General features: G+C 70.4%; 52 protein-coding genes (1 of these 52 only partly in view). 28 read left to right on the top strand and 24 right to left on the bottom strand.

The genetic code is table 11. The annotated features are described in order from the left end of the window. Nucleotides 1–199, top strand: partial view of a GNAT family N-acetyltransferase gene (locus tag N790_RS10170; RefSeq protein ID WP_043803875.1) — the end only. It extends 326 nt beyond the left edge of the window; the window shows 199 of its 525 coding nt (coding positions 327–525); its start codon lies beyond the left edge, outside the window; the stop codon is at nt 197–199. A 90-nt stretch (nt 200–289) separates the two neighbouring features. On the opposite strand, the gene N790_RS10165 is transcribed toward N790_RS10170, so the two are convergent. Then, nucleotides 290–670, bottom strand: coding sequence for an HU family DNA-binding protein (locus N790_RS10165; RefSeq protein ID WP_043803873.1), 381 nt, complete (start codon nt 668–670; stop codon nt 290–292). A gap of 235 nt (nt 671–905) precedes the next feature. On the opposite strand from N790_RS10165, the gene N790_RS10160 reads away from it, so the two are divergent. Then, nucleotides 906–1643 carry an aspartate/glutamate racemase family protein gene (locus tag N790_RS10160; RefSeq protein ID WP_052385857.1) on the top strand — a complete coding sequence of 246 codons (738 nt, stop codon included), beginning with the start codon at nt 906–908 and terminating at the stop codon, nt 1641–1643. Continuing rightward, nucleotides 1640–1897, top strand: a complete 258-nt coding sequence (locus N790_RS10155; protein WP_043803871.1) for a DUF3297 family protein — start codon at nt 1640–1642, stop codon at nt 1895–1897. Before N790_RS10160 ends, N790_RS10155 begins: the two co-directional genes overlap by 4 nt. A gap of 1 nt (nt 1898) precedes the next feature. On the opposite strand, the gene N790_RS15290 is transcribed toward N790_RS10155, so the two are convergent. Then, nucleotides 1899–3473 (bottom strand): tetratricopeptide repeat-containing sulfotransferase family protein, encoded by a 1575-nt coding sequence (locus N790_RS15290; protein WP_052385856.1) that lies wholly within the window; start codon nt 3471–3473, stop codon nt 1899–1901. 62 nt (nt 3474–3535) lie between these two features. On the opposite strand from N790_RS15290, the gene N790_RS10145 reads away from it, so the two are divergent. After that, nucleotides 3536–3958, top strand: coding sequence for a universal stress protein (locus N790_RS10145; protein ID WP_043803870.1), 423 nt, complete (start codon nt 3536–3538; stop codon nt 3956–3958). Nucleotides 3959–3970: 12 nt separating this feature from the next. Here N790_RS10145 and N790_RS10140 read toward each other — a convergent pair whose 3' ends face one another. Continuing rightward, on the bottom strand, nt 3971–4489 hold the full coding sequence (locus N790_RS10140; RefSeq protein WP_043803866.1) for a hypothetical protein: 519 nt from the start codon (nt 4487–4489) through the stop codon (nt 3971–3973). 96 nt (nt 4490–4585) lie between these two features. Further along, the gene (locus N790_RS10135; RefSeq protein ID WP_043803865.1) at nt 4586–6025 is read right to left on the bottom strand and encodes a protein adenylyltransferase SelO; all 1440 of its coding nucleotides are present in this window, start codon (nt 6023–6025) and stop codon (nt 4586–4588) included. Between the two features lie 179 nt (nt 6026–6204). Between N790_RS10135 and N790_RS15285 the strand changes: the two genes are divergently transcribed. Next, complete coding sequence (locus tag N790_RS15285) at nt 6205–7137, top strand: RES domain-containing protein (protein WP_052385855.1); 933 nt, start codon at nt 6205–6207, stop codon at nt 7135–7137. A 10-nt stretch (nt 7138–7147) separates the two neighbouring features. Here N790_RS15285 and N790_RS10125 read toward each other — a convergent pair whose 3' ends face one another. From N790_RS10125 to N790_RS10115, 3 genes are all read right to left on the bottom strand, one after another. Then, complete coding sequence (locus N790_RS10125) at nt 7148–7645, bottom strand: hypothetical protein (protein ID WP_043803863.1); 498 nt, start codon at nt 7643–7645, stop codon at nt 7148–7150. Beyond that, nucleotides 7629–9056 carry a sigma-54-dependent transcriptional regulator gene (locus tag N790_RS10120; protein ID WP_043803861.1) on the bottom strand — a complete coding sequence of 476 codons (1428 nt, stop codon included), beginning with the start codon at nt 9054–9056 and terminating at the stop codon, nt 7629–7631. The genes N790_RS10125 and N790_RS10120 overlap by 17 nt, the downstream gene beginning before the upstream one ends. Nucleotides 9057–9226: 170 nt before the next feature. Then, complete coding sequence (locus tag N790_RS10115; protein WP_052385854.1) at nt 9227–10363, bottom strand: threonine aldolase family protein; 1137 nt, start codon at nt 10361–10363, stop codon at nt 9227–9229. A 166-nt stretch (nt 10364–10529) separates the two neighbouring features. On the opposite strand from N790_RS10115, the gene N790_RS10110 reads away from it, so the two are divergent. Next, nucleotides 10530–10721, top strand: a complete 192-nt coding sequence (locus tag N790_RS10110) for a hypothetical protein (RefSeq protein ID WP_043803859.1) — start codon at nt 10530–10532, stop codon at nt 10719–10721. A gap of 9 nt (nt 10722–10730) precedes the next feature. On the opposite strand, the gene N790_RS10105 is transcribed toward N790_RS10110, so the two are convergent. The 5 genes from N790_RS10105 to N790_RS10085 all read right to left on the bottom strand — a co-directional run bounded on the left by N790_RS10105 (nt 10731) and on the right by N790_RS10085 (nt 14252). Further along, complete coding sequence (locus N790_RS10105) at nt 10731–11867, bottom strand: alpha/beta hydrolase family protein (RefSeq protein WP_052385853.1); 1137 nt, start codon at nt 11865–11867, stop codon at nt 10731–10733. A 56-nt stretch (nt 11868–11923) separates the two neighbouring features. After that, nucleotides 11924–12295, bottom strand: a complete 372-nt coding sequence (locus N790_RS10100; RefSeq protein WP_043803858.1) for a VOC family protein — start codon at nt 12293–12295, stop codon at nt 11924–11926. A gap of 629 nt (nt 12296–12924) precedes the next feature. Further along, entirely contained in the window at nt 12925–13230 is a 306-nt protein-coding gene (locus N790_RS10095) for a helix-turn-helix domain-containing protein (protein ID WP_043803857.1), read from the bottom strand. Then, a complete protein-coding gene (locus N790_RS10090) occupies nt 13227–13535 on the bottom strand; it encodes a type II toxin-antitoxin system RelE/ParE family toxin (protein ID WP_043803856.1) in 309 nt (102 codons plus the stop codon). The genes N790_RS10095 and N790_RS10090 overlap by 4 nt, the downstream gene beginning before the upstream one ends. Nucleotides 13536–13706: 171 nt before the next feature. Next, entirely contained in the window at nt 13707–14252 is a 546-nt protein-coding gene (locus tag N790_RS10085) for a carboxymuconolactone decarboxylase family protein (protein WP_043803855.1), read from the bottom strand. A gap of 104 nt (nt 14253–14356) precedes the next feature. Between N790_RS10085 and N790_RS10080 the strand changes: the two genes are divergently transcribed. The 3 genes from N790_RS10080 to N790_RS15670 all read left to right on the top strand — a co-directional run bounded on the left by N790_RS10080 (nt 14357) and on the right by N790_RS15670 (nt 18052). Then, nucleotides 14357–15226, top strand: coding sequence for an AraC family transcriptional regulator (locus N790_RS10080; protein WP_043803854.1), 870 nt, complete (start codon nt 14357–14359; stop codon nt 15224–15226). A gap of 176 nt (nt 15227–15402) precedes the next feature. After that, nucleotides 15403–16611 carry a DUF262 domain-containing protein gene (locus N790_RS15675; RefSeq protein WP_084062841.1) on the top strand — a complete coding sequence of 403 codons (1209 nt, stop codon included), beginning with the start codon at nt 15403–15405 and terminating at the stop codon, nt 16609–16611. A 274-nt stretch (nt 16612–16885) separates the two neighbouring features. Beyond that, nucleotides 16886–18052, top strand: a complete 1167-nt coding sequence (locus N790_RS15670; RefSeq protein ID WP_169742173.1) for an AAA family ATPase — start codon at nt 16886–16888, stop codon at nt 18050–18052. Between the two features lie 169 nt (nt 18053–18221). Here N790_RS15670 and aceE read toward each other — a convergent pair whose 3' ends face one another. After that, nucleotides 18222–20903 (bottom strand): pyruvate dehydrogenase (acetyl-transferring), homodimeric type, encoded by a 2682-nt coding sequence (aceE, locus tag N790_RS10075; RefSeq protein WP_043803852.1) that lies wholly within the window; start codon nt 20901–20903, stop codon nt 18222–18224. A 104-nt stretch (nt 20904–21007) separates the two neighbouring features. Here aceE and N790_RS10070 point away from each other — a divergent pair, with 104 nt between their 5' ends. Genes N790_RS10070 through N790_RS10055 form a run of 4 tightly spaced genes read left to right on the top strand, consistent with a single transcriptional unit; the run spans nt 21008 to nt 25771 of the window. After that, nucleotides 21008–22999, top strand: coding sequence for a SpoIIE family protein phosphatase (locus N790_RS10070; protein WP_245593772.1), 1992 nt, complete (start codon nt 21008–21010; stop codon nt 22997–22999). Next, entirely contained in the window at nt 22996–24960 is a 1965-nt protein-coding gene (locus N790_RS10065) for a SpoIIE family protein phosphatase (protein WP_052385852.1), read from the top strand. Before N790_RS10070 ends, N790_RS10065 begins: the two co-directional genes overlap by 4 nt. A gap of 2 nt (nt 24961–24962) precedes the next feature. After that, nucleotides 24963–25391, top strand: coding sequence for an ATP-binding protein (locus N790_RS10060; RefSeq protein WP_052385851.1), 429 nt, complete (start codon nt 24963–24965; stop codon nt 25389–25391). Further along, on the top strand, nt 25388–25771 hold the full coding sequence (locus N790_RS10055) for an STAS domain-containing protein (protein ID WP_043803850.1): 384 nt from the start codon (nt 25388–25390) through the stop codon (nt 25769–25771). The genes N790_RS10060 and N790_RS10055 overlap by 4 nt, the downstream gene beginning before the upstream one ends. Before the next feature lie 10 nt (nt 25772–25781). Here N790_RS10055 and N790_RS10050 read toward each other — a convergent pair whose 3' ends face one another. The 3 genes from N790_RS10050 to rsgA all read right to left on the bottom strand — a co-directional run bounded on the left by N790_RS10050 (nt 25782) and on the right by rsgA (nt 30512). Continuing rightward, nucleotides 25782–28076: an NADP-dependent malic enzyme gene (locus N790_RS10050; protein ID WP_043803897.1), complete on the bottom strand. Its 2295-nt coding sequence runs from the start codon at nt 28074–28076 to the stop codon at nt 25782–25784. 94 nt (nt 28077–28170) lie between these two features. Next, nucleotides 28171–29433, bottom strand: coding sequence for a peptidase MATCAP family protein (locus N790_RS10045; RefSeq protein WP_043803848.1), 1263 nt, complete (start codon nt 29431–29433; stop codon nt 28171–28173). Further along, entirely contained in the window at nt 29433–30512 is a 1080-nt protein-coding gene (gene rsgA / locus N790_RS10040; protein WP_043803846.1) for a ribosome small subunit-dependent GTPase A, read from the bottom strand. Before rsgA ends, N790_RS10045 begins: the two co-directional genes overlap by 1 nt. A gap of 61 nt (nt 30513–30573) precedes the next feature. On the opposite strand from rsgA, the gene N790_RS10035 reads away from it, so the two are divergent. The 7 genes from N790_RS10035 (at nt 30574) to N790_RS10005 (ending at nt 35633) form a co-directional block, all read left to right on the top strand. Further along, a complete protein-coding gene (locus N790_RS10035; RefSeq protein ID WP_043803845.1) occupies nt 30574–30960 on the top strand; it encodes a DUF4345 family protein in 387 nt (128 codons plus the stop codon). A gap of 58 nt (nt 30961–31018) precedes the next feature. Further along, nucleotides 31019–32263, top strand: coding sequence for an aminotransferase class I/II-fold pyridoxal phosphate-dependent enzyme (locus N790_RS10030; protein ID WP_043803843.1), 1245 nt, complete (start codon nt 31019–31021; stop codon nt 32261–32263). Between the two features lie 15 nt (nt 32264–32278). Next, entirely contained in the window at nt 32279–32884 is a 606-nt protein-coding gene (locus N790_RS10025; RefSeq protein ID WP_052385861.1) for an SGNH/GDSL hydrolase family protein, read from the top strand. Between the two features lie 62 nt (nt 32885–32946). Further along, nucleotides 32947–33876: a Grx4 family monothiol glutaredoxin gene (gene grxD, locus N790_RS10020; RefSeq protein WP_043803839.1), complete on the top strand. Its 930-nt coding sequence runs from the start codon at nt 32947–32949 to the stop codon at nt 33874–33876. A gap of 140 nt (nt 33877–34016) precedes the next feature. After that, the gene (locus N790_RS10015; RefSeq protein WP_043803838.1) at nt 34017–34358 is read left to right on the top strand and encodes a hypothetical protein; all 342 of its coding nucleotides are present in this window, start codon (nt 34017–34019) and stop codon (nt 34356–34358) included. Continuing rightward, nucleotides 34355–34696 carry a DUF3703 domain-containing protein gene (locus tag N790_RS10010; protein WP_245593771.1) on the top strand — a complete coding sequence of 114 codons (342 nt, stop codon included), beginning with the start codon at nt 34355–34357 and terminating at the stop codon, nt 34694–34696. The genes N790_RS10015 and N790_RS10010 overlap by 4 nt, the downstream gene beginning before the upstream one ends. 1 nt (nt 34697) lies before the next feature. Further along, nucleotides 34698–35633: a cation diffusion facilitator family transporter gene (locus N790_RS10005; protein WP_043803836.1), complete on the top strand. Its 936-nt coding sequence runs from the start codon at nt 34698–34700 to the stop codon at nt 35631–35633. A 21-nt stretch (nt 35634–35654) separates the two neighbouring features. Here the strand turns inward: N790_RS10005 and N790_RS10000 are convergent, their stop codons facing one another. Continuing rightward, nucleotides 35655–36428 (bottom strand): AMP nucleosidase, encoded by a 774-nt coding sequence (locus N790_RS10000; protein WP_043803831.1) that lies wholly within the window; start codon nt 36426–36428, stop codon nt 35655–35657. A 138-nt stretch (nt 36429–36566) separates the two neighbouring features. Here N790_RS10000 and N790_RS09995 point away from each other — a divergent pair, with 138 nt between their 5' ends. From N790_RS09995 to N790_RS09985, 3 genes are read left to right on the top strand one after another with little or no spacing between them, the layout of a single operon-like run. Then, complete coding sequence (locus N790_RS09995; protein ID WP_043803829.1) at nt 36567–37955, top strand: amidohydrolase; 1389 nt, start codon at nt 36567–36569, stop codon at nt 37953–37955. After that, nucleotides 37952–39220: an amidohydrolase family protein gene (locus N790_RS09990; protein ID WP_043803828.1), complete on the top strand. Its 1269-nt coding sequence runs from the start codon at nt 37952–37954 to the stop codon at nt 39218–39220. Before N790_RS09995 ends, N790_RS09990 begins: the two co-directional genes overlap by 4 nt. A gap of 17 nt (nt 39221–39237) precedes the next feature. Then, the gene (locus N790_RS09985; protein ID WP_043803827.1) at nt 39238–39867 is read left to right on the top strand and encodes a 2-hydroxychromene-2-carboxylate isomerase; all 630 of its coding nucleotides are present in this window, start codon (nt 39238–39240) and stop codon (nt 39865–39867) included. A gap of 6 nt (nt 39868–39873) precedes the next feature. Here the strand turns inward: N790_RS09985 and N790_RS09980 are convergent, their stop codons facing one another. After that, on the bottom strand, nt 39874–40791 hold the full coding sequence (locus tag N790_RS09980; protein WP_169742172.1) for a GGDEF domain-containing protein: 918 nt from the start codon (nt 40789–40791) through the stop codon (nt 39874–39876). A gap of 175 nt (nt 40792–40966) precedes the next feature. Here N790_RS09980 and N790_RS09975 point away from each other — a divergent pair, with 175 nt between their 5' ends. Then, entirely contained in the window at nt 40967–44206 is a 3240-nt protein-coding gene (locus N790_RS09975; protein ID WP_052385849.1) for an amidohydrolase family protein, read from the top strand. Nucleotides 44207–44255: 49 nt separating this feature from the next. Here the strand turns inward: N790_RS09975 and N790_RS09970 are convergent, their stop codons facing one another. Further along, nucleotides 44256–45593: an amidohydrolase family protein gene (locus tag N790_RS09970; protein WP_043803826.1), complete on the bottom strand. Its 1338-nt coding sequence runs from the start codon at nt 45591–45593 to the stop codon at nt 44256–44258. Nucleotides 45594–45669: 76 nt separating this feature from the next. On the opposite strand from N790_RS09970, the gene N790_RS09965 reads away from it, so the two are divergent. Continuing rightward, nucleotides 45670–46014: a hypothetical protein gene (locus N790_RS09965; protein ID WP_043803825.1), complete on the top strand. Its 345-nt coding sequence runs from the start codon at nt 45670–45672 to the stop codon at nt 46012–46014. On the opposite strand, the gene ppc is transcribed toward N790_RS09965, so the two are convergent. The 4 genes from ppc to N790_RS09945 are packed head-to-tail and all read right to left on the bottom strand — an operon-like array spanning nt 46011 to nt 51315. Beyond that, entirely contained in the window at nt 46011–48734 is a 2724-nt protein-coding gene (ppc, locus tag N790_RS09960) for a phosphoenolpyruvate carboxylase (protein WP_052385848.1), read from the bottom strand. The genes N790_RS09965 and ppc overlap by 4 nt on opposite strands. A gap of 15 nt (nt 48735–48749) precedes the next feature. Then, entirely contained in the window at nt 48750–49178 is a 429-nt protein-coding gene (locus N790_RS09955; protein ID WP_156970032.1) for an MreC domain-containing protein, read from the bottom strand. Between the two features lie 51 nt (nt 49179–49229). Further along, nucleotides 49230–49949 (bottom strand): UPF0149 family protein, encoded by a 720-nt coding sequence (locus N790_RS09950; protein WP_043803823.1) that lies wholly within the window; start codon nt 49947–49949, stop codon nt 49230–49232. A gap of 1 nt (nt 49950) precedes the next feature. Beyond that, nucleotides 49951–51315 (bottom strand): glutamate--cysteine ligase, encoded by a 1365-nt coding sequence (locus N790_RS09945; RefSeq protein WP_043803819.1) that lies wholly within the window; start codon nt 51313–51315, stop codon nt 49951–49953. A 57-nt stretch (nt 51316–51372) separates the two neighbouring features. Between N790_RS09945 and N790_RS09940 the strand changes: the two genes are divergently transcribed. Both N790_RS09940 and N790_RS09935 read left to right on the top strand, forming a co-directional pair. Continuing rightward, a complete protein-coding gene (locus N790_RS09940) occupies nt 51373–52956 on the top strand; it encodes a peptide ABC transporter substrate-binding protein (RefSeq protein WP_043803817.1) in 1584 nt (527 codons plus the stop codon). After that, a complete protein-coding gene (locus tag N790_RS09935; RefSeq protein ID WP_043803808.1) occupies nt 52953–53876 on the top strand; it encodes an ABC transporter permease subunit in 924 nt (307 codons plus the stop codon). Before N790_RS09940 ends, N790_RS09935 begins: the two co-directional genes overlap by 4 nt. On the opposite strand, the gene yihA is transcribed toward N790_RS09935, so the two are convergent. Further along, nucleotides 53877–54464 carry a ribosome biogenesis GTP-binding protein YihA/YsxC gene (yihA, locus tag N790_RS09930; RefSeq protein WP_043803806.1) on the bottom strand — a complete coding sequence of 196 codons (588 nt, stop codon included), beginning with the start codon at nt 54462–54464 and terminating at the stop codon, nt 53877–53879. It lies immediately after the preceding gene. 183 nt (nt 54465–54647) lie between these two features. On the opposite strand from yihA, the gene N790_RS09925 reads away from it, so the two are divergent. Beyond that, nucleotides 54648–55433, top strand: coding sequence for a c-type cytochrome (locus N790_RS09925; protein ID WP_043803805.1), 786 nt, complete (start codon nt 54648–54650; stop codon nt 55431–55433). Nucleotides 55434–55587 lie beyond the last annotated feature (154 nt).

The raw sequence follows: 55587 nt of genomic DNA, 5'->3' as shown, positions 1-55587 counted from the left end.
CGCCGAGGCGGCGCGCGCGACGCTGGCGCATGCCTTCGGCCCGCTGGGCATGCCGCGCCTGCTGGCCATCGTCAACGAGGGCAACCTGGCCTCGCGCCGGCTGCTGGAATCGCTCGGCATGCACTCGCAGGGACTGCAGCCCGTGGGGGGCCAGGCGCTCGTGGTCTACGGCATCGACAATCCCGCCGGCGGGGCCTGAAAAAAACGGGGCGGGCCGCTCGCGCGTGCCCACCCCGTGTTTTCCGCGACGCGCGCGCCCGGCGGGCGCGGCGTCAGTGCAACGACCGTATCAGGCCGCGGCGTCCTTGAGCTTCTTGAGCGGACGCACCTTCACCTTGACGGTGGCCGGCTTGGCGGCGAACCACTGCTCTTCCTTGGTGAACGGGTTGATGCCCTTGCGCTTCGGCTTGGCCGGAACGTTGACGACGGTGATCTTCAGCAGGCCCGGCAGGGTGAAGCTGCCCGCGCCCTTCTTGCTGACCGAACCGTGCACGGCGCCTTCCAGCGCGGCCATCACGGCGCGCACGTCCTTCGAGGCGACGCCGGTGGACTCGGCGATGTGCGACACCAGGCCCGACTTGGTCAGGGCTTCCTTGATCGGCTTCGGCGCGGCCGGCTTGGCAGCGGCCTTCGGGGCAGCCTTCTTCTTCGCAGCTTTCTTGGTAGCCATTATTTTTTCCCGTGGTTCTCGGTGGGTAATTGGGGTGCCTGGGAATCGCCCCCGGCCCAGCGAATGTAGGGCAAGTGAAGCGCGCCGCCAAGTGGAAAATGGCGAAAAACCCGTGTTTTTTCGCAAGCCCGGCAAACCGGGGCCGCCGCGGGCCGGTTTTTGACGCTGCCTGCGTATAGGCAGGCCGGTTTGGCCGGGGGAAAATGCCCTTCCGCGACGGCATGGACGGACGAACTTGAAGACCCTGGGACTGATCGGCGGCATGAGCTGGGAATCCACCCTGCCCTACTACCGCCTTGCCAACGAAGCCGTGCGCGAGGCGCTGGGCGGCCTGCACGGCGCGCGGCTGGTGCTCTACAGCGTGGACTTCGCCGAGGTCGAGCACATGCAGCGCGAGGGCCGCTGGGACGACGCCGGCCGCCTGCTGGGCGAGGCCGGGAAAGCCCTGCGCGCCGCCGGCGCCGAGGCCCTGGTGCTGTGCACCAACACCATGCACAAGGTGGCGGCCGACATCGAGGCGATCTCCGGCCTGCCGCTGCTGCACATCGCCGACCCCACCGCCGCGGCCATCCGCGCCGCCGGCCTGGCGCGCATCGGCCTGCTGGGCACGCGCTTCACCATGGAAGGCGAGTTCTACCGGCGCCGGCTGGAGGAAAAACACGGCCTGGAGGTGCTGGTGCCCGACGAGGCCGACCGCGAGCTCGTGCACCGCGTCATCTACGACGAGCTCTGCCGCGGCCGCATCGAGGACGCCTCGCGCGCGGCCTACCTGGCGGTCATCGACCGCCTGGCCGCGCGGGGCGCCGAGGGCATCGTGCTGGGCTGCACCGAGATCGGCCTGCTGGTTTCGCCGGCCGACACCGCGCTGCCGCTGTTCGACACCACCGCCCTGCACGCCCGCGGCGCGGTGGCCTGGGCGCTGTCCGGCGAACCGCTAGAATGCGCCACCCGAACCCCAGGAACCGCCCCATGAGCGACACCCCTCCCGACCGCCTGTGCGTGAACCCGCGCAGCCCCTTCTACGACGAAGCCATGCTCGAGCGCGGCATCGGCGTGCGCTTCAACGGCACCGAGCGCACCAATGTCGAGGAATACTGCGTGTCCGAAGGCTGGGTGCGGCTGCCGGTGGGCAAGTCGCTCGACCGCCGCGGCAATGCCATGACCATGAAGGCCAACGGCAAGGTCGAGGTGTGGTTCCTCGACACCGCCGCCCCCGCGCAGGACTGAATCACCCGGCGAATTCGCCCAGCGCCCCGGCCAGCGGCGCAAGCGCGGCGCGGTAAGGCAGCCAGTCCGGCGGCGACGGCGGGCGCAGGCCGCCGCGCACCTGGCTGGCGCTGGCGGTGGACACCGCGCCGCCGCGCGTCGCGAGATCGAGCATGCCCGGTTCGTAATCCAGGCCCAGGTGCGCGAGCACGCGGCGCAGCTGGCCTTCCGGGTCGCGCAGCAAATCGGCGTGGGCCAGGTCGAGCCAGCGTTCGCCCAGCACGCTGCGCCAGTGCGCCGCCAGCGCGTGCTGGCCGCGCCAGTAGGCGGCGAGTTCGCGCTGCTCGTAGCTGTAGCGGCAGATCTCGCCGTAGAGCTGGCGCAGGTTGGAAAAACACGCGTCCATGGCCGGCCGGTGCACGTGGATGAAACGCGCCCTCGGCAGCGCCCGCGCGATGAGGCCGGCGTTGAGCAGGTTCGACGGCAGCTTCTCGGTCCAGCCGGCGCGGCCACGCGCACGCCAGGCCGAACGCGCCATGAAGTCGGCGCCCAGCGCGGCGAAATCCAGGCCGGCCGCGCGCTGCAGCAATTCTTCGTCGAGCAGGCCGGCCGGGCGGTAGTCGGCGGCCACGCGCAGGCTTGCGCTGAACTGCCGGCTCTCGCCGCCGTCGGCCAGCTGCGAATGCCCCGCCAGCAGGCGTTCGAGCACGGTGCTGCCGGCGCGGAACAAACCGACGATGAAGACGGGCACGGGTTCGCCTTCGCCCGCGTGGCCGGGGCCGTGCACGAAGCGGGCGTCGCACAGGCGCGGCAGGGCTTCGAACAGGCGCTGGTCGGCCGCGGCGTCGTAACGCAGGCGCGCGCGCTTGGCCGTGCACCCGCGTTCCAGGGCGGCCCAGGCCTCGTCGTGGCGGCCCAGGTCGTGCAGCTCGGCGTGCAGGGCGAAGCTCAGGTGGATGTCGTGTTCGGAGCCGGGCGCGACCTGGTCGCGATTGGCCCGCAGGCGGGTGATGCGCGCCGGGGCGCCGGCGCGGTCGTGCGCGCGCAGTTCGGACAGGCGCCAGTGCGCGTGCGCGAAGTGCGGGGCCAACGCGACGGCCTGTTCGAGGTCGGCGCGCGCCCCGGCGAAATCGCCCAGGAACAGCCGGGTGGTGCCGCGCAGGTACCAGGGCGGGGCGCGGGTGGCGTCGCGCGCCAGGGCGGCGTCCAGCCAGGGCAAGGCCGCGGCGTGCGCGTCGGCCTGGCCCAGCAGGTCGGCCAGTTCGACCAGGCTTTCCTCCGGGGCGTCGCCCGCATGCGGCCACAGGCGGGTGGCCAGCGCCTCCAGCGCGCGCACCTCGTGCTGGGACTGCAGCTGCCGCGCCAGCGCCAGGGCCTGCGGCCATTCGGGCGTGGCGCAGGCAAGGGCGCGTTCGCTGGCGGCACGTTCGCGGCGCGGGTGGCCCGCCAGGCCCTCGGCCTTGGCCAGCGCGATCCACGCCGCGGCCTGCTCCGGCCACCGTTCGGCATGGGCGCGGAAACACGCCGCCGCGGCCGGCCAGTTGCGCCGCGCCGCTTCGGTGTTGCCCTGGCGCCACAGCGCGTCGTGCCCATCCATGCCGGCAACGCTATCACGCGGGGAGTAAGCTTCTCCCGTCATCCTTCCGACGGAGAACGCCCATGAAGATCCTGCTCGCGGTGGACGGCAGCAAGGCGGCGCAGGCGGCCACCAAGCTGGCCGCGCAGATGGCCAAGGCCCTGGCCGCGCCGCCCACCCTGGTGCTGATGCATTCGGATGCGCCGCTGATGCGCCGCGTCGCCGCGGAACTGGGCCTGGACGCCACCCGCAAGTACCACGAGGGCAACAGCAACCTCGCGCTCAAGCCCTCGCGCGCCGTGCTCAAGCGCGCCGGCGTGGCTTTCGAGGAAAAGACCACCGTGGGCGACCCGGCCGAAAGCATCACCAAGGCCGCCAAGGCCGGCAAGTTCGACCTGGTGATCATGGGCTCGCACGGCCGCACGGCGCTGAGCAGCGTGCTGCTGGGCTCGGTGGCCAACAAGGTGCTCTCGCAGAGCACCGTGCCCGTGCTGGTGGTGCGCTGAGGCCTTGCGGCCTCAGGCCGCGGCCACCGGCACCGCGCCCTGCGCCCGCAGGGCGCGCAGGGTGCCGAACCCGCCCCAGAGCATGAACAGCACGAAGGCGTGGAAGCCCACGCCGACCCAGTCGCCGGCCAGCACGAACAGCAGCGCGTCGGCCGCGTACACGGCCATGCCGGCGGCGAAGGCCCACAGCACGAAACGGCGCGCCAGCGCGCCGAAGCCCACGAACAACCCCGCCAGCGCCAGCACGGCCACCGCGTGGAAGGCGCGGCCGCCCGCGGACGGCGGCGTGAACACGCCGTCGAAGTCGTAGAAGAACAGCGCGTCCACCATCTGCGTGATGCCCAGGCCCAGCACCATGCCGTAGCCGGCGTCGGTCATGGTGGCGATGGAGTTCGCCAGCGACAGGCCCGCCACCCACCAGAACCACGAGGCCGAGCTGCGCACGATGCGCGCCGCCTCTTCCACCGCCAGCGTCTTGCCGCCGACCTGCACCTGGGCCGCCGGGGCCGGTGCCGCGTTCGCTTCGTCCATGCCCGCTCCCCGGGTGGTGATGACCTGCCGGACTCTGGCAGACACGCGGGGCCGCCGGCAATCAGGCCCGGCGAATCGCGAATCCCGGCATACGGCTCAGGTGCCGCAGAACGTGCTGCGAACGCGCTCGGCCGGCTCCGGCGGCGTCATGAAGGGCGCCTGCGCGGGACCGTCGTCGAAGGGGCGGCGCACGGCGGCCAGCAGGGCCTCGAACGGGCCCAGGTCGCCTTCCGCCGCCGCGGCCAGCGCGGCTTCGACGCGGTGGTTGCGCGGGATCACGGCCGGGTTGGCGGCTCGCATCATCGCGATGCGTTCGGCCGCGGGCGTTTCTTCGCGCGCCAGGCGCTCGCGCCAGCGCGCCAGCCAGGCGTCCATCGCCGGCGACTTCGGCAGCGTGGCGGGCGCCCCGCCTTCGGCCGCAGCGACCAGCGCGCGGAAGGACCGGGTGAAGTCGGCCTCCACCGCCTGCAGCGCTTCCAGGAAAGCCTGCGCCAGCGCCTCGTCGCCGTCTTCCGCCGTGGCCAGGCCCAGCTTGCGGCGCATGCCGGCCAGCCAGTAGCCGCGATACACGTCGGCGAATCCTTCGATGGCGGCGCGTGCGTCGGCCAGCGCCACGTCGGGGTCGCCGGGGAACAGCGGCAGCAGGCATTCGGCCAGCCGCGCCAGGTTCCACTGCGCAATGGGCGGCTGGTTGCCGAAGGCGTAGCGGCCCTGGCGGTCGATGGCGCTGAAGGCCTTGCCCGGGTGGTATTCGTCGAGGAAGGCGCAGGGGCCGTAGTCGATGGTTTCGCCGGACACCGCCGCGTTGTCGGTGTTCATGACGCCGTGGATGAAACCCACGTGCATCCACGCCGCCACCAGTCGTGCCTGGCGTTCGGCCACGGCCTGCAGCAGCGCCAGCGGGCGGTTCGGCGCGTCGCGCAGCGCCGGGTAATGGCGGGCGATGACGTAATCGGCCAGCCGCGCCACCGAGGCGTCGTCGCCCTGCGCCGCGAAATACTGGAAGGTGCCCACGCGCACGTGGCTGGCGGCCACGCGGGTGAGCACGGCGCCGGGCAGGAGCTCGTCGCGCACCACGATTTCGCCGGTAGCCACCGCCGCCAGCGAGCGCGTGGTGGGAATGCCCAGCGCGTGCATGGCTTCGCTCACCAGGTATTCGCGCAGCACCGGGCCGATGGCCGCGCGGCCGTCGCCGCGGCGCGAGAACGGCGTGGGGCCGGCGCCCTTGAGCTGCACGTCGAAACGGCGGCCCTGCGGATCAACCACTTCGCCCAGCAGGATGGCGCGCCCGTCGCCCAGCTGCGGCACGAAATGGCCGAACTGGTGGCCGGCATACGCCAGCGCGATCGGCTGCGCACCGTCCGGCACCACGTTGCCCGAAAAAACGTCGGCCGCACGCGAAGCCAGCGACGCGTCCAATCCCAAGTCGGCGGCCAGCGCCTCGTTCCAGGCCAGCAGGCGCGGCGCCTTCACCGGGGTGGGGGCGACGGCGGCATGGAAACCGGCCGGCAGCGCGGCATAGGTGTGTTCGAACATGCGCGCAGTGTCGCGCGATTCGCGGGGCGATGCCCGCAACGCCCTGTTCCGGCAATTCCGACGCGCCGCTTGCAGGATTTACGCGCTTGCCCCGCCGGGTGGCCTTGATGCAGCGCGGTTCCCGGCTTGGCAAGGTTCGTGCAGCACTTCCTCCAGGTCCCCGCCCCCTGGAGAAACGCATGCTCAAGCTCGAGATGCCCGTCGACGCCCCCTCCCCCCCGCCGGTGGCGCCGGGGCCGGAAGGATTGCGCCGCGCCATGCAGGACGTGCTGTCGGTGGAATCGGACTTCGTGTCCAAGTTCCTGCCGCACCAGGCCATGGCGCGTATTCCTTCCGGCTTCCCGGCCTTCGCGCAGTGGCACCACCGGCAGCTGGGCGACCCCGCGGTGACCTGGGCCGACGCCGCGCCCGCCTACGCCCTGGCCTGCCTGTCGCACGCGGCCTACGGCGGCGCCTTCGACCCGAGCGTGGAGTGGGAGCTGGAACTGCAGTGGGCCGACCTGGCCCCGCTCTCGCGCCTGCCCTGGCCCCAGGCGCGGCGGCTGGTGATGGCCGCCTGGGCCTACCTGTCCGACGACACCTCGCTGCCCGAAGGCCTGGACGCCGCGCTGGACGCCGCCGCCCACGCCGACGAGGATTCGACCGCCCGGCTCGACCTGGAACTGGTGCCCGCCTTCGTGGTGCTGCGCGCGTCCATGGCGCGCCTGCCCATGGCCGAGTGGCGCACGCGCGGCCAGGAGCGTTGGCTGCCCACCGACATGCCGGCGCTGCTGCTGGCGGCGAGCCCGGCGCTGGCGCTGCTCGACTGCCTCACCCTGCACGGCTTCGGCGAAGAAGAACCACGCTGCCTGGCACGCCTGGCGTTCGCGCCGCACCTGCTGCGCAGCGTCGACCCGGGCCCGGCCCACGACGACGCGCTGGCGCAGGCGCGGCTGCGCCGGCAGGTGATGCACTGGGCCGCGCAGGCCGAATCGCTGCTGCTGCAGGTGCCCAGCCCCACCTGCCCCGGCGAATTCAACCTGCTGGTGAACCCGCGCCACCCCGATTTCGCGCGGCTGCAGCGCTTCGACTGCCGCCCGCTGCAGCTCGACCGTCGCCGCCGGGGCCACTGATGCCGCGCGCTCAGCCGGGCGGGTGCAGCAGCTGCCTTACCACGTCGAGGCAGCGCTGGCCGTCGAGCTCGATCTGCTCGAGCACCGGGTCGCGGCCCTGGTGGCCCGTGTGCAGGCTGAGCACCGCGGCGTTCATGAGCAGCGAATTGAGGAAGTTGCGCACCTGGTGTTCCACCACCAGCAGCGTCTCGCGCGACAGCGTCACCCAGGGATCGCGCTGGGCCGGCGGCCGGGCGGACAGGAAGGGCGCCAGCGCGGCCAGGTAAGCCGCCAGCGCGGCGCGCTCGTCCGCGCCAAGCCCGCCACCGTCCTGGAAGTGCAGGCGCAGCACCAGCCAGCGCAGCGGGCTGGTGGGCAGGTCCATGGGGAAGTCTTCGCAGGGCCTGCCGTCTTCGGGCGGCAAGGCGCCGGTGGCAGGCACCCAGCGGGCGTCGTCGCAACCGCGGGCCGCCAGCCAGGTGCGCACCGTGGCCGGGAACAGGCGCGCCAGCTCAGGCGTGGTCTCCATGGTTTTCCCCCGTGTCGCCGACGCCCGCGGCCTCGGCCGCGGGGTCGTTGCCCTGGTCGTCGCCGTCGTCGAGCGCCGGCGGGCCGGCCGGCGCGGCCTGGTAGCTGTTGAGGCGGTTGTAGAGCGTCTTGGTGGCGATGCCCAGCACCTGCGCGGCCTTGGCCTTGTTGTTGTCGAAATAGGCCAGGGTCTTGAACAGCATGCGCCGCTCGATTTCGTGCAGCGGCGTGCCCACGACGAAGGTGATGGAACTGGCGGTCTCCGCCGACGGGCCCGGGTCTTCCACCGGCAGGCCCGGCGTCACCAGGTCGCCGTCGGCCAGGATGTAGGCGCGCTGGATGATGTTCTTGAGCTCGCGGATGTTGCCCGGCCAGCGGTAGCGGCGCAGGCGGTCGGCGCCCTCGCGGGTGAGCACGCGCGCGGTGCCGCAGCGGCGGTTGAGGCGGTCGAGGAAGAGCTGGGCGATGGGCAGGATGTCCATGGGCCGGTCGCGCAGCGGCGGCACCGACATGGGGAATTCGGCCAGGCGGTAGTACAGGTCTTCGCGCAGGCGACCGGTGCTGATGGCGTCGGCGTGCGGGCGGTTGGTGGCGGAAACGATGCGCACGTCGAGGTGGATGTCCTCGCTGCCGCCGACGCGGCGGATGTGCCGGGTTTCCAGCGCGCGCAGCAGGTGCACCTGCAGGTGCGCCGGCATTTCGCCGATTTCGTCCAGGAACAGCGTGCCGCCCTGCGCCTGCTCGAACAACCCCACGTGGCGCGCGTTGGCGCCCGTGAAGCTGCCCCGCTCGTGCCCGAACAGCTGGCTGGTGAGCAGGTCGGGCGGCACCGCGCCGCAGTTGCAGGCCACGAACGGGCCCGGACGCCCGCTTTCGGCGTGGATGGCCGCGGCCACCAGCTCCTTGCCGACGCCGCTTTCGCCTTCGATGAACACCGAGGCGTCGGTGGGCGCCACGCGGCGCACTTGCCGGCGCACGGCGTCCATGGCCGGCGACGGACCGGCGATGCCGTGCCAGGGTTCGCTGGGCGGCGTTTCGGTGGCGGGCTGGCGGGCGGCGGCGGTTTGCAGCAGCTGGCGGAACTTCGCCACCTGCAGCGGCTTCACCACGTAATCTACGATGGGCAGGTGCATGGCCTTGAGCGCCGATTCCACCGTGGGGTGGCCGGTGATCAGGATCACCTGCGTGCGGCCGCCGAGGTCGAGGTGTTCCAGCAGTTCCAAGCCGCTGCCGTCGGGCAGGGAAAGGTCCACCAGCGCCACGTCGAAGGCGTGTTCGCGCAGGCGCTGGCGGGCCTGGCCGAGGCTGCCGGCGATCACCACGTCGAAGCCGAGGGCCCGCGCGATTTCGGCGGCGGCCCGCACGAAGCCGACGTCGTCGTCGACGATCAGCAGGACGGATGGATGGGTCATGGCAGCGACCTCCGGAGGATGCAGTCTGTTCCAACGCGGGCGCGCGCAGGCGGCAGACGATCACAATTCCGGGGGGCTGGGTCGATCTTACACCGGTGTGTAATTCCTGCATCCGCGGCGCCGGTTGGCACCGCGATTGCATGGGGTAATGCTGTCGGGGAAAGCGTGCCTTACGGCCCGAGGAAGGCCCGTGCCACGGCGTCCGGCGCCTTGCGCAGCAGCGAGGTGTTCACCTGCAGCGGAATGTCGGTGGCCTCGTCGGGCAGGCGCGGCAGCAGCACGCCGTGCTCCTGCGCGCGTTCGGCCAGGGCGGCGGAGGTGAGGCCGCGGGCCTGCAGCAGGAACGTGCTGGTGCCGTTTTCCAGCTTGCGCGCGGTGAAGCGGCTGCTCGCTTCCAGGCGGGCGATGACCTTGTCGGCGGCCTGCCAGGCGCGGGCATAGTGCGCTTCGTAGTCGTCGAGGAAGGTGTCGACGAAGGCCACCAGCGGCCAGGCGTAGGGCAGCCCGCCGCCGAACTGCCGGCGCACGTGGTACAGGCCTTCGATGAAAGCGGCGTCCCCGGCCAGGATGGCGCCGCTGGCGCCGTTGAAGTGTTTCCACAGCGACACGTACACGGTGTCGAACAGCGCCGCGTGTTCCTTCACGGAATGGCCGGTGTGCTGCGGCAGGTTGAACAGGCGGGCGCCGTCGAGGTGGCAGCGCATGCCCTGTTCGCGCGCCCAGGCGGTGAGGCGGACCAATTCGTCGAAGGGCACGAATTCGTGCTGGCGGCGGCGCACGGGGCTTTCGATGCTGAGCACGCCAATACGGCTTTCCACGCGGCCGCCGGCGGAGCGCGCGGCCCATTCCTTGGCTTCGTCCAGCGTAAACGTAGCGCGGCCCGGGGCCAGCGGCAGCAGGCTGAGGCCGCTGAGAACCTGCGCGGCGTCGCCGCTGTCGTTGTAAAGGTGGCTTTCGGCCTGCACCAGCACGCGGCGGTGCTCGCCCGCGAGTTTGCGCACGGCCAGCTGGTTGGCCAGCGTGCCGGTGGGCAGGAAGATGGCGGCTTCCTTGCCCAGGCGTTCGGCGAACTTCGCTTCCAGCGCCTCGATGGCGCCGCCGCGCGAGTAGTAGTCGGGCGCGAAGTTGGCGCCTTGCACGGCTTTTTCGAGCAGGACGGCGTATTCGCGCGGCGTGAGCGCCTGGCCGTCGGAGAAAAAGTTGACCTGCTGGAAGAGGCCGTCGTTCGTCGCTTCCGCGGCGTTGGCCGGCAGCAGCGTGGACGCGGTGGCCGCGGCGCCCGCGGCGAGGAAATGGCGACGATCCATGCAATGCCCCCTGGCGACCCGACGCCGGGCCGGCGGGGTTCGTGCGGGGCTCAGGATGCCGGCCGCGTGCTTGGCGGGTCAATCGTGCGCCGCTTGCGCCGCGCTGCCGCCAGGACTAGCGTGGAGCTGCTGGAACAGGGGCTCCACCAACGAAAGGAGGGGTGCCATGAAACTCTTCACCGCGCTCGTGCTGGTGCTCGCCGTGTCCGCCTGCGGACAGATGCACCACCGGCACAGGGTCCAGAAGGCCGGCGGCGACACCGTGTTCGTCTGCCACAAGGGCAAGAAGACGCTGGAAATCCCCCGCGAAGCCGCCGACGCGCACATCGCGCATGGCGACTGGTACGGGCGCTGCTGAGGATCCCGCTCAGCGCGCAGGGTTCGCCTGCCCCGGGTGGCGGCCTTCAAGCACCCACGCACGCAGCGCGGAAAGCGCTTCGGCTTCCGCGCCCGGCGGGAAGCGGCAGTGGCCGGCGCCCACCGGCGGCAGTTCGAACACGTGGTCGCCGCGGCCGGCGTTGCGCGCCAGGTCGAGGTAGCGCGACGAGGTTTGCGACGGGATGACTTCGTCGGTGGCGTTGGCGCGCAGCACCACCGGGCGCGCCGCCTGGCCGGTCAGGCGCAGGCGGGCGTTGGCGTAGGCCACCGCGGCCGGGTTGCCTTCGTAGCGGCGCACGCCGGCGTTGAGCGCGGCGGCGTCGGCGAAGCCGCCGTAAGTAACCTGGGTGTTGTCCACCGGCACGCCGCCGGCGCGTTCGGCCAGCTCGTGCAGCACGGCGAAGCGCAGCACCAGGCCGCCGGCCATGCCCTCGCGCGGGATGCCGAAGACCTGGCCGAAGCGCGCGGCGAAGGGTTCGTCGGACTGCAGCGCGGCTTCGATCTTTTCGGCGTCGGGCCAGCGCGGCGTGCCGGGGTCGAACAGCCCGCCCGGGGCAAGCACGCCCGGGTAGCGGTGGGCGAACACGGCCAGCGCGCCCAGCACCGGGCCGTTGAACAATTCTTCGGCGGGCGCGTTGGCGCCGCACAGCGCCAGGCCGCCGTCGTAGGCCTGGCCGTGGGTTTCCAGCGTGCCCAGCACCAGGTGGGCGCCCATGGAATGGCCCATGGCCCAGGTGCGCCTGGGCTGGCCCAGCAGGCCCACCACGTGCCGGCGCAGGGCCTCGCTGTCGGCCAGGGCCTCGGCCACCGACCAGCCGCGCGCGGAATAGTCGGACTGCGCCACGGCGAAGCCGGCGTCGAACAGCCAGCCTTCGTAGCCGTTGCGCGGCATCACTTCGGGGATGGGCTGTTCCTGCGGCGCGTAACCGTGGAAATAGACGATGAGCTCGCCGTTCCAGTTCGCCGGCACGTCCAGCCGCCAGGGCGCGCCCGCGATGGTGCCGGTGTGCTCGCTGGGCTGCGCAATTTCAGGCTTGGGCGCCGGCGCGGCGGCCGCGGGTTCCGCGGGCGGCGTGGAGGCGCAGGCGGATAGCAGCAACAGCAGGCACAGGGGCAAGAGGCGCATCGGCGAACTCCGGACCGGGGTGCAGGGGAGTGTGCCAGTTTTTGGAAACGGGTTGCTCAGCGGTGCTGGTCCACCAGCACCGGGTTGCCGTCGGGGTCGACGACGATGAAGTGGCCGGGGCCGGTGGTGGTTTCGTCCACTTCGGTCACCGGCGTGATGCCGCGGGCTTTCAGCTGGCGCTGCAGTTCGCGCACGTCGGTGAAGGGGTCGACGTTCCGGCCGTTGTTGTCCCAGCCCGGGTTGAAGCACAGCATGTTCTTCTCGAACATGCCCTGGAACAGCCCGACCACGGTGTCACCGTTCTTCATGATCAGCCAGCCGTGGTGCATCTGGTCGTGGAAGGCGGTGAACCCCAGCGCTTCGTAGAAGGCGCGCGAGGCGGCGATGTCCTTCACCGCGAGGCTGAGGGAGAAGTTGCCGAGGTTCATGGTGAGGTCTCCGGGCGCGTATCCGCCGGAGGATGCACCCGCACCAGAGGTTCGGCAACTGACGCCGGAAAGGCTGGATATGGCCGCCGCTTCGTTCGGGATGCGTGCCTCCAGGTAATCAACGGTGCAGGGGCAAGGGGTTACCCATGAGAACCGGGCGCTCTATTAGTCTTAATTGGCCCGGCTTGGTACTGGCCGCGTTTGTGTTACTCGGCTTCTGGAGCCCAGTAATTGCATCTGCCGAAGAGGCCAAGGTTTGGGTAAACACCAGCTCCGGCGTCTACCACTGCCCGGGTACCCAGTACTACGGCAATACGCAGCGGGGGAAGTACCTGGCGGAGTCCGATGCCATGGCTTCGAACTATCGCCCTGCGTACGGCCGCCGCTGCTCCTCTGGAGCCCGGAGCGTGGCATCAACGCCGACGATCCAGGCAGCAGCCGCGGTGCCAAGCGCCAGCACCGAAGTATGGGTCAATTCCAGTTCGGGCGTTTACCACTGCCCAGGAACTCGGTACTACGGAACAACGAAACGCGGGCGCTTCATGTCGGAAGCCGACGCGACGGCAGCCGGCAACCGGCCTGCCTATGGTGCGCGGTGCGGGCGATAGCGTTGGTGCCACCCGGCTACGTCAGGCGATATCCCGCAGAACACCCGGATGCCGGGCGACGATCCGCAGCAAGGTTTCCGCCGCACCCGAAGGCATGCGTCGCCCCTGCTCCCATTGCTGCAGGGTGCGGGGGGAGATGCGCAGCGCCGCCGCAAACTCCGATTGGGACAAGCCCGTACCGAGACGGGCCTTGACCACGTCGTTCAGCGACACCTCGAACTTGCGGCCAATCTTCCCCGCCTTGAGCTCCTCGAGAGCCTGGACCAGTTCCTCGCCAATGTCGCGACCGGCATCGCGAACCGAGAGGGATTTCTTCCTTGCCTTCACTTCATCATCTCCAACAATCTCTTGAGCACACCAGGGGAGAGCGAGTCGCGGGCCGATTTGGAATATAGGGTCAGCAACATCACGGTGCCCGCCTTCGGCTTCAGTGCGTAGATGACCCTAACGCCGCCGCGCTTACCCATACCCGGCCTGGACCACCGGATCTTCCTGCAGCCGCCCGAACCGGCAATGACGTCGCCGGCTTCGGGGTCCAGCGCCAGGTGGAGAATGAAGTCGCCGTACTCCTCGGGCGACCAGTACTCGGGCCAGAGCCGAGAGAAAGGAGCTGACTCGATGACAGTCAGCACTGGGATCAACTATGCGCCATTGGCGTATGGCGTGCAAGTGCCGCGCCGGGAGCGTGGCTGCGGATGGCGGCTTTGGCACTGAGCATCGGGCGGCTCCGATGGGAACCGCCCCACTCTCGTCTGACGGTTAAAGCTCGGGCATCAGTCTTCGCCGCCTGCCGGCGTCATCCTTCACGCCGCCTGCCGCAACGCCACCTTCGGGAAATCCACCGGCACGCCGAGGGCCACGTTGACGTAGTTGGTGAACAGGTTCAGCGCCACGTGGGCCAGCAGCTCCACGATGCCTTCGTCGTCGAAGCCGGCGTTGCGCAGGGCCTGCACGTCGTCGGCGGTGACGGCGGCGCGGTGTTCCACCACCTTCAGCGCGAAGGCGAGCGCGGCGGCGGTTTTCGGCTCCGTGCTGTGGCCGGCCTGGGCGTCGGCCATTTCGGTGGCGCTGGCGCCGGCCTTGCGGCCCAGGGCGGTGTGCGCGGCCAGGCAGTAGTCGCAGCGGTTGCGGTCGGCGATGGCCACCGCCACCTGCTCGCCCAGCTTCGCGGGCAGCGAGCCGCCGCCGAGCGCGCCGAAGCCGGCCCACATCAGCTGCAGCGCGGCCGGCGAATTGGCCACGGCGCGGAACATGTTCGGGGTGGCGCCGAACGCGCCCTGGACCTGCGCCAGCAGCGGCTGGCTGGCGGCGGGGGCGGTGGCGGCGGTGTGCAGGGGAACGCGGGACATGGGGTTTCTCCGAAAGGGTCGCGCCGATTGCGCCAACACAGGATCGGGCCTAGGCTCGGGTTCTTGGTGACGATTCGTCCCGATTACTTGATGGAGCGTCCGGAATGGCCGTGGACCGCCTGCAGGGCCTGCTGAGCCGCTTCTCGGTGAGCGCGCGCCTGTTCCACAGCGGCCCGCTGTGCGGCATCAACGATTTCGCCGACAACGGGTTGGGGCAATTGCACCTGGTGCGGCGCGGCCCGCTGGAGGTACACCACGCCGGCGAAGTGGTGCGCGTGGACGAGCCCAGCCTGCTGTTCTACCCGCGCCCGCTGGCGCACCGTTTCGTGAGCGACGAACACGTGGGCGCCGACATGGCCTGCGCCAACCTGGCCTTCGGCGGCGCGGTTTCGGCGGGCGTGGCCACCGGCGCCGGCCACCCCATCGCGCGTTCGCTGCCGCGCTTCGTGTGCCTGCCGCTGTCCGCCCTGCCCGGCGCCGCGCCCGTGCTGGACCTGCTGTTCGACGAAGCCTTCGCCCAGCGCTGCGGCCGGCAGATAGTGGTGGACCGCCTGTTCGACGCCATCGTGGTGCTGCTGCTGCGGCACCTGCTCGACAGCGGGCACATTACCGAGGGTCCGCTGGCGGGCCTGGGGCACCCGCAGCTGGCCAAGGCCATTGTGGCGATGCACGACGAACCGGCAGAGCCGTGGACTCTGGAGACGCTGGCCGGGCGGGCCGGCATGTCGCGTAGTCGGTTTGCAGAGGTGTTCGCGGAAGTGGTGGGCGAAACCCCTGCGGCCTACCTGGCGCAGTATCGAATCACCCTGGCTCAGCAGGCGTTGCTGCGCGGTGAGGGCCTGGATCGAATTGCACAGAAAGTGGGTTATGGAAGCGCAGCGGCGCTGTCGCGAGCCTTCAGTGCCGCTCGCGCATTGTCGCCGAGGGCGTGGCGGACCCACGCTAAGAGGTTAGACTCCTCGCCGAATAAGTAGCAATGCGGCGTCGGAAAATCCACAAATCCAGCCTGCCAACACACCTAACCAGCGGGGATGGGTGAACAAAATCAGTTCCGCTCGAGCGGTATGGCAAATAGGACACTATATTGCCTACAGCAACTAGTCGCCTTTAGCAGTCACAAAAAAACAATCTGAATTGGCAGCCAAACCATATGCGCTTCTATCCAGCCGAGCCAGACATCTCAACCCTTTTCAACAGGATCCAGGATGGTGATATTGACCTGCAACCTGACTTTCAGCGTGGAGAGGTCTGGCCAACATCCAAGCAGCAACGCTTGGTCGATACGATCCTGAGAGGATGGGTTGTTCCGCCGGTCCTATTGGTGCAAGACCCATCGAGCTCGAGCAAGCAGCAAGTCTTGGATGGGCAGCAGCGATTGGCTGCGATTCGAGACTTCAAGCTAGACAGGTTCTGCGTCGACGGCAAGATCAAGCCCGCAGACGCGCACATTCAGTCATTGCACGGAACCCGCTTCAGCGAACTGCCGCTTGAAACCCGAAAGGCATTTGACAGAACCACAATCCGAATCTATGAAGTCGCAGACTACAAGCCCGAAGAACCTGCAGAGATCTTTTTTCGGCTTAACCAGCCAACCACACTCACTTCTGCCGAAAAGAGGAACGCGTTTTTCGGCCCTGTTCGCGATCAAATTCGAGACCAAGTCCTTCGGTTTGAAGATGCGACAAAAGCATCGGAGTGGATTGGGTTCAGCAACAGTCGCATGGCGTACGACGATGTCTTCGCTAGATTTGCATGCACGATTGAGTTTGGCACTCTCCGCAAGAAGCTGACCGCCTCAGCAGTAAATGACCTGTACCGACGGGATACGCCGCTAAGACAGGATTCATGGGATCGTTTTTCCTACAGTATTGACGTAGCTGAGAACGCATTCAGGGCAATGCGTAGCCATCTACACCACGCACCTCTCCCAAAGCTTAATAAGGCAACCTTTTACTCTTGGCTTGTCTTTATTTCCCGGCTCGACAGGAAAGTCGACCCATCAAGCTTGGCGCTTTTCATGTCCGCATTTGAGACTCTTCGAGCCGAAATCTCCGGCGACGGGGGCAGATTCGGCGCAATGCAGGTTCAGAAGTTCATCGAAAGCACTAGTGCAGTACGCTGCGTGCTGCAGATTTTCACAGACAGGGCAACATCACGCGTATCGGACGTGTCCTCCGTGACAGCCAGAGACTTCTCTCTTTGGGTCGCCTGGCATGCATCGAGATTTAGCTCGTTTGCTGGCTGCACGGACCCTGCCTACCGCAACCTTTCCGAGTTTCTTTCAGCGCCAAGCGAGTTTCAAAGCGACTCGTATGCGATGCGATTCGTTGATTACTGCAGCTGGGGGGAAAGTCTCTAGTATGCGCATCGCCGACATCGAAATCGGCTGGCTCAAGTGTCGCCAAGATCGAGCCACGCTTCGCATCGACTCTATCGCCACAGATGAAACTGCGCCTGAGCATGAGCACCAAGTCGGCTCTCGAATAGTTGGCTTTGTTGGGCCGAATGGGGCGGGAAAGACTCGCCTTCTATCTAGTCTTCGCTTACTGGCGGCAGGATTGCCGCCACAGGATGGCGATGCTATTCGGTACATCTCAGGAGAGTATCGAGGGCAACGATTCCGGATTCCCTCCATGGCCGGTGAAACCACTCCTCCGCTTGCCTACCTCGATGCATCACGTGAAGCTCACTTCGCAATAACACTCTTTGAAAACCAGGCCAACCTGGGTGAACTAATCGAACAATTTGGGCCGCGCCAGGTCACAGGCCACGAACTCGATCGCTACCGGCACGTATGCCGAAAGAACTATGATTCTCTGAGAATAAGAGAGATTGAGGCCCCAACGAGCTCAGAGCTGGGGTCGGAAGAGGATGAGAGCGAGGAAGTAGTTCCTTACTTTGAAGTCTCTTGTGATGGGATTTCTTATGATTCCACATCAATGGGGTTTGGGGAGCTGTGTGCTTGCTATGTGATCTGGTGGGTCTATAGATTCACTTCGAGCACGATTCTGGTGCTAGATGAACCAGACTCTCACCTATCTCCGTCGTCCAGGAACGAACTACTTGATATCATCGCCCTTGCTGCGAGCGATAAGAAGCACGCAGTAATCTTGAGTACTCATTCTGCTGAACTGCTAGATCGCTTGGTGGAGTCTGAAATTCTGGTTGTCCTGCCAGATCGGTTGGCTCGATCGAGGAGCAACGTCTCCCGCGCCACAAGCAAGAGGCATGCGCTAAGAGGACTAGGTCTATCGCGTCCCGCACGCATTTTGGTAGTTGTTGAGGATGTCGACGCCAAAGAGGCAGCTCGGCAGATTCTTAATCTCTGGGGCGACGGCCTAGCTCGTTACTTTGACATTCAAATTGTTGAGGGCGGAGCCACGGAGCTGGCGAGGTTCGTCCGCCAGTTTCCGAAATCAAGCGGCTCATTCAGAGCTTACGGACTACTCGACGGCGACAAACGCACCGAGTTCAAGACCGCCGAGGACCTGATTTTTCTCCCCGAGGACAACGATCCAATTGCCGCAGCCCGGGCAAAGATTCAACGGGATGTCGGGGCCTTCAGCCAAGCCATTGGAGTTGAAGAAAAGCAAGTGGTCGCCGCCCTAGACAGAGTCTCACACCTCGACCACCACGATTTCATCAATGGTCTTATCGACGCACTTGGAATGCATGCTAGTGCAGCAACAGTGCGAACAGCGGTTATTGCAGCTTGGCTTAACGACGACGCCGTGAGAAGGGCCACAAGAGAAGCGGCGGAGACACTGCTTGGCCACTTAGCCGCAATGCCACTGAACTGATTTCGCCCGCGATGCATTAGCCAAGCATGGGTTGTACGTCTTGATTGTCGCGCCGACGCGAATCCGAGCAAGGAATCGGGGCAGCACACATCAGCCCAACGGGGATCGGGTGTTGCTTTGACTCCCGTCTTGAGAGAGCGGCCCTAGCATTCCACCCTCTCAACTCGCCTCACACCCCAATCGGATTCGCCTTCTCGGGATCGATCTTGTACTGCTTGATCGCCCGCGCCACATCCTTCGCGTTCATCTTGCCCTCGGCAGCCAGCGCGGCAATCGCCGCGTGGGCGATGTAGTAGCGATCCACCTCGAAGAACCGGCGCAGGTTGGCACGGGTGTCGGAACGACCAAAGCCATCCGTACCCAGCACCGTGTACTTCATCGGCACGAACGCGCGCACCTGGTCGGCGAAGGCGCGCACGTAGTCGGTGGCGGCGATGGCGGGGCCCTGGCGGCCTTCCAGGCACTGGGTGATGTGCGGCACGCGCGGCTTGTCTTCCGGGTGCAGGCGGTTCCAGCGCTCGGCGTCGAAGCCGTCGCGGCGCAGCTCGGTGAAGCTGGGGCAGCTCCAGATGTCGGCGCTCACGCCGAAGTCCTTGTCCAGCAGCTCGGCCGCGGCGATGGCCTCGCGCAGGATGGTGCCGCTGCCCATCAGCTGCACGCGCAGTTCGCCCTTCTTGGGCTTGCCGGCGTCCTTCAGCAGGTACATGCCCTTCAGGATGTTCTCGGCCGCGCCTTCCGGCATGTCCGGGTGCGCGTAGTTCTCGTTCATCAGGGTCAGGTAGTAGTACTCGTCCACCTGGTCCTCGAGCATGCGCTTCATGCCGTGCTGCAGGATCACCGCCACTTCGAAGCCGAAGGTGGGGTCGTAGGCCTTGCAGTTCGGGATGGCGCCGGCCAGCAGGTGCGAATGGCCGTCCTCGTGCTGCAGGCCTTCGCCGTTGAGCGTGGTGCGGCCGGCGGTGGCGCCCAGCAGGAAGCCGCGCGCGCGCATGTCGGCCGCCTGCCAGGCGCTGTCGCCGATGCGCTGCATGCCGAACATGCTGTAGTAGATGTAGAACGGCAGCATGGGCTGGTCGGACGAGGAATAGCTGGTGGCGGCCGCCATCCACGAGCTGAAGGCGCCCGCTTCGGTGATGCCCTCTTCCAGCACCTGGCCTGCCTTGTCCTCGCGGTAGTACATCAGCTGGTCGGCGTCGACCGGCTTGTACTTCTGGCCTTCCGGCGCGTAGATGCCGATCTGGCGGAACAGGCCTTCCATGCCGAAGGTGCGCGCCTCGTCGGCCACGATGGGCACGCACAGCGGGCCCACCTGCTTGTCGCGCAGCACGATGTTCAGCGCCTGCACGAAGCTCATGGTGGTGGAGTTCTCGCGCTCGCCGGTGCTCTTGAGTAGGCGCTCGAACACTTCCAGCTTCGGCGCTTCCAGCTTCTTGCTGGTGGTGCGACGGCGCTGGGGCAGGAAACCGCCCAGCTTCTCGCGGCGCGAACGCATGTATTCCACTTCCGGCGACTTTTCGCCCGGGTGGTAGAACGGCACCTCGGGCAGCTTGTCGTCGCTGACCGGGATCTGGAAGCGGTCGCGGAAGGCCTTCACCGCGGTGTCGTCGAGCTTCTTGGTCTGGTGCGTGGGGTTGAGCGATTCGCCCCAGCTGCCCATGCCGTAACCCTTCACCGTCTTGGCCAGGATGACGGTGGGCTGGCCGGTGTGCTTCACGGCGCGGTCGTAGGCGGCGTACACCTTGTGCGGGTCATGGCCGCCGCGGTTGAGGCGGGCGATATCCTGGTCGCTCAGGTTCGACACCATGCGCTTGGTGGTTTCGTACTTCCCGAAGAAGTGCTCGCGCGTGTAGGCGCCGCCGAAGGCCTTGCAGTTCTGGTACTCGCCGTCGACGGTTTCCATCATCAGCTTCTTGAGCGTGCCGTCGGCGTCGCGCGCCAGCAGCGGGTCCCAGTAGCTGCCCCAGACGAGCTTGAGCACGTTCCAGCCAGCGCCGCGGAAGCTGCCTTCCAGCTCCTGGATGATCTTGCCGTTGCCGCGCACCGGGCCGTCCAGGCGCTGCAGGTTGCAGTTGATGACGAAGATGAGGTTGTCCAGGCCCTCGCGGCCGGCCACGCCGATGGCGCCCAGGCTCTCGGGCTCGTCCGTCTCGCCGTCGCCCAGGAAGCACCACACCTTGCGGTCGCTGGGCGCGATCAGGCCGCGGTGCTCGAGGTACTTCAGGAAACGCGCCTGGTAGATGGCGCTGATGGGGCCCAGGCCCATGGAAACGGTGGGGGTCTGCCAGTAGTCCGGCATCAGCCACGGGTGCGGGTAGCTGGAGATGCCCTTGCCGTCCACTTCCATGCGGAAGTTGTCGAGCTGGCCTTCGCTGATGCGGCCTTCCAGGAAGCTGCGGGCGTAGATGCCCGGCGAGCTGTGGCCCTGGATGTAAAGGATGTCGCCCGGGTGCCCGGCGCTGGGCGCGCGCCAGAAGTGGTTGAAGCCCACGTCGTAGAGCGTGGCGCCGGAGGCGAACGAGGCGATGTGGCCGCCCAGGTCGCCGGGGCGGCGGTTGGCGCGCACCACCATGGCCATGGCGTTCCAGCGGATGATGGAGCGGATGCGCCATTCCATCATCGCGTCGCCGTCGCTCTTGGCTTCCAGGTGCGGCGGGATGGTGTTGATGTATTCGGTGGTGGGCTGGAACGGCAGGTGCGCGCCGGCGCGGCGGGTCAGTTCGACCATGCGCTGCAGCAGGTGGTGGGCGCGCTCGGGGCCGTCGGCGTCGAGCACGGCCTTCAGCGATTCCATCCACTCGCGGGTCTCGACGGGGTCGAGGTCGTTTTCCAGGGCGTCGGTCAGCCAGTTCATTCTTCTCTCTTCCTCGCGGCCGGCGGCCCGGCGCGTCGTCGTTTCCGGATAAGGACCGGAAGTTTACCGCAGGGTATGCTCCGGGGGCGGCTTCGGAGGGAAGCGTGACGGACCAGCAGCCACGGCACGGGTCGGTCGGCGGGCGCCAGGTGCCCTGGCGCCGGAGCCTGCGCACGCGCCTGCTGCTGTGGTCCAGCCTCACCAGCGTGCTGCTGCTGGTGGCCGTGGCGGCGGTGTTCTACGTGGCCCTGCGCGGCGTGCTCATCGCCAACACCCAGGCCGAAATGCGCGGGCTGGCGCAGCAGGCCGCGGGCGGCCTGGAGGCCACGCTCGATTCGGTGCAGGTGAGCGGGCGCACGCTGGCCGGCACGGCCTCGGGCCTGGGCCGGCAGCCGCTGAACCTGCGCGCCCTGCTCGAGGCCACGCTGGCCGCCGACCCCGACATCGCCGGCGTCATGGTGGCCATGGAACCGGGCCGCCTGGGCGACGACGACCCGGGCTTCGACTGGTACGTGCGCCGCGAAGGCCTGGGCCTGGTGAACACCCCCCTGAAGGGCCTGGGCTACGACGACTACCGCGTGTTGCCCTGGTACACGCGCACCGTGGGCACCGCGCGGCCGTGGTGGTCCGAGCCGTATGCGAACGACGCCACCGGCGGCGAACTGTTCGTCACCTACAACCTGCCGCTGTTCCGGCCCGGTGGCGAAGGCATGGGTGCCATCGGCATGGTCAGCCTGGACGTACCGGTGCAGCGCCTGCGCGGGCAGCTGGGCCAGCTGGTGGACGCGCCGGGGCTGGTGCCCATGCTGTTTTCGCCGGAATTCCGCGCCGTGGTGCACCCGGACACGGCTTTCAGCGGCGGCGGCCCGTTGCCCGAGGTGATCGAAAGCACCGGGCGCCAAGACCTGGCCCCGCTGGCCGACGCCCTGCGCCGCCGCCTGCCGCTGGAATGGCAGCACACGCTGGCCGGCAGTGGCCCGCGCGCCGGCGAGCGCCACTACAGCTTCGCGCTGCCGGTGGGCGAAACCGGCTGGAGTTTCGCGCTCAGCGTGCCGGAGCACGTCATCCTGGCCCAGCTCAACGCGGTGACGCTGTGGGGCCTGGGCGCGGGCCTGCTGGGCGTGGTGCTGTGCGTGTGGGCCGTACGCCGGCACGCCGGGCTCATCGCGCAACCGGTGGAGGACCTCACCGACACCGCGCACCATTTCGCCCGCGGCGAATTCGACTACCCGCTGCGCCATGTCGAACGCGAGGACGAGGTGGGCGTGATGGCGCGCGCCTTCGACGCCGCGCGCGGCTCCATCAAGCGCCAGCTGGTGGAGATCACCGGCATGGAAGCGGCGCGTTCGCGGCTGGAAAGCGAATTGGGCATCGCCCGCGACATCCAGCAGGCGCTGCTGCCGGGCCCGGGCGAACTGCGTGGCGGCGGTTTCCACGTGGCCTGGCACGGGCTGCTCGACCCGGCCAAGGAAGTGGGCGGCGATTTCTACACCGTGTTCGGGCGCGAGGGCGACGCGCTGTGGTTCGCCATCGGCGACGTGTCGGACAAGGGCGTGCCGGCCGCGCTGTTCATGGCGCGCACGATGACGGTATTGGAAGTGGCGGCGCAGGCCGGCGGTTCGCCGGGCAGCGCGCTGCGCGCCGCGGCGCTGCACCTGGCCGAAGGCAACGACACCTGCATGTTCGCCACCGTGCTGTGCGGCGTGCTGGAGCTGGGCACGGGCCAGCTGGTGCTGGCCAGCGCGGGCCACGAACCGCCGGTGCTGCTGCACGCCGACGGCCGCCGCGAATTCCTGCCCGTGCCCACCACCGGCCCGCTGGGCGTGGACGTGGCCGGCGACTACCCCGCCTGGCGCGGCCGCCTGGCGCCGGGCGACACGCTGCTGCTGTACACCGACGGCGTGACCGAAGCCTTCGACGCGGCCAACCAGGCCTTCGGCGAGGCGCGTTTGCTGCGGGCGCTTGAAGCAGGCGCCGACCCGGCGGCGCTTTGCCACCGGCTTCACGCGGCCGTGCAATCCTTCGCCGGCGAGGCGCCGCAGTCGGACGACATCACGCTGCTGGCGCTGCGTTACCAGGCCGGGGACGCGCCATGAACGACCTTTCCGCCGCCGCCACCCACGTCGTGCACTGGCGACACAGCCTGCGCACGCAGCTGATGGGCTGGTTCGGCGCGCTGCTGGCGCTGGTGCTGCTGGCTGCGTTCGTGGTGGCCTATTACGTGGCGCGCCAGCAGCTGCTGGGCGAAGCCGAGGAGCGCACCCGCTTCGAAGCCCGCCAGGCCGCCGAGCGCATGGCGGCGGCCATGGAGTCGGTGCGCATCACCGCCGACGGCGTGGTGGGCCTGTTCAACCGCCTGGGCCTGCAGCAGGCCGACCTGGCGGGCACGATGGAAGCGCTGGTGGCGGCGGACGGCTCGGCCGCGGGCGGCCTGGTGGCGCTGGAGCCGGGCGTGCTGGTGGACGGCCGGCCCATGGCCTATTACGCCGGCCGCGACGCCTTCAACGTGCCCGACCGCGACATGCTGGCCGACGGCTACGACCTGTTCGCGCAGGGCTGGTACCAGCGCACGCTGCAGACGCCGGCGCCCTGGTGGTCGGAGCCCTACTTCAACGAAACCGCCGGCGGCGTGTGGATGGTCACGCTCAACCGCCCGCTGCGCGACGTCCACGGCGTGGCCCGCGGCATGGTGAGCCTGGACGTGCCGGTGCGCCGGCTGGGCGAACTGCTCGACCCGGTGCGGCAGATCCCCGGCCAACACGTGATGCTGTTCGCGCCCGGCGGCACCATCGCCCTGCACCCCGAGCCGGGCGTGGCGCTGAACCACACGCTGGCGGCCTACGCGCAAATCGCCGGCCGCGGCGACCTGGCGCCGCTGGAAACCGCGCGCGCCGCCGGCCAGGCGCTGGAATTCCGGCACCGTTCGCCGGCGGGCGGCAGCGAGCGCTTCACGGTGTACACGCCCATCGCCGATTCGGGCTGGGGCCTGCAGCTGTCGCTCGACTACGACGTGGTGCTGGCCGACCTGCGCCGGCAGGCGCGCTGGCTGGGCCTGGGCGCGCTGCTGGCGGTGCTGGTGATGGCGCTGGTGGTGCGCCGGCTGGCGGCGCGCATCACCGTGCCGCTGAGCGAACTCACCGGCTCGGCGGGGCACTTCGCCATCGGCGAATACGACTGGCCGGTGCCGCACGACACCCGCGGCGACGAGGTGGGCGTGATGGCGCGGGCGCTGGAGCGGGCGCGCGATTCCATCCGCTTCCAGCTCGAGGAGATCGCCGGCATGGCCAGCGAGCGCCAGAAGCTGGAGAGCGAACTCGACATCGCCCGCGACATCCAGCTGGCCATGCTGCCGCCTTCCCGCCAGGTGCGCGCGGCCGGCGCGCGGGTGGAGGCCGGCGCCCTGCTCAAGGCGGCCAAGGCGGTCGGCGGCGACTTCTACAATTTCTTCGAACAGGGCGACGGGGTGCTGTGGTTCGTGGCCGGCGACGTGTCGGACAAGGGCGTGCCGGCGGCGCTGTTCATGGCGCGCACCATGACGGTGCTGGAAGTGGCGGCGCGGCTGGGCGGTTCGCCGGCGCGGGCGCTGGCCGAGGCGTCCCGGCACCTGGTGGAAGGCAACGACACCTGCATGTTCGCCACGGCGCTGTGCGGCAAGCTCGACCTGGCCAGCGGCGAACTGGTGATGGCCAACGCCGGCCACGAACACCCGGTGTGGCTGCGCCCCGACGGCCGGCGCGAATGGCTGGCCGTGCCGCCGGGCGGCCCGCTGGGCTTCGAGGCCAACGACGACTACGTGCTGTGGACGGGCCGGCTTGGCCACGGCGACACGTTGGTGCTTTATACGGACGGCGTGACGGAAGCCTTCGACCTGGCCAACCTGGCCTTCGGCGAAGAACGCCTGCTGCAGGCGCTGGCGCCGGGGCGCGATGCCCAGGGCCAGTGCGCGGCGCTGCTGGCGGCGGTGCAGGCCTTCGCGGCCGGCGCGCCGCAGTCCGACGACATCACCGTGCTGGCGCTGCGCTACCTGCGCGACGACGGCACCAACGAGGACGCGTGACCATGCACATCCTGCTCCAGGTACCGCAGGAAGAAGGCCAGCTCGGCGACCTGGTGGCCGCCATCGACGGCGTGCTCGCCCGCGAGGGCGTGCACCCGGGCGTGGCGCACGACGTGCAGCTGGTGGCCGAGGAAGTGGTGTGCAACGCGCTCGACTACGGCCGCATCGAAGGCCGGCAGCACGAAATCAGCGTCGGCATCGCCATCGAGGGCGACCTGATCACGCTCGAGTTCAAGGACGACTGCGTGGCCTACAACCCGCTCGAGCGCCCCGACCCCGACCTGGAGGCCGACATCGCCGACCGCCCGGTGGGCGGGCTGGGCGTGCACCTGGTGCGCCAGTTGGCCGAGCAAGTCACCTATGCCCGCGAAGGCGTGCACAACGTCCTTCGCGTCGTCCTGCGAACCGAGCCCCCCGGGAGACACGCATGAACCTCAGCGTCCAGATCCAGCCCGCCAGCAACGGCAGCCAGCGCGTCGCCGTCGGCGGCCGCCTCGACACCCACAGCTACCAGGAACTCGACCGCCAGCTGGCGCCGCTGCTGGCCTCGTCCATCCATTCGCTGGTGCTCGACCTGGCCAACCTGGAATACATCAGCTCGGCCGGCGTGCGTTCGGTGTTCAAGGCCCGCAAGGCCCTGGCCGCGCGCGGCGGGCGGGTGCTGGTGGCGCACCCGCAGCCGCAGATCCAGAAGGTCTTCGACGTGGTGAAGGCGGTGCCGCTGAACGAGATCTTCTCGTCCATGGCCGAAGCCGACGCCTACCTCGACGCCATGCAGCAGAAGGTGCTGCGCGGCGACGAGGACGAATGAAAAAGCCGGGTCAGCTGCGGGCGGCGCGGATCTGGGCGTCGACCGCCGCGATGGCGGTCATGTTGACGACGCGGCGGACCGTGGCCGACGGCGTGAGCACGTGGGCCGAGGCCGCCAGGCCCATCAGGATGGGGCCGATGCCCACGCCGTCGGTGACCGTGCGCACCAGGTTGTAGCTGGCGTTGGCGGCGTCGAGGTTGGCGAAGGCCAGCAGGTTGGCGCGGCCCTGCAGGCGCGAGTGCGGGAAGATGCGCTGGCGCGCTTCCTCGTTGAGCGCGATGTCGGCGTGCATCTCGCCTTCCACCTCGAGCTTGGGCGCGCGCTCGCGCAGGATCTCGAGCGCGTCGCGCATCTTCTGGGCGCTGGCCGATTCGCTGGAGCCGAAGTTGCTGTGGCTCACCAGCGCCGCCTTCGGCGTGATGCCGAACAGCTTCAGGCGGAACGCCGCCTGCACCACCGATTCGGCCACCTGGGCAGCGGTCGGGTCGGCCTGCACGTGGGTGTCGGTGAAGAAAAACACGCCCTTCTCGTTGAGCACGGCGCTGAGCGCGGACAGGCCGCGCACTTCGTTTTCCAGGCCCAGGATCTCGCGCACGTACTTGAGCTTGCGCACGTAGCGGCCCACCAGGCCGCACAGCAGCGCGTCGGCTTCGCCGCGGCGGACCATGAGCGCGGCGATCACCACGTCGCGCGAGCGCACGATGGCCTTGGCCGCCGAGGGCGTGATGCCCTTGCGCTGCATGATCTCGTGGTAGAGCTGCCAGTAGTCGTTGAAGCGCGGGTCGTCGTCGATGTTGGTGACGTCCACGTCCACGCCCAGGCGGATGCGCAGGCCCAGGCGCTGGATGCGGCGCTCGATGACCGCCGGGCGGCCCACCAGGATCGGCCGGGCCAGGCCTTCGTCCACCACCGTCTGCACGGCGCGCAGCACGGTTTCTTCCTCGCCCTCCGCGTACACCACGCGCTTGCGGTCGGCGCGGGCGCGGTCGAACACCGGCTTCATCACCAGGCCGGTGCGGAACACCCAGCTGCTGAGGCGGTCGCGGTAGCTGTCGAGGTCTTCGATGGGGCGCGTGGCCACGCCGGAGTCCATGGCGGCCTTGGCCACGGCCGGCGCCAGCGACACCAGCAGGCGCGGGTCGAACGGGCGCGGGATCAGGTATTCCGGGCCGAAGCGCGGCGTTTCGCCGGCATAGGCGGCGCCGAGGTCGGTGGCCTCGCGGCGGGCCAGGTCGGCGATGGCGTGCACGCAGGCCAGCTTCATTTCCTCGTTGATCGTCGTGGCGCCCACGTCGAGCGCGCCGCGGAAGATGTACGGGAAGCACAGCGCGTTGTTCACCTGGTTCGGGTGGTCGCTGCGGCCGGTCGCGATGATGGCGTCGGGGCGCGCCTGCCGGGCCAGGGTCGGGTCGATCTCGGGCGTGGGGTTGGCCAGGGCGAAGATGACCGGCCGGTCGGCCATCTGCTTCACCATTTCCGGCTTGAGCACGCCGCCGGCCGACACGCCGATGAACACGTCGGCGCCGACGATGATGTCGGCCAGGGTGCGCGCCGCGGTGTCGCGGGCGTAGCGCACGATGCCGTGGTTGGCGCCGCCCGGCTGCAGGTCGGCGCGGCCGGCGTGCAGCACGCCGTCGCGGTCGGTGACCAGGATGTTTTCCGGGCGCATGCCCAGCGCCACCAGCATGTCCAGGCAGGCGATGCCGGCCGCGCCGGCGCCGCTGACCGCCAGCTTCACCGTGGCGATGTCCTTGCCCACCACCTTGAGCGCATTGAGCACCGCGGCGCCGACGATGATGGCGGTGCCGTGCTGGTCGTCGTGGAACACGGGGATCTTCAGCCGCTCGCGCAGCTTCTTCTCCACCACGAAGCACTCGGGCGCCTTGATGTCCTCCAGGTTGATGCCGCCGAAGGTGGGCTCGAGGCTGGCGATGATCTCCACCAGCTTGTCCGGGTCGTTCTCGGCGATCTCCAGGTCGAACACGTCGATGCCGGCGAACTTCTGGAACAGCACGCCCTTGCCTTCCATCACCGGCTTGCCCGCCAGCGGGCCGATGTTGCCCAGGCCCAGCACCGCGGTGCCGTTGGTGATGACGCCCACCAGGTTGCCGCGCGCGGTGAGCGCGCTGGCTTCGCCCGGGTCGGCCACGATGGCTTCGCAGGCCGCGGCCACGCCCGGCGAATACGCCAGGGCCAGGTCGCGCTGGGTCACCATGGCCTTGGTCGGGGTGACCTTGATCTTCCCGGCCGGGGCCTGGCGGTGGTAATCGAGGGCGGCCTGCTTGAAATCTTCTTGTTCGGACATGGACTTGGGCATTGGGGGCGGGCGGGGGCCGCCGAAAGACCCCCATTCTAGCGGCCCCGGCCGGCCCCGGGCCGACGCCCCCGTATGGCCGGGCCTAGAGGCCCAGCACCAGGTCGTCGGCGTCCACCCGGTCGAGCCGGATCTTGTTGGCGAACAGCGAGAAGGCCAGCGCCCCGGCCAGCCCGTTCGCGCGCTGCATCCACGGCGGCAGGTAGCGCGGCGCGGCGATGGCGCCGGCGTCGAAGGCGCCTTCGAGCGCAAACACGTCCTCGAGCGCCATTTTGCCGGCGAACAGCTGCCGCGCCCGGCCCAGCTGGTGGTGGCGCAGGCACCAGCGGAAGAAGGTGTGCACCGCCAGCAGGCCGTGCAGGTACACGGTGTCCTTGGTGAAGGCCGCGCCGCCGCCCAGCGGCACGCCGCGGAACACGCGCTGGGACGAGGTAAAGCTGTCGGTCGGGCTCTGCCCGGCCTCGATGAAGAAGCGGAACACCTCGACGAAATCGGCGCCGTGGATGGCCTTGTCGATGGCCACGATGCGCAGGCTGATGCGCTTCATGCGCTCGATGTCCATGGAGCCGGAAATCAGCTCGGCGAAGGTGGCCAGGCCTTCCTGCGTGGCCGTGGTGCGCGGCGAGCCGCGGCCCAGGGACTTGAGGTGCGGCTGCTCGCGGCCGTTGAGGCCGGTGAGCGTGTGCACGAAGGCTTCGTGCACCAGCAGCTGGTTGCGGTCGTATTCGGAAAAGCCGGTGGCGGTGCGCAGGCGGATGCGCTGCGAACTGGCGGCGGCCTTGGCGATCAGCGTGTCGTCGAGCTCGACGCGCACCTTGTGGTCGGTGAAGAAATGGTCCACCGCGGCCTGCAGCTCGGCCTGCACGGTTTCGGCCGGCAGCACGTAGTCGGGCTCGATTTCCCGCAGCTCCTGGTCCATCTCGTCGGCCAGGCCGACGAAGTGCCGGGCGGCGTCGAGGTTGGTGGGGCCGTCGCCGGGCAGCATTTCCATGGGCCGGCCGAACAGCCGGGTGGAATAGGCGGTGACGCGGTGGGTGCCCACGGCGTCGAGCAGGCGGGTGGTGATGCGCCAGCTTTCGGCGGTCTGGCGCAGGTAGCGGCCGATGGGTTCGTCGGGGTCGGCGCCGTCGTGCACGGCTTCCAGTTCGCGCCGCACCTCGGCGTAGTCGCCGCGCGGGTATTCGGGCCTGGGCAGGTGGATGCGGCCGATGCGCCAGGCGCCCAGGAACTCTTCCTGCAGCCGCGCCGGCCAGCTCACGGCTTCCAGCAGGCGGATGCCGCGCACCGCCGCCACCAGGCGCGCGTCGAGCGCGGCGTGGTGCTCAAGCGTGCGGGCGTCGGCGGCCATCAGCGGCGGCCGTACTTGTCCTTGAGGCGCTTGTTGAGCGCCTTGCCCATCACCCGCGCCTCGGCCTTGCGCTCGGCCTGCGAGGTGGCGGCGGCTTCCATTTCGTCGCGCAGCTTGGCGTAGTTGAGGTAGCGCGCTTCGTCGAGCACGCCCTCGTCGAGCGCGGCGCGCACCGCGCAGCCGGGTTCGTTGCCGTGGCCGCAGTCGCGGAAACGGCAGTGCATGGCCAGGGCTTCGACGTCCTCGAAGGCGTCGGCCACGTCCTCGTCGCCGCTGAGCTTGACCTCGCGCATGCCCGGCGTGTCGATCAGGCAACCGCCCTGCGGCAGCGGCAGCAGCACGCGCGCGGTGGTGGTGTGGCGGCCGCGCGAATCGTTGGCGCGAACGGCATTCGTCTTCATCTTCTCGCGGCCGAGCAGCGTGTTGGTGAGCGTGGACTTGCCGGCGCCCGAGCTGCCCACCAGCACCACCGTGCGGCCCGGGCCCAGGTAGGGGTGCAGCACGGCCGTGGAGGCCGGGTCCTTGGCGTTCACCGGGTGGATGGGCACGCCGGATTCGGCCACTTCCACCAGCAGGTCGACGCAGTCGTCGACGATGTCGCACTCGTCGGCCTTGGTCAGCACCAGCACCGGGTCGGCGCCGCTGGCGCGGATGAGCACCAGGTAGCGTTCGATGCGGCGCGGGTTGAAGTCCTGGTCCAGGCCGACCACCACCAGCACGTGGTCCACGTTCGCGGCGATCAGCTGCTGGCGGTGGTGTTCGCCGGCCGCGCCGCGCTTGAGGATGGAGCGGCGCGGCAGCATGCCGACGATGTTGCGGCCGGAGGCGTCGAGCGTGACCCAGTCGCCCACGGCGGCGCGCTGGTCGGGCGGGAAGCGCGGGCGCGTCCAGGGCATGGGCGGCTGCACCTTCATCAGCGCGTCGTCGGGGCCCAGCGCCACGTCGTAGGCGGTGCGGTGCTGGCTGGCCACGCGCGCCAGCCGCACGCCCTCGGCGGCGGCCAGGGCCTCGCGGGCGGTATCGTCATCGGGCCAGCCGATGGCGCGCAGGCGGGCGAGGTCGTCGGGTTGGGCTTGCATTGGCCGCGATGATACGCCGCCCTGCACGTGCCGCTCACCGGGGGCCGCCCAGACTGCGCCCATGGAACGTTTCCGCATCCTCGTGCTGGCGCTGGCAGGCCTGGGTTTCCTGGGCTTCGGCGTGGCGATCACGCTCGACCCGGCCGGGGTGCTGGCGGCCGTGGGCATCCTGGGCACGCCGGCGGGGGTGGTGGAGCTGCAGGCCTTTTATGGCGGGCTGGAACTGGGCCTGGGCGCCTTCCTGCTGGCCTGCGCCTTCCAGCCGGCCTGGCGCCAGCCGGGGCTGTGGCTGGTGGCGCTGGGCAACGGCGGCATCGGCGCGGTGCGCCTGCTGGGCATTGCCCAGAGCGGCGAATTCACCCCGTTTTTCGCCTGGGCGCTGGCCTGGGAGCTGGGTTTCACCGTGGCGGCCGGCCTGGCCCTGACCGGGGCGCGGAAAACCGGCTGAAAGCACGTCAAGATTCCGTTAACCTCGGGCCATCACCCCTGCCCGAGTCCGTTCCACGATGCCCCACAGCCCGATGCCGACCCGCGAAAGCCTGCGCGAGGTCCGCTATGACATCCGCGGCGAACTGTCCCGCCGCGCCCGTGAACTCGAGGGCCAGGGGCGCCAGCTGATCCGGCTCAACATCGGCAATCCCGGCGCCTTCGGCTTCCGGGCCCCGGCGCACCTGCAGCAGGCCGTGTCGGCCCACGTGGGCGAATCCGACCCCTATACGCACCAGCAGGGCCTGCCGCTGGCGCGCGAGGCCATCGCCGCGTTCCACCGCAGCCGCGGCACGCCCAACGCCTGCGCCGAGCGCGTGTTCGTGGGCAACGGCGTGAGCGAGCTGATCGACATTTCCCTGCGCGCCCTGCTCAACCCGGGCGAGGAAGTGCTGCTGCCCTCGCCCGACTACCCGCTGTGGAGCGCCGCCACCATCCTCAACCAGGGCCGGCCGGTGTACTACCGCTGCGCGCCGGAGAACGGCTTCCTGCCCGACCCGGACGAGATCGAGAAGCTGGTGACGCCGCGCACGCGCGCGCTGGTGGTGATCAACCCGAACAACCCCACCGGCGCCAACTACCCGCCGGAACTGCTCGGGCGCCTGGTGGAGATCGCCGCGCGCCACGGCCTGCTGCTGATGGCCGACGAGATCTACGACGGCATCCTGTACGACGACGCCGTGTTCACCCCGCTGGCGCCGCTGGCCGGCGACGTGCCCTGCCTGAGCTTCGGCGGCCTGTCGAAGGTGTGGCGCGCCTGCGGCTGGCGCGTGGGCTGGGCGGTGCTTTCCGGCGACCCGCTGAAGGTGGGCGACTACCACCACGCCATGGACCTGCTCAGCGCGCTGCGCCTGTGCGCCAACGTGCCCGCGCAGTTCGCGGTGCCGGCGGCGCTGACCGGGCCCGAGACCATCCGCGAGCTCACCGCGCCGGGCGGCCGCCTGCATGCCTCGCGCCAGGCCGTGGTCGACAGCTGCGCCGCCAGCGAACACCTTTCCGTGGTGGCGCCGGCCGGCGCGCTCTACGCCTTCCCGCAGGTGGTGGGCGCGGCGGCGGAAGGCTTCGACGACCAGGCCTTCGCGCTCGAACTGCTGGAAACCGAGGACGTGCTGGTGGTGCCGGGCACGGGCTTCAACGTGCCGGGCTCGCGCCACTTCCGCGTGACGCTGCTGCCGGAGGCCGACGTGGTGCGCGAAGTGTTCGCGCGCATCGACCGCGCCCTGGACCGCCACGCGGCCCGCCGCGGCGCCCGGCACGTGGCCTGAGGCCGCGCGCCGGTGCTGCGTTACCTCGCGCTGGGCGATTCCTACACCATCGGCGAAGCGGTGCCCGAGGCCGGGCGCTGGCCGATGCAGCTGGCCGCCGGGCTGCGCGCGCGCGGCATAACGCTGGCCGACCCGCGCATCATCGCCACCACCGGCTGGACCACCGACGAGCTGTCGGCGGCGATGGACGCGGCCGAGCCGCTGGGCCGCTGGGATTTCGTGTCGCTGCTGATCGGCGTGAACAACCAGTACCGCGGCCGCCCGCTGGACGAGTACCGCGTGCAGTTCGCCGCGCTGCTGGCGCGCGCCATCGCGCTGGCCGGCGGTCGCCCCGGGCGGGTGCTGGTGCTGTCCATTCCCGACTGGGGCGTCACGCCCTTCGGCCAGGGCAGCGGCCGCGACACCGCGCAGATTTCCCGCGAACTCGACGCCTTCAACCTGGCCGCCGCCACCGAATGCGCGGTGCAGGGCGTGGCCTTCGTGGACATCACGCCCGTGAGCCGCGACCCCGGCACCCGCCCCGACCGCATCGCCGACGACGGCCTGCACCCCTCGGCCCGGGCCTACGCCGACTGGACCGCCCTGGCCCTGCCGGCCGCGCAGCACCTGCTGCAGTTCTGACCTGGGTCAGGCTGCGCCGGGCGTGCGGGGGTAAAATGGCCGCATCCCCACCGGAGCCGGCCATGTCCCTCACCCCCGAAACCCGCGCGCGCATCGAGCAGATCCTCTCGGCGCACCACGTCGTGCTGTTCATGAAGGGCAACCCGAACGCCCCGCAGTGCGGCTTCTCCGCCAAGGCCGCCGGCATCCTCAACGGCCTGGTCGGCGCCTACGGCCACGTGGACGTGCTGTCCGACCCGGAAATCCGCGAAGGCATCAAGCTCTACGGCCAGTGGCCGACCATCCCGCAGCTCTATGTCGGCGGCGAACTGCTGGGCGGCAGCGACATCATCGAGCAGATGCTCAACAGCGGCGAACTGCACGAGGCGCTCGGCCTGGCCGCGCCCGACCGCACCCCGCCCGCCATCGAAGTGACCCCGGCCGCCGCCGAAGCCATCGGCCGCGCCCTGGCCAATGCCGAGGACGGCGTGGTGCTGCACCTGTCGGTGGACCCGCGCTTCAACGCCCGCTTCGAGCTCAAGCCCGCCAGCGGCCACGAGGTGGTGGCCGAGGCCGGCGGCCTGCGTTTCCACCTGGACCTGGCCAGCGTGCCGCGCGCCCGCGGCCTGCGCATCGACTGGGTGGAAGACGCCCGCGGCGCCGGCCTGGCCATCCACAACCCGAACGCGCCGCCGCCGGTGAAATCCATGTCGGTGCAGCAGCTGCACGACCACGTCATCGCCGGCACCATCGACGTGGTCGACGTGCGCCCGGCCCAGGCCCGCGCCTTCGCCCCCTTCCCGCACCCGCACGAGGTGCTGGACGAGGAGAGCCGCGAACGCCTGGAGGCCCTGCCCCGGGACGTGCCCCTGGCCTTCCTGTGCCACCACGGCAACTCCAGCCGGCAGGCCGCCGAGTACTTCCGGGGCCTGGGTTTCCACGACCTGTACAACGTCGAGGGCGGCATCGACGCCTGGTCGGCGCAGATCGACCCCTCGGTGCCCCGGTACTGAAGAAAACCCCTACGGCGGCCTTCACGGGCCGCCGATGGCGCGTCTAGAGCAATTGCGCTAACTTGGTCATGAAGACAAACCTACCCCGCCGGTTATCCCCCCAACGGCCAGGGCCGGGTGATGCAACCAGGAGGGATGACATGCGCAATTGGCTGGTACTGGCCCCCGCGGCCCTGATGCTCTCGGCGTGCGGTGGCGGTGGCGCCGACGACGCCACGGCCGGCGGCGACCGCAACGCACTCGCTGCGCAGGCCTGCAAGGCCGCAGCCGAGTCGCGGCTGGACGGCAAGCTCTATGAACTCGACACCACGGCGCTCGCCGCCAGCATGAAGTCCGCGCCCAACGGCGAGTTCTTCCTCACCGGCCCGATCACCATCGAGCCCGGCCTGACCTCCGAGGTCAAGCAGATCGTGGAGTGCAGCGTGCGCTTCACCGAAGGCAAGGATGCGCCGGACGTGGTGGGCTTCGTCTTCAACTGGTGACGCTCCGCGCCGCTTTCGAGCACGAATGGACCCTCGCCGCGGCCGCGCGCGCGCAGGGAAACCTCGACCTCGCCTTCCGCCACCTCGAACGCGCCCACGTGCTGGGCCAGCGTTCCACGCGCCTGCACGTGCGCAGCCACGTCGGCATGCTGGCCGTGGGCTGGCGGCGGCGCGACCGCCGCGAGGTGTTCGGCCAGCTCACGCGCATCGTCGCGGCGGCCTTGTTCTCCCGCCTCTGGGTGCCGGTGGGCAACACCGGCGGCGCCAACGTCAGCGCGGTGAAACCCATGCCGGTGCCGCCCGACCTGCAGGCCCTGCTCGACCAGGAACGTCGCTGACATGGGCGCCGGGCACGAGCACGGGCTGGACAACATCCGCCACGAGAAGCCGCTGCGCTGGGCGCTGGCGCTGACGATCACCTTCCTGGTCGCCGAGCTGGTGGGCGCCTGGCTCAGCAATTCGCTGGCCCTGCTCTCCGACGCCGCGCACATGGGTTCTGACACGCTGGCGCTAGCCATCGCGCTCGCCGCCGTGCGCCTGGCGCGCCTGCCGCCCGACGCGCGCCGCACCTACGGCTACGCCCGCATGGAAGCCCTGGGCGCGCTGGCGAACGGCGCCCTGCTGTTCCTGCTGGCGGGCTGGATCCTGTGGGAAGCGGTCGGGCGTTTCCTCACGCCGCACCCGGTGGCCAGCGGCACGATGCTGGTGGTGGCGACGCTCGGCCTGGCCGTGAACCTGGTGTCCATGCGCCTGCTCAAGGCCGGCAGCGGCGAGAGCCTGAACATGAAGGGCGCCTACCTGGAAGTCTGGGCCGACATGCTCGGGTCGGTGGCGGTGATCCTGGGCGCGCTGGCCATCTGGACCACCGGCTGGAGCTGGATCGACCCGCTGCTGGCGGCGCTGCTGGGCCTGTGGGTGCTGCCGCGCACCTGGCACCTGGTGTCCGAGGCCGGCCACCTGCTGCTCGAGGGCGTGCCGCACGGGATCGAGGTGGACGGCGTGCGCGCGGCGATGGAAAGCGAACCCGGCGTGGCGTCCATCCACGACCTGCACCTGTGGTCGCTCAGCAGCCAGCAGCCGCTGCTGAGCGCGCACGTTGACGTGGCCGAAGGCGTGGACCCCGACGTGCTGCGCCGGCGCCTGTCCGCGCTGCTGCGCGAACGCTTCGGCATCGGCCATTCCACGCTGCAGATGGAAGCCGCCCGCTGCGCGCAGCCGGTGTGCGGCGAGCACGCGCACGACGAAAACGAGCACGACCACCCGCACGCGCACTGAGCGCGCGCGGGGGGCGGTGCGTCAGTCGAAGCGCAGGTGCTTCACCGACTTGCCGTGGCGCCGGATCAGGCGCAGGGCTTCGATGCCGATCTGGATGTGGCGCTCGACGAAGTGCTCGGTGACCTTGCGGTCCGAGGCTTCGGTCTTCACGCCCTCGGGCACCATCGGCTGGTCGGAGACCAGCAGCAGCGCGCCCGAGGGGATCGAGTTGGCGAAGCCGGCCGCGAACACCGTGGCCGTTTCCATGTCGATGGCCATGCAGCGCAGCTTGCGCAGGTATTCCTTGAAGGCCTCGTCGTGCTCCCAGACGCGGCGGTTGGTGGTGTACACCGTGCCGGTCCAGTAGTCGTGGCCGAGGTCGCGGATCATGGTGGACACGGCGCGCTGCAGGGCGAAGGCCGGCAGGGCCGGCACTTCCGGCGGCAGGTAGTCGTTGCTGGTGCCTTCGCCGCGGATGGCCGCGATGGGCAGCACCAGGTCGCCCAGCTGGTTCTTGCGCTTGAGGCCGCCGCACTTGCCCAGGAACAGGCAGGCCTTGGGCCCGATGGCCGAGAGCAGGTCCATCACCGTGGCGGCGTTGGCGCTGCCCATGCCGAAGTTGATCAGCGTGATGCCGTCGGACGTGGCGCTGGGCATGGGGCGGTCCCGGCCCAGCACCTCGGCGCCGGTGAGGCGGGCGAAGGTGTCGAGGTAGCCGCCGAAGTTGGTCAGCAGGATGTGCTCGCCGAAGGCCTCGAGCGGAACGCCGGTGTAGCGCGGCAGCCAGTTGCTGACGATTTCGTTCTTGTCTTTCATCTTGTCGTGATCTCCGTTTTGTTCTTTTTATCCGTACTGCGTCACCATTCTGCCACGCGGCCGGTGAACCAAGGCCGCGACCCCTTGGCAAGCCGCGCCGGGCAAGGCTAGGGTGGCCGCTTCACCGGGGGAGACCACATGCATCCACGATTCCGGGCCAGCCTGCTGGCCACCGCCCTGTTCGCCCTGCCGGCCCTGGCGCCGGCGGCCGCGCCCAGCTTTCCCAGCACCTACCAGCCGGTCGCGTCCGGCCCGGTGCTGATCACCGACGCCACCGTGCTCACCGGCGATGGCCGGCGCCTGGAGGGCGCCGACGTGCTGATGCAGGGCGGCAAGATCGCCGCCGTGGGCACCGACCTCGACGCCGGGGGCGCCACCGTGGTGGACGGCCGCGGCAAGTGGGTCACGCCGGGCATCATCGACGTGCATTCGCACCTGGGCGTGTACCCCGCCCCGGGCGCGCTGGCGCACCAGGACGGCAACGAGATGACCGCGCCGGTCACCGCCCAGGTCTGGGCCGAACACGCCGTGTGGCCGCAGGACCCCGGCTTCGCCGCGGCGCTGGCCGGCGGCGTCACCTCCATGATGATCCTGCCCGGCTCGGCCAACCTGATCGGCGGCCGCGGCGTGGTGCTCAAGAACGTGCCCGCGGTGACGATGCAGGAAATGAAGTTCCCGGGCGCGCCGCACAGCGTGAAGATGGCCTGCGGCGAGAACCCCAAGCGCGTCTACGGCGGCCGCGGCCAGTCGCCGATGACCCGCATGGGCAACCTGGCCGGCTACCGCGCCGCCTTCATCGAGGCGCAGAAGTACCGCCAGGCCTGGGACAAGTACGAAGCCTCGCAGCGCACCGAAGGCCGGAAGAAGAAAAAGGGCGCCGGCAACGGCGAGCCGCCGGCGCGCGACCTGCGCCTGGACACCCTGGCCGGCGTGCTGCGCGGCGAGATCAGCGTGCAGATCCACTGCTACCGTGCCGACGAAATGGCGCTGATGATGGACCTGGCGAAGGAGTTCGATTTCAAGATCGCCGCCTTCCACCACGGCGTGGAGGCCTACAAGCTCGCCGACCGCCTGGCGGAAGAAGGCATCTGCGGCGCGCTCTGGGCCGACTGGTGGGGCTTCAAGATGGAGGCCTACGACGGCATCCAGGAAAACATCGCGCTGGTGGACAGGCCGAAGAACAGCTGCGCCATCGTGCACTCCGATTCCTCCGAAGGCATCCAGCGCCTGAACCAGGAAGCGGCGAAGGTGATGGGCCGCGGCGAGCGGCTGGGGATGTCGCTGCCGCCCGAGCACGCCATCCGCTGGCTCACGGCGAACGCCGCCAAGGCCATCGGCGTGGACGGCGTCACCGGTACGCTGGCCGAAGGCAAGATGGCCGACGTGGTGCTGTGGAACGGCAACCCGTTCTCCGTGTACGCGCTGGCCGAGAAGGTGTACGTGGACGGCGCCCTGCTCTACGACCGCAACGACCCGGCGCGCCAGCCGGTGTCCGACTTCATGCTGGGCCAGGAGGTGTCGCCGTGAAGCGCCTGATTCTCGCCATCGCGCTGCTGGCCGCGCTGCCGGCCGCCGCCCAGGACCTGCTGGTCCGCAACGCCACCGTGCACACCGCCGGCGCCGCCGGCACCCTAAAGAACCACGACGTGCTGGTGCAGGGCGGCGTGGTGCGCGCCGTCGGCCCCGGCCTGGCCGCGCCCGCCGGCGTGACCGTGGTGGACGCCAAGGGCCGGCCGCTGACGCCGGGCCTGTTCGGCGGCCTCACCGGCCTGGGCATCGAGGAAGTGTCGGGTGAACCGTCCACCGTGGACGGCGGCCTGGCGCTGGGCGCCATGGTGCCGGCGCACGAGGGGTCGTCCTGGCGCCCCGAGTTCGACGTGGACGTGGCCTTCAACCCGCGCTCGGCCGCCATCGGCGTGAACCGCGTCGAGGGCATCACCTTCACCGTGCTGGCGCCGTCGGCGCTGCCGGGCGGCAGCTTCGTGGCCGGCCAGGGCAGCGCGGTGCTGCTCGACGGCCGCTACGACGCGGCGCTGCCGGGCAGCCGCAGCCTGTTCGTGAACCTCGGCAGCGACAGCTCGCCGCTTTCCGGCGGCAGCCGCGCCGGCCAGTGGATGCTGCTCGAGCAGGCGATGGCGGAAGCGCGCAGCGGCCAGCCAGACGGCCTGCTCACGCGCGCCGGCCGCGCGGCGGTGGCGAAGTACCTGGGCGGCGGCCGCGTGGTGTTCCACGTCGACCGCGCCGCCGACATCCGCCAGGTGCTGGCCTTCGCGAAGAAGAACGGCATGGTGCCGGTGATCGTGGGCGGCGCCGAATCCTGGCGCGTGGCCGCCGAACTCAAGGCGGCCAACGCCGTGGTGCTGGTGGACGCGCTGGCCAACCTGCCGGGCAATTTCGACGGCCTGGGCTCGAGCCTGGAAACCGCCGCGCGCCTGCACCGGGCCGGCGTGCGCGTGGGCTTCTCGCAGCGCGGCGACGCCACCCACAACGCCCGCAAGCAGCGCCAGCTGGCCGGCAACGCGGTGGCGCACGGCCTGCCCTGGGAGGCGGCGCTGGCCGGCCTGACCTCGGTGCCGGCGCAGGCCTTCGGCGTGTCGCAGCGCGGCCGCATCGAAGTGGGCCAGCAGGCCGACCTGGTGCTGTGGAGCGGCGACCCGCTGGAAGTGTCGACGTTCGCCGAGCAGGTGTGGTTCGAAGGCAAGCCGGCGTCCATGCGTTCGCGCCAGACCGAACTGCGCGACCGCTACCTGGCGCCCGCCGGCGCCCTGCCCCGCGCCTATCCGGGCGGCTGACCGGGAGCCGACGCCACATGAGCCGCATCGCCTGGTATTTCGACCCGATCTCGCCCTTCGCCTACCTGCAGTGGCCGCGCGTGCGCGAGCTGGCGCGGCGGCACGCGGTGGATTTCCGGCCGGTGCTGCTGGCCGGCCTGCTGGGCCACCACGGCCAGAAGGGCCCGGCCGAAATCGCCGGCAAGCGGCTTTTCACCTACCGCCACGTCACCTGGCTGGCGCGTTTGCAGGGCGTGCCGCTGGTGTTCCCGCCGGCGCACCCGTTCAACCCGCTGGCCGCGCTGCGCCTGTGCCTGGCGGCGGGCAACACGCCGGAAGCCATCACCGCGGTGTTCGACTGGATCTGGGCCGAAGGCCGCGCGGCCGACGACGCCGCCGCGCTGGCGCCGCTGGGCCAGCGCCTGGGCATCGCCGACGTGGCGGCCGCGATCGCAGCGCCGGACGTGAAGGCGCGATTGCGCGAAAACACCGAGGCCGCCATCGCCGCCGGCGTGTTCGGCATCCCCACCCTGGTGGCGGATGGCGAAGTGTTCTGGGGCAACGACGCCTTCGACTTCGCGCTCGCCTTCCTCGAAGACCCCGGCCTGCTGGACGCGCACGAGATGGCGCGCCTGGCCACGCTGCCCGAAGGCGCGCGCCGCGGCTGATCGCGGTCAGTGCGCGCCGGGCGGGGTGGCGGCGTCGGCGACCACCATGTTCCGGCCCGAGCCCTTGGCCGTGTACATGGCGCGGTCGGCGCGGTCCATCAGGGCGTCGAAGGATTCTTCCGGGCCGAGGTATTCGGCGGCGCCGACGCTGACGGTCAGCTCCACCACTTCTTCGCCGACCACCTGGCAGTGCTTCTGCACGGCCATGCGCACGCGCTCGCCGACGGCGATGGCGTGGATGCGGCGCGCGCCGGGCAGCGCCACCGCGAATTCCTCGCCGCCCAGGCGGCCCAGGATGTCGCCGCCGCGCAGCTCGGCGGCCACGGTGTTGGCCACGGCCTTCAGGCAGTCGTCGCCGACCTGGTGGCCCAGGCTGTCGTTGATGAGCTTGAACAGGTCGATGTCGAAGAACAGCACCGACAGCGGCCGGCCGTCCTGTTGGGTGTCCTCGGCCAGGCGCTCGAGCCGCGCACGCCAGGCGCCGCGGTTGAGCACGCCGGTGAGCGCGTCGCGTTCGGAATCGGCCTTGGCGCGGCGTGCTTCGGCGCGGGCGTGCGCGTGTTCGTCGAAGGCCTGGCGCATGTGCCGGGTCAGGCGCAGCACGCGCCACAGACCCCAATAGAGCAGGCCCAGGGCCGCCGCCGCCACCAGCCACGGCTGGACACGGAGCAGGAAGGGCGCCGCGAGCACCAGCGCCAGGGTCGCAAGGGCATGCCGCCACCAGGGCCCGTGCGCGGCGAGCCGGCCGCGCAGGTTGTAGCCGCAGATGCCGATGGCGGCGGCGACGCCGAAGGCGGCGCCCACCAGGCCCCAGGCCGACCACGCCTCCCACGATCCCGCCGAGGCGAACGCCGGCAAAGCCGCGCCCGGCCCAAGGGCCAGGGCAGCCGGGACGGCCAGTCGGGGGCGTCGGGGGGCGCGCATGGCGCCACTGTCCGGCAGCCGCGCCGCCATTACAAGCCAAGGCCGCCGCGGGCCTGCGAAGCTGCCAAGCCGCTCACGCTTTCACCCGGCCGTTACCTCTGGCCGGGGGAGCGCGGGCGATGATTGGCCTAGCATCGGGAATTTCCCGCCTTTCCTTCCTGCACCGGAGCCGTCCATGTCGCTGTCGCCCCGCCCGCTCGCCCTCGCACTCAGCCTTGCCCTCGCCACCGGCGCCACCGCCGGCGCGGCGGAAACCAAATGGGACGTCGGCGCCACGCACGCCAAGGGCAAGGTGGTGCGCTTCAGCACCGACGAAGGCACCTGGCTCGACCTCGACGTCAGCCCCGACGGCAACCAGATCGTGTTCTCGATGCTCGGCGACCTGTACGTGCTGCCCGCCGCCGGCGGCCAGGCGCGGCGCCTCACCCGCGGCGCCGGCTGGGACATCCAGCCGCGCTTCTCGCCCGACGGCAAGGAAATCGCCTTCACCTCCGACCGCGGCGGCGGCAACAACCTCTGGCGCATGAAGGCCGACGGCAGCGGCGCCACCCAGGTGACCAAGGAAGACTTCCGCCTGCTCAACAACCCGGCCTGGACGCCCGACGGCCAGTACCTGGTGGGCCGCAAGCACTTCACCTCGCAGCGCTCGCTGGGCACGGGCGAACTGTGGCTCTACCACCGCGACGGCGGCGCCGGCCTGCAGCTCACCAAGCGCAAGAACGACCAGCAGGACCTGGGCGAACCGGCGGTGTCGCCGGACGGCCGCTACGTGTACTTCTCGGAAGACGTGAGCCCGGGCGGCGCCTTCGAATACAACCGCAACGTGCACGGCGTGATCTACGCCATCAAGCGCCTGGACCGCGAGACCGGCGAAGTCGAAACCGTGGTCGGCAGCGCCGGCGGCGCGGTGCGCCCGCAGCCTTCGCCCGACGGCAGGCAGCTGGCGTTCGTGAAGCGCGTGCGCGACAAGTCGGTGCTGCACGTGCTCGACCTGGCCTCGGGCCATGCGCGCCCGGTCTGGGACGGCCTGTCGCACGACCAGCAGGAAGCCTGGGCCATCTTCGGCCCCTACCCCAACTTCGACTGGACGCCCGATTCCAAGGCCGTGGTGGTGTGGGCGCAGGGCAAGCTCTGGCGCGTGGACATGGCCAGCGGCGCGCCGGCGAACATCCCGTTCACCGCCGAAGTCGAGCAGACCGTGCTGCCGGCGCTGCGTTTCGCCCAGCCGCTGGACGGCGATTCGTTCGCGCCGAAGATGATCCGCGACGTCGCCACCAGCCCGGACGGCAAGACCCTGGTCTTCCACGCCGTCGGCCAGCTCTGGACCAAGGCGCTGCCGGGCGGCGAGCCGCGCCGCCTCACCGCGGACGGCGAGAACTTCGAATACCAGCCCAGCTTCAGCCCCGACGGCCGCAAGCTGCTCTACACGACCTGGTCGGATGAAGAGATGGGCGCGATCCGCGAGCTCGACCTGGCCAGCGGCCAGTCGCGCGCGCTCACGACGCAGCCCGGCTTCTACTACGGCCCGCGTTATTCGCCGGACGGCAGCCGCATCGTGTACTCGCGCCAGGGCGGCAGCGGGCTCACCGGCAGCCTGTGGAGCGGCGTGCGCGGCGTGTTCGTGATGCCCGCCGCCGGCGGCGACGCCGTGCAGGTGGCGAAGAACGGCGCCGACCCGCAGTTCTCGGCCGACGGCAAGCGCGTCTACTTCCTCACCGGCGGCGGCCTGGAAAAGAAGCTGATGAGCGTGGGCCTGGCCGGCGAACTGCCGCGCGAAGTGTTCAACCTCAAGTACGTCGACCATGTGGCGATCAGCCCGGACGGCAAGTCGGTGGCCTTCACCGAGCTGTTCAACGGCTACGTCGCGCCGCTGCCGGCCACCGGCGCGTCGATCGAACTCAACAAGGACACCAAGGCCCTGCCGGTGACCGCGCTGGGCACCGACATGGGCAGTTACCTGCACTGGTCGGCCGATTCGAAGTCGGTGCACTGGATGGTGGGCGACCGCTACCACAGCCGCGCCCTGGGCGCGGCCAAGGCCGACGCCGGCGTGCCGGTGGGCCTGCGCGTGGACACCGACCGCCCGGCCGACACCTTCGCCCTGGTGGGCGGCCGCGTGGTGACCATGCGCGACGCCGAGAACACCCAGGAAGTGATCGAGGACGGCGTGGTCGTGGTGCGCGGCGAGCGCATCGTGGCCGTGGGCAAGCGCGGCGAGGTGGCCATCCCGGCCGGCGCCCGCGAAGTGGACGTGGCCGGCAAAACCGTGTTCCCCGGCATCGTGGACGCGCACGCGCACGCGGCGCACTTCGGCCAGGGCGTGGTGCCGCAGCAGAACTGGGCCTACCACGCCAACCTGGCCTTCGGCATCACCACCATGCACGACCCTTCGGCCACCACCGAGTTCGTGTTCTCGCAGAGCGAACTGGTGAAGGCCGGGCGCATGGTGGGCCCGCGCGTGTTCTCCACCGGCACCATCCTTTACGGCGCCGACGGCGACTTCAAGGCCGAGGTCAATTCGCTCGACGACGCCCGCCGCCACCTGCGCCGCATGCAGGCCAACGGCGCCTTCTCGGTGAAGAGCTACAACCAGCCGCGCCGCGAGCAGCGCCAGCAGATCAACCAGGCCGCGCGCGAGCTGGGCATGCTGGTGGTGGAGGAAGGCGGCAGCACCTTCCAGCACAACATGACGATGGTGGTGGACGGCGTGACCGGCGTGGAGCACAACATCCCGGTGGCGCCGCTGTACAAGGACGTGGTGGAGCTGTGGCGCCAGACCGACGTGCGCAACACGCCCACCCTGGTGGTGAACTACGGCGGCCTCAACGCCGAGTACTACTGGTACGCCAAGGACAACCTGTGGGAGAACGCGCGCCTGAACCGCTTCTTCCCGCAGCAGTCGCTCGACGCCAACACCATCCGCCGCCAGGGCGGCCCGGAATGGGACTACTACCACGTGGACGTGGCGAAGGCGGCCAAGAAGCTGCGCGACGCCGGCGTGCGCATCCAGGTGGGCGGCCACGGCCAGATGCAGGGCCTGGCGCCGCACTGGGAGATCTGGTCGCTGGCGCAGGGCGGCTTCACGCCGTTCGAGGCGCTGCGCGCGGCCACCATCGACGGCGCCGACTACCTGGGCCTGTCGAAGGAACTGGGCTCGATCGAGGCGGGCAAGCGCGCCGACCTGGTGGTGGTGGACGGCAACCCGCTGGCCGACATCCGCGCCAGCGACGACACCACCCACGTGATGGTCAACGGCCGCCTGTTCAACGCCGCCGACATGTCGGAGATCGGCGGCAAGCAGCGCCCGGCCCCGACCTTCTTCTGGCAGCGCCACGGCAATGCCGCGCCCACCGGCGTGGAATACGGCCCGACCGCGCCCTGCCACTGCCCGAAGTCGGACCCGCACCGGCACTGAAACGACCACGCCCCGGCGCCACGGCGCCGGGGCGTGGTCCGACGCGGGCTTATTTCACCCGCTTGCCGTGTTTGATCACCATGTCGATGTTCTGCAGCAGGGCCACCTGCCGCAGCGCGTCGCCGCGCACGGCCACGATGTCGGCGTACTTGCCTTCCGTGACGGTGCCGTACTCATCGTCCACGCGCATGGCCACGGCCGGCCAGTAGGTGGCGGCGCGGATCGCGTCCACCGCCGGCACGCCGAACTGGTTCACCCACACGTCCAGCTCGTTCCAGGTGCTCTGGCTGTGGAACTTCATCGGGATGCCCGAATCGGTGCCCACCAGCATCAGCACGCCGGCCTGGCGCAGCTGCTCGAACTTGCGGCGCAGGGTGGGCTGGCGCTGCGGCGTCTGCTGGAAGTAACTGATGCGCTCGGGATGCTCGAGCGACTTGCGGATGTCGGCGACGATCTCCGGCGGCAGGCCGCGGTGCCAGGAGTCGTTGTCGATGAACTCGTGGTTGCGCACGGTGTAGGGGAAGTTGTAGAGCCCCTCCACGGTGGGCGTCCAGAACAGCGGGCCCAGCGCCATGTTGGCGGTGCGCTCCTTCAGCGCCTCCATCACGTCGGGCGGGAATTCGGGCGCGGCGGCGAAGCCGGTGTGCTCGAAGCCGTCCACGCCGTGGCGCAGGCCGCGCCGCACCTCCTCGGGCCGGTGCGCATGCGCGATCACCGGCAGCTGGTGCTTGTGCGCCTCGTCGACGATGGCGGCGATCTCGGCTTCGGCCATCTGGTCCTGGTCGATGAGCTTGATCACGTCCACGCCGGCCTCGGCCAGGCGGCGCACCTTGGCGCGCGCGTCGGCGGGCGAATCCACGCCCCAGCGGAAGGCCTCGGTGCCCGGGTAGGGTTTCTTCTGGATGAAGGGGCCCGACATGTACATGGTGGGGCCCGGGATCTTGCCGGCGTTGATGGCGTCGCGCACCGCCAGGCTGTCCTCGAGCGGGCCGCCCAGGTCGCGCGCGCTGGTGATGCCCGCCATCAGCAGCTGTTCGGCCGAGGCCGGCATGATCACGTCGCGCTGCTTGTCGAGGTAGGTCTTGTCCCAATAATCGTAGTCGGCGTGGCCGTTGATCATCAGGTGCACGTGCATGTCCCACAGGCCCGGCATCACCGTCATGCCTTCGGTGGAGATCACTTCCGCATCGGCCGGCACCGGCAGGTCGCCGACGCTGCCCACCGCCACGATGCGCTCGCCGTCGACGATGACCACGCTGTCGCGGATCGGCTCGCGCAGCGTGCCGTCCACCAGGGTGCCGCCCACCAGCGCCAGTTTCCCGGCGTTCGCCGCCGGCGCCAGCGCCAGCATCACCGCCGCCGCCAGGCACAGTTTCTTCAATGTCATTGCTTGACCCTCCCCTGAGTTGCCCCGATGGTAGCGTGGTGGCGGCCCGCCGCGAGGGCGCCAGGGAGAAACCGTGATGGCCGTCCGATACCTGATCCGCCTGCCCGACCCGGCCGCCGCGCGCGGCGACGAGCCGGCCCTGGCCTTCCGCTCCGACGGCGCCGAGGGCCTGGCCGCCGAACTCGAGGCCGCGCTGCGCACGCCGGCCCTGTTCGAACGCTGGCGCGCCCTGCAAGACGAGCCCGACGACGTCGACGAGTCGCTGGGCGCCACGGACCCGGCCGCCCGCGTCACCGGCGAGCAGAAGGACCTGGCGATCGAGATCGAAGCCAGCACCTCCCTGCCCGGCACCGTGTTCCGGCACCGCATGAAGCTGCTGGCCGGCGGCCACTGGGAGCTGCGCGACGTGCGCTTCGGCTAGCCGGTGTTCTGCACGCCGGCGGCGATGCCGTTCACGGTGGTGACCAGGGCGTGGAACAGCGCGTCCTCGGGCCGGCCGGCGGCGCGCCAGCGGGCCAGCAGGTCCACCTGCAGCAGGCTCAGCGGGTCGACGTAAGGGTTGCGCAGGCGGATCGACTGGCGCAGCCGGAAATCGCCTTCCAGCAGCTGCGTGGTGCCCTTGAGCGCGAGGATCGTGTCGCGCGTGCGTTCGAACTCGGCGGCGATGCCCGGGAAGAAACGCCCATGGTCGTCGCCGGCCAGGCGGGAATAGCGCTCGAAGATGCCCAGGTCGGACTTCGCCAGCACCATCTCCACGTCGTCCACCAGGGTGGCGAAGAAGGGCCAGTCGCGCGCCATCTCGGCCACCGCCGCATGGCCGAAACGCTCGATGCCCTGCGCCAGGCCGGTGCCCACGCCCAGCCAGGCGGTGAGCCCGCAGCGGTTCTGCGACCAGGCGAACACCCAGGGGATGGCGCGCAGCGAAGAGACGCCGCCGGCGTTGCCGCGCTTGCTGGGGCGCGAGCCGATGCGCAGGCGTTCGATGACGTCGATGGGCGTGGCGGCGCGGAAGTAGCCGACGAAGCCTTCGGTGTCGTACACCAGGCCGCGGTAGTGCGCGCGCGCCGCACCGGCGATGGCGGCGGCCATCTCGCGCCAGGCGGCTTCGCGCGGCTCGGGTTTGCGCGGGCGGAGCGTGGCGCGCAGCACGGCGCCGGTGGCCTGCTCGAGGTTGCGCAGCGCCAGCGCGCGGATGCCGTACTTGCGGTGGATCACCTCGCCCTGCTCGGTCAGGCGCAGGTAGCCGTCCACCGAACCGCGCGGCGCCGCCACCACGGCGCGGCCGGTCTTGCCGCCGCCGCGCGAGAGCGAACCGCCGCGGCCATGGAAGAAGGCGATGCGCACGCCGGCCTCGGCCGCCAGCGCGGTGAGCGCCACCTGGGTCTGCTGCAGGGCCCAGCGCGAGGCGACCAGGCCGCCGTCCTTGGCGCTGTCGGAATACCCCAGCATCACCACCTGGCGGTCGCCGCGCTCGCGCAGGTGTTCGCGGTAGACCGGGTCGGCGAACAGCGAACGCAGCGTGGCCGCGGCGGCGTCGAGGTCGTCCACGGTTTCGAACAGCGGCGCCACGTCCAGCGGCACCGCGCCGTTGGCGTCCAGGCAGCCGCCCAGGCGCGCCAGCGCCAGCACCGCCAGCGCGTCGGCGGCGCTGCGGCTCATGCTGATGATGTAGGCGCCGATGGCGCGCGCGCCGTAACGCGGCAGCGCGCCGGCCACGGTGCGGAAGACGTCGAGCACGCGCGCGGCGTCGGCGGCGTCGGGTCTTGGCGCCGGATCGGTGCCGGCCACCAGGTCGCGCAGGCGCTGGGCGCGGTCGGCCCAGGGGCGCGCGGGGAATTCCGGGTCGCCGAGCAGCGCGGCCAGCGCGGCGTCGTGCTGGCTGCTCTCCTGGCGCAGGTCGAGCGCGGCCAGGTGGAAACCGAAGGCCTGCACGCGGCGCAGCAGCCGGCGCACGGCGAAACCGCCGGCGTGTTCACCGCGGTGCCGGGCCAGGCTGGTTTCGACCAGGCGCAGGTCGGCCAGGAATTCGCCCGCGTCGGCGTAGGCGCCGGGCGCGTCGGCGGCGGTGGCCTCGACGCGCGCGGCCACCAGGGTGAGGAAGCGCCGGTAGGGCATGTCGGCGTGGCGCGCCTTGATGGCCTCGGCGGCGTCGGGGAAGCGGTGCGCGTAGTCGTCGGCGCGCGTGCGCAGCGCCGGGTCGATGCCGACGCGGCCTTCGGTCTGGCTGAGCACGTCGGCCAGCTTGGCCAGTTCGCGACGGTAGTTGCCCAGCACCAGCGCGCGCTGGCCGGCCAGCGTGGCGGCGATGGTGGCCGCGCCCACGTTCGGGTTGCCGTCCATGTCGCCGCCGACCCAGGAGCCGAAGCCCAGCAGCGGCGGCAGTTCGTCGGGGGCGCTGCCGTACACGCTGCGCAGGGCGTCCTCGAACACCTCGTGGAACACCGGCAGCACGCGGTAGAGCACGTCGGAAAGGTAATACGCCACGTGCTCGAACTCGTCGGCGACGGTGGGTTTTTCCGGCGGGGTTTCGTCGGTCTGCCAGCTGGCGGTGAGCGCCAGGCGCATGCGTTCGACGTCGGCGCGGCGCTCCTGCGGGGTGAGGCCGCGGTCGATGTCCTCGACCAGGCAGCGCACGACTTCGCTTTCCTTCTCCAGCAGCGCGCGGCGCACGGCTTCGGTGGGGTGGGCGGTGAACACCGGCTCGATGCGCAGGCGCGGCAGCAGCGCAGCCACGTCCTGCACCGGCACGCCCTCGTCGCGCAGCGCGCGCAGGGAATCTTCGAGGCCGCCGGGCTGCGGCGCCTGGCCGAGGCGCTGGTAGTCACGCCGGCGGCGGATGCGGTGCACGCGCTCGGCCAGGTTCACCGCCTGGAAATAGCTGGCGAAGGCGCGCACCAGCAGCTCGGCCTGGTCCAGGGGCAGGCCCTGCAGCCGGGCCGACACGTCTTCTATCGGCGCGCCGGCCTCGCGGCGGCGGATGGACGCCACCCGCAGCGCCTCGACCTCGGCCAGGAAGGCGGGCGAGACCTGTTCGGCCAGGATCTCGCCCACCAGCGCGCCGAGGCGCTTGACGTCGTCGCGCAGCAGCGCGTCGGTCGGGGGAAGGTCGATGTCGCGAAGCGGTTCGTTCTCGTCAGCCATCCCCCAAGCCTACCCTCAGCCGCGCGGGACGGCGACGCAGACGCCGCTGGGGATGTCGCAGCGGGCGCTGGAATCGCAATCGTTGCTGCTGGCGCAGCGGTCGCGGCACAGGCCGCTGGTGGCGTTGCAGGTGTAGGCGCCGCAGGATTCGCTGGCGCCGGCGGTGTTGCGGCTTTCCGAAGGCGAGGCGCAGTAGGCGCGCACTTCGCTGCCGCCCAGCGCGGTCATGGCGTCGATGCGGGCGCGCAGGCGGGCGTTTTCCTCGCTGAGCTCGCGGTTCTTCTCGCGCAGGCGCTGGATGACGGCGTCCTTGTCCACTTCGGCGGCCTGTACCGGCGCGACGACGGGCTCGACGGGGCGGCGCAGCACGGCGGCCTGCTGGGCACTGGCCAGCGGGGCAAGCAGGGAAATCGCGACGGCGAACAACAAGGCTCTGGCGTTCATGGCGGGGTCTCCGGGCGGCCGGGGCGGCCGCGCGGACATCCTACGCCCGGCTCAGGCGCCGCAACACTTCTTGTACTTCTTCCCGCTGCCGCAGGGGCAAGGATCGTTGCGTTCGGGGGCGGCGGCGCGGCGCACCGGCTCGCGCGGGGTCAGTGATTCGATCCGGTGCACGTGCAGGTCGTGCAGCATGTCCGGCAGGCTGGCGTGGATTTCCAGGCGTTCGCGGTAGGGCAGCGGCACGGGCGCCCCGCCCTCGGTTTCCGGCGGGTAGCTGCCGACGGCCAGGGCCTCGATGTAGTCCTCGACCTCGCCGATCCAGTCGTCCTTGGCGATCCATTCGTCCCATCCGGCGTCGCGCAGGGCCATGCCGTCGAGGAACCCACCGGCCCAGGCGGCGCCGATGTCCACGTCGTCGCCGTGTTCGGCCTCGGGGTCGTCGGGCAGCCACCAGAACAGCGCGCCCTCCACCGTGAGTTCGTCGCCGGGCGTGCGCACGCGGCGCTGCGCGGTTTCCCAGGCCAGCATCAGCAGGGCGGTGGCGGCGGCTTCGTCGGCCGGGCCTTCCCAGCGCGGCGGCGCCTTGCCCCAGACCAGCGGCAGCCATTCTTCCGGCGCCACGGTGCCCGGGCTGACCGCGATGGCGGTGAGGAAACCGTCGAGCTGCTCCAGGCCGTAGCCGCCGAAGGGCACGGCGCGCTGCTCGAGCAGGCGGTCGAGTTCGTCGATGCGCGCGTCGTCGGCGCGGAACCAGTCGGCTTTCGCGGTGGCCATGTCAGTACGCGAACTCGCGGAACACCGGGTCCACCGAGCCGCCCCAGGCCCCGTGGTAGAGCGCCAGCTTGCGCTCGGCCGGGGTCTCGTTGGCCATGGCGAATTCGATGAGCGGCTCCAGGAACACCGCCTCGCTCGCGCCCGAGGCGTTGAGGCGGTTGCGGCGCGCCAGGCCCTGGCCGGAGATCTTAAGGGCCTCCAGCGCCAGCTCGCGCACGGTGGCGCCGCGGAAGGGCAGCTTGAGCGCATGCTTCGGCACGCCGTCGCGCAGGGCGTGGCGCTCCTCGCGGCTGAAGTCCTTCACCAGGTCCCAGGCCGCGTCCAGCGCCTCGCCGTCGTAGAGCAGGCCCACCCAGAACGCCGGCAGCGCGCACAGGCGGTTCCAGGGGCCGCCGTCGGCGCCGCGCATTTCCAGGTATTTCTTCAGCCGCACTTCCGGGAAGGCGGTGGTCATGTGGTCGGCCCAGTCGCGCATCGTCGGCCGCTGGCCGGGCAGTTCGTCGAGCTCGCCGCGCATGAACTTGCGGAAACTGCGGCCGCTGAGGTCGATGTATTCGCCGCCGCGGTAGCTGAAGTACATGGGTACGTCGAGCAGGTAGTCGACGTAACGCTCGAAGCCGAAGCCGTCCTCGAACACGAAGTCGAGCATGCCGGTGCGGTCGGGGTCGGTGTCGGTCCAGATGTGCGAGCGGTAGCTGAGGTAGCCGTTGGGCTTGCCTTCGGTGAAGGGCGAATCGGCGAACAGCGCCGTGGCGATGGGCTGCAGCGCCAGCGAGACGCGGAACTTCTTCACCATGTCCGCTTCGTCGCGGAAATCCAGGTTCACCTGCACGGTGCAGGTGCGGGTCATCATGTCCAGGCCCAGGTTGCCGCGCTTGGGCATGTACTCGCGCATGATCTTGTAGCGGCCCTTGGGCATCCACGGCATTTCGTCGCGGCGCCACTTGGGCTGGAAACCCATGCCCAGGAAACCGATGCCCAGCTCGTCTCCCACCGTCTTGACCTCGCGCAGGTGCGACATGGTTTCGCAGCAGGTCTGGTGGATGTTCCCGAGCATGGCGCCGGAAAGTTCCAGCTGCCCCGCGGGTTCGAGCGTGACCGAGGCGCCGGCCTTGGTCAGGGCGATGAGCTTGCCCTTTTCTTCGTAGGGCTCCCAACCGAAGCGGGTGAGCCCGCGCAGCAGGGCCTCGATGCCGCGGTCGCCGTCCCAGGTGGGCGGGCGCAGGTCGTCGAGGCGGAAGCCGAACTTCTCGTGTTCGGTGCCGATGGTCCATTCGGCCTCGGGCCGGCCGCCGGAGGCGAGGTATTCGACCAGCTCGCGGCGGTCGGCCAGCGGGGTTTCCTTGGTATTGCTCGGTCCGGACACGGGGCGCGCCTTGAGGGGGTGGAGGCGATGTGCGGGCGCTGGCCTACAATCGCAAGGATGCGAATCCTAACCCGCGCCGCGGTCACCAGCGTCCTGATGGCGGGGATTCTCTGTTCCGGCCCGCTGGCGGCCGAGGGACTCGAGCGTGGCAACGGCCCGGAGCCGTCCACGCTCGATCCGCACCGCTGCCCGGAAGTGGCCTGCGGCAACGTGCTGCGCGACCTGTTCGAAGGCCTGGTGGCCGAGGACGGCGGCGGCCGCCTGGTGCCCGGCCTGGCCGAACGCTGGGAGGTGTCGGCCGACGGCCGCACCTGGACCTTCCACCTGCGGCAAGGCGCGCGCTGGTCCAACGGCGAGCCGCTCGACGCGCCCCAGGTGCTGGCCAGCCTGCGCCGCGCCTTCTCGCCGGCCACGGCCGCGCCCTTCGCCGGCCACCTCGACGCCATCGAGAACGCCGGCGCCGTCCAGCGCGGCGAACTTCCGCCGGGACGGCTGGGCGTCACGGCGCCCGACGCCCGCACCCTGGTGTTCCGGCTCACCCGCAGCGCCGACCTGCCGCGGCTGCTCACGCTGCCCATGGCCTACCCGGTGTACCTGCCGGCATTGGCCGAACACGGCGCGCAGCACACCCGGCCCGGCAAGCTGGTGTCCAACGGCGCCTACCGGCTGGCCGCCTGGCTGCCGCAGGCGTCGGTGACGCTGGAACGCAACCCGCATTTCCGCGAACCGGCGCCGATCCCGCGCGTGCGTTTCCACGTGACCGAAGACGCCGGCAGCGAACTGCGCCGCTTCGAAGCCGGCGGCCTGCACCTGACCGAAACCGTGCCGCCGCAGCCGCTGCCGCAGCTGCGCGAACGCTTCGGCGGCCAGCTGCGCATCAGCCCCTACCTCGGCAGCTTCTGGCTGGGCTTCAACCTCACGCGGCCGCCGTTCAAGGACCAGCCGGCGCTGCGCGAGGCGCTGTCGCTGGCGGTGGACCGCGACATCCTGACCCGCCACGTCACCGCCCTGGGCGAACAGCCGGCCTTCGGGCTGGTGCCGCCGGGCACGGCCGGCTACACGCCGCCGGTGCCGGCGATGGCGCGCGCCACGCAGGCGCAGCGCGAGGAACGGGCCCGGGCGCTGTATGCGCAGGCCGGTTATTCGCCGGAGAACCCGCTGCAGGTGGAGCTGCGCTACAACACCTCCACCCCGCACCGGCGCCTGGCGCTGGCGGTGGCGGCGATGTGGCGCGAGGTGCTGGGCGCGCGCGTCACGCTGCGCAACGAGGAGTGGAAGGTGTTCGTGGGCACGCGCCGGCAGCGGGTGGTGACGCAGGTGTTCCGCGGTGGCTGGATCGCCGACGTGGACGACGCGCGCAACTTCCTGGACAACTTCCGCGCCGGTAGCGCCTCGAACTGGACCGGCTACGCCGACCCGCGCTTCGACGCCCTGCTCGACGCCGCCGACGCCGCGCCCACGCTGGCCGCGCGCCAGCAACACCTGCGCGAGGCCGAGGCCCGGCTGCTGGACGCGCACGCGATCCTGCCGCTGTACTTCTATACCTCCAAGCACCTGGTGCGACCGGAAGTGCGCGGCTTCGAGGCCAATGCGCTCGACCGCCACCCCAGCCGCTTCCTCACGCTGGAGCCGGCGCCGTGAGGGCCTGGCTGGGCCGCGGCCTGGAGGCGCTGCTGACGCTGTGGCTGCTGGCCACGCTGTGCTTCGTGCTGCTGCGCGCGGCGCCGGGCGGGCCCTTCGACGCCGAGAAGGCCGCGCCGCCGGAAGTGGAGGCGGCGCTGGCGGCGCAGTACCGGCTCGACCGCCCGCTGCTGTCGCAGTACGGCCACTGGCTGGGCGACGTGCTGCGCGGCGACCTGGGGCCGTCGTTCCAGTACCCCGACTACACCGTCAACGAACTGCTGGCGGCCAGCCTGCCGATTTCGCTGGTGAACGGCGGCCTCGCGCTGCTGCTGGCGCTGGGGCTGGGCGTGCCGCTGGGCGTGTGGGCGGCGCTGCGCGCGGGGCGCTGGACCGACCGGCTGCTGATGTTCGGCGCGGGGCTGGGGCTGTCGGTGCCGAAGTTCGTGGTGGCGCCGCTGCTGGTGCTGGTGTTCGCCGTCGGCCTGCAGTGGCTGCCTGCCGGCGGCTGGGACGGCAGCTGGCGCAGCGCGGTGCTGCCGGTGGTCGCGCTGGCGCTGCCCAACCTGGCCTATTGCGCGCGGCTCACCCGCGCTTCGCTGCTGGAAGTGCTGGGCGCCGACTACCTGCGCGCGGCGCGCGGCCGCGGGCTGTCGGAGGCGCGGCTGCTGTTCGCGCACGCGCTGCGCCCGGGCCTGCTGCCGGTGGTGGCCTGGCTGAGCCCGGCGCTGATCAACGTGGTGAGCGGCTCGGCCGTAGTCGAGCAGGTGTTCGGCATCCCGGGCGTGGGCCGCTACTTCGTGCAGGGTGCGCTCAACCGCGACTACACGCTGGTGCTCGGCGTCGTGCTCGCCATCGGCGCCGCCATCGTGCTCATCAACGCCTTCGTGGACGCCCTGCGCGCGGCGATGGATCCGCGGCTCCGGGATGCCCAGGCTTGATCAGATCTCCAGCCAGCCGGAAATGACCGCGCGCGCCTCGTCCACGCCGAGCTTGGCGTCGGCGGAGAAGACCTGGGCGGTGGCGCGGCCGGCGAGTTCCTTGCGGACCTTGAGCAGGGTGTTGCCCTGTTCGCCGCGGCCGAGTTTGTCGGCCTTGGTCAGCAGGCAGTGCGCCGGCAGGTTGCGGGCGAAGGCGTAGTCGAGCATCTGCAGATCGTATTCGCGCAGCGGGTGGCGGATGTCCATCACCACCACCAGCCCGGCCAGCGAGGCGCGTTCCTGGAAGTAGCGGTTGATGGTGCCCTTCCAGGCCTCGCGCATGGCCTCGGGCACCTTGGCGTAGCCGTAGCCCGGCAGGTCCACCAGGTAGCGGCCCTCGGCCACCTCGAAGTAGTTCAGGGCCTGGGTGCGGCCCGGGGTCTTGGACACGCGCGCCAGGCCGTGCTGGTTGGTGAGCGCGTTGAGGGCGCTGGACTTGCCGGCGTTGGAGCGCCCGGCGAACACCACCTCCCGGCCGTCGTCGGGCGGGAGCTGGCGCAGGGAATGGACGGAATTGATGTATTTGGCGCGGGCCAGGGGGTTCGACATCGGTCAGGCCGGGGCGGGAAAGGCGCCCAGCATGGCCTGCCCGGGCGGCCATGACCAGCCTTCCGCCCCGCCGCCCCCCGGCTGAATTGACCGTTCACGGCGGCGGCTGGGATAATCCGCGCCTTCCTGCGCGCCCGCCGCGCAAGGCCCTTTCCCACAGATTCCAGCGTTCCGGAGCAGCCCATGAAGTTCACGCGCATCCTTGGTGTCGCCATCGCCCTGGCAGCGTCCGCGGCCGTGGCCCAGGAGGCCGCCACCGTGACGCCCGCCCCCGAGCAGGCCCCGGCCCCGGTCGCGACGCTCGAAGCCGACAACACCCCCGCCAACCGCGGTGATGCCCAGGCCGGCGCCGGCAAGGCCGCCGCCTGCGCCGCCTGCCACGGCCTCGACGGCAACTCCGCCGACCCGCTGAACCCGAAGCTGGCCGGCCAGCACGAGCGCTACATCGCCCGCCAGCTGGCCCTGTTCAAGTCGGGCGAGCGCGACAACGCCATCATGCTGGGCATGTCGGCCGCGCTCAGCGCCCAGGACATGCGCGACATCGGCGCCTACTTCGCCAGCCAGAAGGTGCTCGCGGGCGTGGCCGACGACAGCGTGATCGCCCAAGGCCCGAACGCCGGCCGCAAGTTCTACGCCGTGGGCGAGCAGATCTTCCGCAACGGCAAGGCCGACGGCTCCGTGCCGGCCTGCGCCGCCTGCCACGGCCCCGCCGGCGCCGGCAACCCGGGCTCGGCCTGGCCGGCCATCGGTGGCCAGCACGCCACCTACACCGCCAACACCCTCACCGCCTTCCGCAACGGCACCGTCTGGGGCAAGGGCGCCAACGCCAACGCCATCATGTCGGCCGTGGCGGCGAACCTGACCGACGAAGAGATCCAGGCCCTCGCCACCTACCTGCAGGGCCTGCACAACGTCGCCGACGCCCCGTCCGAAGAGGCGGTGGCGGCCTCGGGCCAGCCGCAGGGCTGACCCCGCGCGCGGCGGCCGCCGGCCGCCGCGTTGAACCTTGCCTGCCGGCCGCGGTCAGGTGGGCCACACGTTCCTGGAGCCTTAGCCGATGAAGCGCCTGTTGCCCCTGCTGCTCGCCCTCTCCCTCGCCGCCTGCGCCGAGAAGCCCGCCGAG

Source organism: Arenimonas malthae CC-JY-1, from assembly GCF_000747075.1.
GTDB classification, from domain to species: Bacteria; Pseudomonadota; Gammaproteobacteria; order Xanthomonadales; family Xanthomonadaceae; genus Arenimonas; species Arenimonas malthae.
The sequence above is the reverse complement of the archived record's forward strand: the minus strand, read 5'-3'. Positions and strand labels throughout refer to the sequence as shown.

Excerpts from the sequence above, each read along its gene's own strand:
- N790_RS09950 (WP_043803823.1), bottom strand. The coding sequence starts at position 49,949 with ATGGCCACCGCGAAAGCCGACTGGTTCCGCGCCGACGACGCGCGCATC.
- N790_RS10155 (WP_043803871.1), top strand. The coding sequence starts at position 1,640 with ATGAGCGACACCCCTCCCGACCGCCTGTGCGTGAACCCGCGCAGCCCC.
- N790_RS09975 (WP_052385849.1), top strand. The coding sequence starts at position 40,967 with ATGTCGCTGTCGCCCCGCCCGCTCGCCCTCGCACTCAGCCTTGCCCTC.
- N790_RS10060 (WP_052385851.1), top strand. The coding sequence starts at position 24,963 with ATGCACATCCTGCTCCAGGTACCGCAGGAAGAAGGCCAGCTCGGCGAC.
- N790_RS10080 (WP_043803854.1), top strand. The coding sequence starts at position 14,357 with ATGGCCGTGGACCGCCTGCAGGGCCTGCTGAGCCGCTTCTCGGTGAGC.
- N790_RS09955 (WP_156970032.1), bottom strand. The coding sequence starts at position 49,178 with ATGAACGCCAGAGCCTTGTTGTTCGCCGTCGCGATTTCCCTGCTTGCC.
- N790_RS15285 (WP_052385855.1), top strand. The coding sequence starts at position 6,205 with ATGCTCAAGCTCGAGATGCCCGTCGACGCCCCCTCCCCCCCGCCGGTG.
- N790_RS10125 (WP_043803863.1), bottom strand. The coding sequence starts at position 7,645 with ATGGAGACCACGCCTGAGCTGGCGCGCCTGTTCCCGGCCACGGTGCGC.
- N790_RS10050 (WP_043803897.1), bottom strand. The coding sequence starts at position 28,076 with ATGTCCGAACAAGAAGATTTCAAGCAGGCCGCCCTCGATTACCACCGC.
- N790_RS15670 (WP_169742173.1), top strand. The coding sequence starts at position 16,886 with ATGGCCGGTGAAACCACTCCTCCGCTTGCCTACCTCGATGCATCACGT.
- N790_RS09985 (WP_043803827.1), top strand. The coding sequence starts at position 39,238 with ATGAGCCGCATCGCCTGGTATTTCGACCCGATCTCGCCCTTCGCCTAC.
- N790_RS10030 (WP_043803843.1), top strand. The coding sequence starts at position 31,019 with ATGCCCCACAGCCCGATGCCGACCCGCGAAAGCCTGCGCGAGGTCCGC.
- N790_RS10045 (WP_043803848.1), bottom strand. The coding sequence starts at position 29,433 with ATGGCCGCCGACGCCCGCACGCTTGAGCACCACGCCGCGCTCGACGCG.
- N790_RS10105 (WP_052385853.1), bottom strand. The coding sequence starts at position 11,867 with ATGCGCCTCTTGCCCCTGTGCCTGCTGTTGCTGCTATCCGCCTGCGCC.
- N790_RS10140 (WP_043803866.1), bottom strand. The coding sequence starts at position 4,489 with ATGGACGAAGCGAACGCGGCACCGGCCCCGGCGGCCCAGGTGCAGGTC.
- N790_RS10015 (WP_043803838.1), top strand. The coding sequence starts at position 34,017 with ATGCGCAATTGGCTGGTACTGGCCCCCGCGGCCCTGATGCTCTCGGCG.
- N790_RS09970 (WP_043803826.1), bottom strand. The coding sequence starts at position 45,593 with ATGACATTGAAGAAACTGTGCCTGGCGGCGGCGGTGATGCTGGCGCTG.
- N790_RS15675 (WP_084062841.1), top strand. The coding sequence starts at position 15,403 with ATGCGCTTCTATCCAGCCGAGCCAGACATCTCAACCCTTTTCAACAGG.
- N790_RS10065 (WP_052385852.1), top strand. The coding sequence starts at position 22,996 with ATGAACGACCTTTCCGCCGCCGCCACCCACGTCGTGCACTGGCGACAC.
- N790_RS10005 (WP_043803836.1), top strand. The coding sequence starts at position 34,698 with ATGGGCGCCGGGCACGAGCACGGGCTGGACAACATCCGCCACGAGAAG.
- N790_RS10000 (WP_043803831.1), bottom strand. The coding sequence starts at position 36,428 with ATGAAAGACAAGAACGAAATCGTCAGCAACTGGCTGCCGCGCTACACC.
- N790_RS10115 (WP_052385854.1), bottom strand. The coding sequence starts at position 10,363 with ATGGATCGTCGCCATTTCCTCGCCGCGGGCGCCGCGGCCACCGCGTCC.
- N790_RS09980 (WP_169742172.1), bottom strand. The coding sequence starts at position 40,791 with ATGCGCGCCCCCCGACGCCCCCGACTGGCCGTCCCGGCTGCCCTGGCC.
- aceE (WP_043803852.1), bottom strand. The coding sequence starts at position 20,903 with ATGAACTGGCTGACCGACGCCCTGGAAAACGACCTCGACCCCGTCGAG.
- N790_RS10100 (WP_043803858.1), bottom strand. The coding sequence starts at position 12,295 with ATGAACCTCGGCAACTTCTCCCTCAGCCTCGCGGTGAAGGACATCGCC.
- N790_RS10110 (WP_043803859.1), top strand. The coding sequence starts at position 10,530 with ATGAAACTCTTCACCGCGCTCGTGCTGGTGCTCGCCGTGTCCGCCTGC.
- N790_RS10145 (WP_043803870.1), top strand. The coding sequence starts at position 3,536 with ATGAAGATCCTGCTCGCGGTGGACGGCAGCAAGGCGGCGCAGGCGGCC.
- N790_RS09995 (WP_043803829.1), top strand. The coding sequence starts at position 36,567 with ATGCATCCACGATTCCGGGCCAGCCTGCTGGCCACCGCCCTGTTCGCC.
- N790_RS10085 (WP_043803855.1), bottom strand. The coding sequence starts at position 14,252 with ATGTCCCGCGTTCCCCTGCACACCGCCGCCACCGCCCCCGCCGCCAGC.
- N790_RS10035 (WP_043803845.1), top strand. The coding sequence starts at position 30,574 with ATGGAACGTTTCCGCATCCTCGTGCTGGCGCTGGCAGGCCTGGGTTTC.
- N790_RS09925 (WP_043803805.1), top strand. The coding sequence starts at position 54,648 with ATGAAGTTCACGCGCATCCTTGGTGTCGCCATCGCCCTGGCAGCGTCC.
- N790_RS09940 (WP_043803817.1), top strand. The coding sequence starts at position 51,373 with ATGCGAATCCTAACCCGCGCCGCGGTCACCAGCGTCCTGATGGCGGGG.
- N790_RS10055 (WP_043803850.1), top strand. The coding sequence starts at position 25,388 with ATGAACCTCAGCGTCCAGATCCAGCCCGCCAGCAACGGCAGCCAGCGC.
- N790_RS10120 (WP_043803861.1), bottom strand. The coding sequence starts at position 9,056 with ATGACCCATCCATCCGTCCTGCTGATCGTCGACGACGACGTCGGCTTC.
- N790_RS09965 (WP_043803825.1), top strand. The coding sequence starts at position 45,670 with ATGGCCGTCCGATACCTGATCCGCCTGCCCGACCCGGCCGCCGCGCGC.
- rsgA (WP_043803846.1), bottom strand. The coding sequence starts at position 30,512 with ATGCAAGCCCAACCCGACGACCTCGCCCGCCTGCGCGCCATCGGCTGG.
- grxD (WP_043803839.1), top strand. The coding sequence starts at position 32,947 with ATGTCCCTCACCCCCGAAACCCGCGCGCGCATCGAGCAGATCCTCTCG.
- N790_RS10135 (WP_043803865.1), bottom strand. The coding sequence starts at position 6,025 with ATGTTCGAACACACCTATGCCGCGCTGCCGGCCGGTTTCCATGCCGCC.
- N790_RS10165 (WP_043803873.1), bottom strand. The coding sequence starts at position 670 with ATGGCTACCAAGAAAGCTGCGAAGAAGAAGGCTGCCCCGAAGGCCGCT.
- yihA (WP_043803806.1), bottom strand. The coding sequence starts at position 54,464 with ATGTCGAACCCCCTGGCCCGCGCCAAATACATCAATTCCGTCCATTCC.
- N790_RS15290 (WP_052385856.1), bottom strand. The coding sequence starts at position 3,473 with ATGGATGGGCACGACGCGCTGTGGCGCCAGGGCAACACCGAAGCGGCG.
- ppc (WP_052385848.1), bottom strand. The coding sequence starts at position 48,734 with ATGGCTGACGAGAACGAACCGCTTCGCGACATCGACCTTCCCCCGACC.